Origin of the sequence: Trujillonella humicola, from assembly GCF_046233715.1 — a bacterium.
Classification (GTDB): Bacteria; Actinomycetota; Actinomycetes; order Mycobacteriales; family Geodermatophilaceae; genus Trujillonella; species Trujillonella humicola.
This window is the reverse complement of sequence record NZ_JBJNRJ010000022.1, coordinates 1-44,711: the sequence shown is the minus strand read 5'-3', so window position 1 is coordinate 44,711 and position 44,711 is coordinate 1. Positions and strand designations below refer to the sequence as shown.

Sequence of the window (44,711 nt, the reverse complement as noted above, 5' to 3'; positions counted from 1 at the left end):
CCCCGCGCCCCCCCCCGCCCCCCCCCCCCCCCCCGCGCCCCCCCGCGCCCCCCCCCCGCCCCCCGCCCCCCCCCACGGCGGCGGGACCGGCCGCGTCGGCATGTCGTCGAGACGTCATGACGTATGGTCGGTCGGGTGCGCATCGGAGTCCTCACCGGCGGCGGTGACTGCCCGGGTCTGAACGCCGTGATCCGCTCGGTGGTCCGGACCGCGACCAGCCACTACGGGAGCGAGGTCATCGGCTTCCGCGACGGCTGGCGCGGCCTGCTCGAGGACCGCAGCACCCCGCTGGACGTCGCCGCCGTCGACGGGCTGCTGACCCGCGGCGGGACGACGCTCGGGTCGGCCCGCGTCGCGCCGGAGAAGCTGCACGCCGGGATCGACGAGATGCGCGGGACGCTGGACCAGCACGGGATCGACGTCCTCGTGCCGATCGGCGGCGAGGGGACGCTCACCGCGGCGCACCTGCTGGCGGAGGCCGGGGTCCCGGTGGTCGGCGTCCCCAAGACGATCGACAACGACATCGACGGCACCGACCTCACCTTCGGCTTCGACACCGCGGTCAGCATCGCCACCGAGCTGATCGACCGGCTGCACACCACCGCCGAGTCCCACCAGCGGGTGCTCCTGGTCGAGGTGATGGGCCGGCACGCCGGGTGGATCGCGCTGCACGCGGGCCTGGCCGCCGGCGCCCACCTCACGCTCGTGCCCGAGGAGCCCTTCGACGTCGACGAGGTGACCCGGCTGGTCACCGAGCGGTTCGCCCGCGGGGACTCGCACGTGATCGGCGTGGTGGCCGAGGGCGCCCAGCCGCTGCCGGGCCAGATGGCCTTCCGCGAGGGCGGTCTCGACGAGTTCGGCCACCGGCGGTTCACCGGCGTCGCCCAGCAGCTGGGCGAGGAGCTCGAGCGGCGCACCGGCAAGGAGGTGCGCGCGACGGTCCTGGGCCACGTCCAGCGGGGTGGGACGCCGACGTCGTTCGACCGGGTGCTCGCCACCCGCTTCGGCCTGCACGCCGCGGTCGCCGCGCACGAGGGCCGGCACGGGCAGATGGTGGCGCTGCACGGCACCGAGATCGGGCTGGTCCCGCTGGCGCGCGCCGTGGCCCGGTTGAAGACGGTCCCGGCGGCGCGGATGGCGGAGACGCGCGCGTTCACCGGCTGACCTCTCGCCCTCCTCCGGGCTGATCCCTCGCCCTCCCCCCGCCCGTGGCGGACACTCGGTCGCATGGGCACGCTGACCCTGCACCGGGACGACTTCGCGGCGGCGGTGGAGCGCCCCGGGATCGTGCTCGTGGACTTCCGGGCCGCGTCCTCGGGGTCGAGCCGGGCCTTCGCCGCGGTCTTCGACACCGCCGGCACCCGCCACCCCGACCTGCTGTTCGCCGCGGTCGACACGGAGGCCGAGGAGCAGCTGACGGCCGAGGTGGGCGTGCGCGCCGCGCCGACGCTCATGGTGTTCCGGGACGGCGTGTGCGTCTTCGCCGAACCCGGGTGGCTGCCCGGTGACTCCGTCGACCTGCTCATCGCCACGGTGCGCGAGCTGGACATGGCCGCCGTCCGCGCGACCTTTCCCGACCCCCCGCCCGCCGGCTGACCCCACGCGGCGCGGGCGGGCTATCAGGCGGAGGATCGGACGTCGTGACCGCTCCGCCCCCGACGCCCGCACCGCTGCAGACGGCGGGAGGTACGAGCCGGACCCGCGGCGGTGGCAGGCGCTGTGGGTGACGCTGGTCGCCGGCTTCATGAGCCTGCTCGACGTCAGCATCGTGTCGGTGGCGCTGCCCTCCATGCAGGAGGGGCTCGGCGCCTCGCCGGCCGGCGTCCAGTGGGTGGTCTCCGGCTACGCCCTCACCTTCGGGCTCATGCTCGTGCCCGCGGGCCGGCTCGGCGACGCCTACGGCCGGCGGCGGCTGTTCCTGATCGGGCTGGCGGGGTTCGTGGCCGCCAGCGCGGCGGCCGGGGCCGCGCCGAGCGTCGAGTGGCTGGTCGCCGCCCGGCTGGTGCAGGGCCTGGCGGCCGGGTGCCTGGCGCCGCAGAACTCGGCGCTGATCCAGCAGCTGTTCCGCGGCGCCGAGCGCGGCCGCGCGTTCGGCCTCTTCGGCGCCACCATCGGCGTCTCCACGGCGGCCGGGCCGGTGGTCGGTGGGCTGATCCTGGCGCTGGCCGGCGACGCCAGCGGCTGGCGGTGGGTGTTCTACGTCAACGTGCCGATCGGGGCGCTGGCGTTCGTGCTGGCGCTCCGGCTCCTGCCGAGGACCGCCCGCGGGGACCGCGGGCACATCGACGGCGTGGGCGTCGCGCTGCTGGGCGCCGGCGCGCTGGCGCTGCTGTTCCCGCTCGTGCAGGCCGAGGCGGGCGGGCTCGCGTCCCTGTGGTGGCTGTTCCCGGTCGGTGCGGCGCTGCTGCTGGCGTTCGTGCGGTGGGAGCGGCGCGTCGTGCGCGCGGGCGGTCAGCCGGTGTTCGATCCGCGGCTGGTCACGCAGACCCGCGGCTACGCGGCCGGAGCCTCGCTGGGCACCGTGTACTTCCTCGGCTTCAGCGGGATCTGGCTGGTGCTCGCACTGTTCTTCCAGACCGGGCTGGGCTACACGCCGTTGCAGTCCGGCCTGTCGGTGACGCCGTTCGCGCTGGGGTCGGCCTGCACCGCCGTGCTCGCCGGCCGGCTGGTCGAGCGGTACGGCCGGGCGCTGACCGTCTTCGGGCTGGCCGGCGTGGCGGTCGGGCTGGCCGCCGCGGCGACGATCCTGCTGCTGGTGCCGGCGCAGTGGGCCGGGTGGGCGGTCGCCCCGGCGCTGCTGGTCGGGGGACTGGGCGGCGGCTTCGTCATCTCGCCGAACATCACGATGACGCTGCGCAACGTGCCCGTGCCCATGGCGGGGGCCGCCGGGGGCGGGCTGCAGACGGCGCAGCGGTTCGGCGCGTCGATCGGCACCGCGGCGCTGCCCGGGCTCTTCTACGTCGTCCTCTCCTCCGCCGGTGGCGACTACGCGGTGGCCGCAGCCGCGGGGCTGGCGGTCGCGCTGGTCACCACGCTGGGTGCGCTGGTGCTCGGCGTCCTCGACTGGCGGCGGGACCGGCGGGAGGAGGCCCGCGAGCGGGCCGGACGGGAGCCGCAGCCCGATCCGGACCACCGCGGGTTCCACGGCGCGCATGCCTGGCACGGCTGAGCGGCCTGGCCCGCGACGGCGTCCCTACGGTAGGGATGTCGGCATGCCGCTGTTCTCCTTCGAGGGCCGATCCCCGCAGGTCCACCCCGACGCCTTCGTGGCGCCCACCGCCACGCTCGTCGGCGACGTCGTCGTCGAGGCCGGGGCGTCCATCTGGTACGGCGCGGTGCTGCGCGCCGACTTCGGGCAGATCATCGTCCGGGCCGGGGCCAACATCCAGGACGGCTCGGTGCTGCACGGCGGCGAGCCGACGATCATCGGCCCGGGCGCGAGCGTGGCGCACGGCTGCGTGGTGCACGGCGCGCAGATCGGCGAGGGCTCCCTGATCGGGAACAACTCGACGGTGCAGGACGGCGCCCGCATCGGCGCGCGCACGCTGATCGGCGCCGGGAGCCTGGTCGCGCCCGGCGCCGAGATCCCCGACGAGGTGGTCGCCCTCGGCGCGCCCGCCAGGGTCCGCGGCCCGCTCACCGACAGCACGCGGCACTGGGTGACCGGCAACGGCGACGAGTACCGGGAGCTGGCCCGCCGGCACGCGGCCGGCATCGAGCAGCTGTAGTACCCGCTCGCGGCGGGCCCCTGCGAGGGGGCCGGCGCTCACGCGGCGAGGACGACGGCGAGGGTGCGCGGGCCGTGGACGCCCTCGACGCGCTGCAGCTCGATGTCGCTGGTGGCCGACGGGCCGCTGATCATGGTCAGCGGGCGGAGCGGGTCGAGCCGGGCCAGGGCCTCCGGCACGCTTCCGACCACCTGGTCGGCGGTGACCACGCAGACCAGGACGTCGGGCAGCAGGGACAGCGCCCGCCGGCCGCAGACCGGGGTGGCGTCGAGCACCAGGGTGCCGGTCTCGGCCACGGCGACGGTGACGCCGGTCAGCGTGGCGGCGAAGGCGGTGAGCCCGACGGCGGGGCGGCCGTCGTCCTCGGTGCTGCCCGGTGGTCGCCAGTCGTGCGGGACGCCGGGGGCGACGACGACGTCGCCGGTGACCTCGTGGAGCGCTGCGGTGACGGTGCCCCTGATGGCGTCCGGCGTGCACCGGTGGACGGTGGCCCGGTAGTCCTCGAGGCGGCCGGTGAGGACGTCGAGGAGCTCGGGCAGCGGCCGGTCGTCGGTGGTGCGGTAGTCGCGGGCCACCTCGGGGACCGGCCGGGCGGGGCCGAGCGCGGTGCGGATGCGGGCGAGGACGTCGTCGCGGGCGCTCATCGGCCGTGCTCCCGTGCCCAGGCCTGGGTGAAGGTCTCCCGCGGCGGGGTGGGCAGGTCCCGGGTGCGGGTCCAGGCGCTCGCCGGCGGGGGCAGCCCGGCGGGCAGGGTGGGCCGGCCGCGGGCGAGGAACCGGCCGAGGCCGGCGGCGCGCTGGGCCAGCCGCCACAGCCGCGGGGAGGACATCACCCTGCCCAGCGCGCGGAAGGTGGCGGCGTCGGGGGTGAGGCGCTGCCGGGCCTCGACGTGCTCGGCGCGCAGGTGCACCAGGATCGAGGGGATGTCGATGGCGACCGGGCAGACGTCGTAGCAGGCGCCGCACAGCGTCGAGGCGTAGGGGAGGGACGCGGAGTTGTCCGCGGTGCCGGCCGAGAGCCCGGTGAGCTGCGGGGTCAGCACGGCGCCGATCGGGCCGGGGTACACCGAGCCGTAGGCGTGCCCGCCGGTGCGCTCGTAGACCGGGCAGACGTTCAGGCACGCCGAGCAGCGGATGCAGTGCAGGGCCGCGCGGCCGGTCTCGTCGGCCAGGACCGCCGTCCGCCCGTTGTCCAGCAGGACCAGGTGGAACTCCTGCGGGCCGTCGCCGGGGGTCACCCCGGCCCACAGCGAGGTGTAGGGGTTCATCCGCTCGCCGGTAGAGGAGCGGGGGAGCAGCTGCAGGAACACCTCGAGGTCGCGCCAGGCCGGCACGACCTTCTCGATGCCCATCACGGTGATGAGCGTCTGCGGCAGGGTCAGGCACATCCGGCCGTTGCCCTCGCTCTCGACCACGGCGAGCGTGCCGGTCTCGGCCACGGCGAAGTTCGCGCCGCTGATCGCCACGCGGGCGCGGAGGAACCGCTCGCGCAGGTGGGCGCGCGCCGCCATCGCCAGCCGGCGGGGCTCGTCGGTGAGGTCGGGGTCCACCCCGGGGATCGTGCGGGCGAAGATCTCGCGGATCTCCGCGCGGTTCTTGTGGATCGCCGGCACGAGGATGTGGCTGGGTCTGTCCTCGCCGAGCTGCACGATCAGCTCGGCCAGGTCGGTCTCCAGCGCCTCGATGCCGGCGGCCTCCAGCGCCTCGTTGAGGCCGATCTCCTGGGTGGCCATCGACTTGACCTTGACGACCTCGTCCGCCCCGGTGGCCTGCACCAGCTCGGTGACGATGCGGTTGGCCTCGACGGCGTCGCGGGCCCAGTGCACCGTGCCGCCGCGCGCGGTCACCTGCCGCTCCAGCTCGACCAGGTGCTCGTCCAGCCGCGCCATCGTCGCGGCCTTGAGCTCGGCCCCGGCCGCCCGCAGCTGCGCCCAGTCGGGCACCTCGCCGACGACGGCGGCGCGCTTGGCCCGGATCGTCGTCGTCGCGGAGCCGAGGTTGGCGCGCAGCTGCCCGTCCCGCAGCGCGTCGCGGGCGGCGTCGGGGAAGGGCCGGTCGCCGCGCAGGTCGCCCACGCCCCGCGGCGCCGTCGGCAGAGCGGGCATCCCGAGGTGGACGGCGGTCACGAGGCCCCTCCTCCGGGCAGAACTGCACTTCTGCCCCGTGCAGAAGTGCCAGGTTGCACGGTCACGAGCGCACCGCCGGGGCCGACGCCTGGTGGGGTGTCATGGCGTCCTCGGTGCTGGCGAGGATCTCGGCCAGGTGCACGGTGCGGGTGCCCGACCGCAGCCGGGAGAGCCCGCCGCCGATGTGCAGCAGGCAGGACGCGTCCCCGGCGGTGCACACCTCGGCGTGCGTGCTCAGGACGGCGGCCATCTTGTCGGTGAGCATCGCCGTCGACGTGTCGGCGTTCTTCACCGCGAAGGTGCCGCCGAACCCGCAGCACGACTCCGCACCCGGCAGCTCGACCAGGTCCAGCCCGCGCACCGCCCGCAGGAGCCGCAGCGGCCGGTCGCCGACCCGCAGCAGCCGCAGCGAGTGGCAGGTCGGGTGGTAGGTGACCCGGTGCGGGTAGTAGGCGCCGACGTCGGACACGCCGAGGACGTCGACGAGGAACTGCGACAGCTCGTACGTCCGCCCGGCCAGTGCCTGCGCCTCCTCGGCCAGGGCGTGCTCGCCGGCCCGGCGGGCCACCGCCGCCTGCTGGTGGTGGATCGAGGCCACACACGACCCCGACGGGGCGACGACCACCTCCGCGCCGGCGAAGGCGCGCACGTGGTTGGCGACGATCGGCACGGCCTCGCGCCGGTAGCCGGTGTTGACGTGCATCTGGCCGCAGCACGACTGGCCGGCCGGGACGACGACCTCGTGCCCCAGCCGCTGCAGCAGCGTGGCGGTCGCCCGCGCCACCTGCGGCACCACCGTGTCCACCAGGCAGGTGGCGAACAGCGCGACTCTCACGGGACGGGGACCCGCGGGTCGGGCGTGGACCAGGTCACGGGACACCCTGGCACAGGTCGCGCGGCCCGGTGCCGGCTCTACGCGGCCGAGCGCGCCGGGGCGTCCAGGGGCACGGTCAGCCGCGGCAGCAGCGGGTGCACCAGCGGACCCACCAGCAGCGCGTAGGCGACCGTCGCGACGCCCAGGGTCCCGCCCAGGGCCCAGCCGGTCGCCACGACGGCGACCTCGATCGCGGTGCGCACCCAGCGGACCGGCCGGCCGGTGCGGGCGCAGATGCCGGTCATCAGCCCGTCGCGCGGACCCGGCCCGAGCCGCGCCCCGATGTAGAGAGCGGTGCCGACCGCGTTGAGCCCGATGCCCGCCGCGGCGAGGAGGACGCGCGCCCAGAGGGCGGACGGCGCGGCCAGGACGGCCAGGGCGGCGTCCACGACCACCCCGATCACGACGACGTTGCTGACCGTGCCCAGCCCCGGCCGTTGCCGCAGCGGCACCCAGGCCAGCAGCACCAGCGCCCCGACGACCACGGTGACCGTGCCGAGGGAGAGGGGCAGCCGGTCGGCGAGGCCCTGGTGCAGCACGTCCCACGGCATGTTGCCCAGCGACGAGCGGATCAGCAGCGCCATCGAGACGCCGTACGCGGCCAGGCCGGCGTAGAGCTGGACCAGTCGGCGGGGCAGCCGGGCGGGCGGACGGCGGAGCAGCACCCGCCCAGCCTGGGGCATCGCGGGCGGCCGGCGGGCAGGCCACCGGGACGAAGTGGCACGGACGGGGACCGGTGCTGCGCCGGGCCGCGGTCGGGCTGGGATCCTCCCCGGGTGCGAGCGATGGTGGTGGACGCGGTGCGCGCGCAGCCGCGCGTGGACGAGGTGCCCGGACCCGAGGCGCCGGCCGGCGGGGTCGTGGTGCGCGTGGTGGCCTCGGGGCTGTGCCGCAGCGACTGGCACGCCTGGGCCGGCCACGACGAGGTCGCGTTCCCGCACGTGCCGGGTCACGAGCTCGCGGGGGTGGTGGCCGAGGTCGGCGCCGGCGTCCGCCGCTGGGCCGTCGGGGACCGGGTCACGGTGCCCTTCGTGTGCGGCTGCGGCCGGTGCGAGTGGTGCCGGGCGGGGGAGGCGCAGGTCTGCCCCGACCAGCAGCAGCCCGGCTTCACGCACTGGGGGTCCTTCGCCGAGTACGTCCCGTTGCACGCCGCGGACACCAACCTGATCGCCGTCCCCGAGCAGGTCGACCTCGCCAGCGCGGCGAGCCTGGGCTGCCGGTTCGCGACGGCGTTCCGGGCGCTGGTCGGCCGGGCCCGCGTGACCGCCGGGGAGTGGGTCACCGTGGTGGGCGCCGGCGGGGTGGGGCTCAGCGCGGTCATGATCGCCCGCGCCGTCGGTGCGCGGGTCGTGGCCGTCGACCGGGACCCCGCCGCGCTCGCCGCGGCCGCGGAGCTGGGCGCCGAGCACACCGTCGCGGCCGACGGCACCGACGTCCCGCTCGCGGTGGCGGACCTGACCGGCGGGGGCAGCCACGTGGCGGTGGACGCGGTGGGCAGCGAGCAGACCTGCGCCGATGCGCTGCTCGGCCTCCGGCGGCGGGGGCGTCACGTGCAGGTCGGCCTGCTGCCACCGGTGCAGGGGCACCCACGGGTCCCGATGGCGCGGGTCATCGGCTGGGAGCTCGACGTCCTGGGCAGCCACGGCATGGCGGCCTCGGACTACCCCGTGATGATCCGGCTGGTCGAGGACGGCTCGCTGGAGCCGCAGCGGCTCGTGGGGCGCACGGTCGGGCTCGCGGAGGCGGCCGCCCGGCTACCCGACCTCGACCGGCCGGCGGGCGCCGGCATGACCCTGGTGGACCCGTCCCGGTGAGGGGACGACCGACGGGACCCGACCCGAGGAGAGCCATGACGACGTCCGATCCGGACCCGATGCCGGCGGGGGACGCCGCCGCGCTCACCAGCGGCGCCTCCTCCTGGACGACGGAGGCCGTCGGCGGCGCCGCCTCCTTCTGGCTGACCGACGGCCCGCACGGCGTGCGCCGCCAGGCCGGGTCGCCCTCCCAGCTCGGCCTGGGCGCCAGCGAGCCCGCGACGTGCTTCCCGCCGGCGGTGGGGCTGGCCCAGTCGTGGGACCCGGAGCTGGCCGAGGAGATCGGCGCGGCACTGGGGCGGGAGTGCCAGGCGCAGGGCGTGGGTGTGCTGCTGGGGCCCGGCGTGAACCTCAAGCGGGACCCCCGCGGCGGGCGGAACTTCGAGTACCTCTCCGAGGACCCGGTGCTCACCGGCACCCTCGCCGCGGCCTGGGTGCGCGGGGTGCAGGGCGAGGGCGTGGGCACCTCGCTCAAGCACTTCGCCGGCAACGAGGCCGAGCACGACCGGATGCGCGCGAGCTCCGACGTCGACGAGCGGCCGCTGCGCGAGGTGTACCTGCGCGCCTTCCAGCGGGTGGTCGAGCAGGCGCGGCCGTGGACGGTGATGGCCGCCTACAACAAGGTCAACGGCGTGTACGCCACCGAGGACCGGTGGCTGCTCACCGACGTGCTGCGCGGCGAGTGGGGCTTCGACGGCGTGGTGGTCAGCGACTGGGGCGCGGTGTCCGACCGCGTCGCGGCCGTGGCAGCCGGTCTGGACCTGACCATGCCCGGCCCCGACGCCGACGGCGACGCGGCGCTGGTGGCCGCGGTGGAGGAGGGGCGGCTGGAGGCACCGGCGCTGCAGCGGGCCGGCCGGGCGGTCGCCGACCTCGCCGCGCGGGTGACCGCCGGGCGCCGTCCGGGCGCGGGGTTCGACGTCGACGCCCACCACGAGCTGGCCCGCCGGGCCGCCGCGCGGTGCGTGGTGCTGCTGCAGAACGACCCCGTCGACGGTGCCCCGGTGCTGCCGCTGACCGCGACCGGCAGGGTGGCGGTGATCGGGGAGTTCGCCGAGCTGCCGCGCTACCAGGGCGGGGGCAGCTCGCACGTGAACCCGACCCGGCTCGACGTCCCGCTGGCGGAGCTCCGCGCGCGGCTCGGCGAGGTCCCGTACGCCCGCGGATTCACCACCGACGGCTCCGGGGACGCCGACGCCCTCCGCGCCGAGGCCGTCGCGGCCGCCCGTACGGCCGACGTCGCCGTCCTCTTCGTCGGGCTGGCCGCCCGGCAGGAGTCGGAGGGGTTCGACCGCGACGACGTCGAGCTGCCCGCCGACCAGCTGCAGCTCGTCCGCGAGGTCGCCGCCGCGCAGCCGCGGACGGTGCTGGTGCTCTCGCACGGCGGGGTGGTGCGGCTGGCCCCGGTCGTGGAGCTGGTGCCCGCGATCGTCACCGGCGGCCTGCTGGGCCAGGGCGGCGGCGCGGCGATGGCCGACGTCCTCACCGGTGCGGTCGACCCCTCGGGCAGGCTCGCCGAGACGGTGCCGCAGCGGCTCCAGGACGTGCCGGCGTACCTGGACTTCCCCGGCGGCTTCTCCCGGCACCGCTACGCCGAGGGCCTGTTCGTGGGGCACCGCTGGTACGACGCGCGCGGCATCGAGGTGACCTTCCCCTTCGGGCACGGGCTGTCCTACACGGCCTTCGACGTCGCCGGCCTGGAGCTGTCGGCCGGCGACGAGGGGATCACCGCCACCGTCACCGTGACCAACACCGGTCGGCGGGCCGGGCGGGAGGTCGTGCAGTTCTACGTGGGCGTGCCCGGCTCCGCGGTGCAGCGGGCGGTGCGGGAGCTGAAGGGCTTCGCCGGCGTGACGCTCGCGCCGGGCGGGAGCCGGGAGGTGACCGTGCTGCTCCGCCGGGACGACCTGGCGTACTGGCACCCGAAGGCGCAGCGCTGGGTGCTCGAGCCGGGGGAGTACGAGGTGTCGGCGGGGGTCTCCAGCCGCGACCTGCGGGCCACCGGCCTGGTCGGGCTGACCGGCGAGGAGGTCCGGCTGCCGCTCACCGAGGAGACGACGCTGGGCGAGTTGCTGGCCGACCCCGAGGCCGCCGCCGCGATCACCCCGGTGCTCGCCGCGTTCGGCGGCGACGGGGCCGCCGACGCCGTCGGCACCGACCTGGCCCGGATGATGGCCTCGCTGCCGGTGGGGCGGCTGCGCGCCTTCGGCGTCGGCCTGCCGGAGCCGGGGTCCGGCTGATGCTCAGGCCAGCCAGCGGACCGGGTCGGCCAGCACGCCGGACAGCGCCCGCAGGGCGGCCCCGGTGGCCGCGGGCGCGGGGTCCCCGCCGGCGGCCTCGACCCGCGGACGGCGCCAGCGGGCCGACAGCACGCGCGCGGCCAGCTCGTCCTCCAGCTCCCGGCAGAAGGCCTCGCCCAGGCCGCCGAGGAACCCGCCGAGCACGACCGTGGGGACGTCGAGCACGTTGAGCACCCCGGCCAGCGCGACCGCGAGACCGCGGCGGGCGCCGGCCAGCGCGCCCACCGCCGCGGCTCGGCCGGCGGCCGCGCGGGCCAGGAGCTCGCCGGGGTCGCCGCCGGCGGGCAGCCCGGCCGCGGCGAGGACGGCGGAGCGGCCGGCGTACCGCTCGAGGCAGCCGGTCGAGCCGCACGGGCACACCGGGCCGTCCGGATCCACGCACACGTGCCCGACCTCGCCCGCCCAGCCGGCGCTGCCGCCCATCACCCGCCCGTCCAGCACGACCGCGCCACCGACGCCGATCTGCCCGGAGACGTAGAGCAGGTCGCGGTGCGCGCCGGCCCGGCCGGGAGCGGACTCGGCCACGGTGCGCGCGGCGAGGTCGGCCTCGTTGCCGAGGACCGGGTGGAGCTCGGCGGGCAGGTGCGCGGCGAGGACGTCGGCCGGGCGCACGTCCCGCCAGCCGAGGTTGGGCGCCCGCAGGAGGACGCCGCGGTCGACGTCCACGATGCCGGGCAGCGCCAGCCCCGCGCCGACGAGCCGCACGCCCTCCGGTACGTACCGGAGGACCGCGGCGGCGAGCCCGCCCACCTGCTCGAGCGTCGTCCGCGGGTCGCTGTCGACCCAGTCGCCGTCCACCAGCCGCTCGGCGAGCACCCGGCCGGCCAGGTCGACGACGCGGACGGCGAGCCGGCCGGCGTCGACGTGCAGGCCCAGCGCGGCGAGCCGCCCGCCGGGGCACAGCGGGGTGGCCGGCCGGCCACGGCGGCCGGTGGCGCCGCGCTCGGTCTCGGCGAGCAGCCCGCCGGCGACCAGCTCGTCGACCAGCCGGGCGGCGGTCGCCCGGGTCATCCCGGTGGCTGCGGCGACGTCGGCGCGCGACGGCGGCTCGGCGGCCGCGCAGACGGTGCGCAGGACCAGGCCGAGGTTGCCGGTGCGCAGGCTCGACTGCCGCGCGCCCCGCGTCGTCGTCCCCGGTTCCGCCACGCCGACAGGCTAGTGGGCGAGCGGCTTTTGTTCTATGGTGCGACAAATCATCGTCACCCGAGGGGACCACACATGAGCGCGACGCAGCCCACCCGCGAGGACAAGTTCACGTTCGGCCTGTGGACGGTGGGCTGGCAGGCCCGCGACCCGTTCGGCGACGCGACCCGCCCGGCGGTGGACCCGGTGGAGTCGGTGCACCGGCTGGCCGGCATGGGCGCCTACGGCGTCACCTTCCACGACGACGACCTGATCCCGTTCGGGTCCGGCGCCGGGGAGCGCGAGGAGCACGTGAAGCGGTTCCGGGCGGCGCTGGAGGAGACCGGGCTGGTGGTGCCGATGGTGACCACCAACCTGTTCACCCACCCGGTGTTCAAGGAGGGCGCGCTCACGGCCAACGACCGCGACGTCCGCCGGTACGCCCTGCGCAAGGTCATGCGGAACATGGACCTGGCCGCCGAGCTCGGTGCGCAGACCTACGTGCTGTGGGGTGGGCGCGAGGGCGCCGAGGTCGACGTGGCGAAGGACCTGGGAGCCGCGCTGGACCGCTACCGCGAGGGCATCGACACCCTGGCCCAGTACTCGGTCGACCGCGGCTACGGCCTGCGCCTGGCGCTGGAGCCCAAGCCGAACGAGCCGCGCGGCGACATCTTCCTGCCCACCATCGGCCACGCGCTGGGCTTCATCTCCACGCTGCAGCACGCCGACCTGGTCGGGCTGAACCCCGAGGTCGGGCACGAGCAGATGGCCGGCCTCAACTACACGCACGGCATCGCCCAGGCCCTGTGGCAGGGCAAGCTGTTCCACCTCGACCTCAACGGCCAGCACGGGCCGAAGTACGACCAGGACCTGGTGTTCGGCCACGGCGACCTGCTCTCGGCGTTCGCCACCGTGGACCTGCTGGAGAACGGCTTCCCCTCCGGCGGCCCGCGCTACGAGGGTCCGCGGCACTTCGACTACAAGCCGCTGCGCACCGAGGACATGGACGGCGTCTGGGCCTCGGCGGCGGCGAACATGCGCACCTACCTGCTGCTCAAGGAGCGCGCAGGCGTTCCGCGCCGACCCCGAGGTCGCCGAGGCCCTGGCCGCGGCGCGGGTGCCGGAGCTCGCGCAGCCGACGCTGGCCGCGGGCGAGACGTACGAGGACCTGCTGGCCGACCGGTCGGCGTTCGAGGAGTTCGACGTCGACGCCGCCGCGGAGCGGGGTGCCGGCGCCGTCCGGCTGTCGCAGCTGGCCGTCGAGCACGCGCTCGGCGCGCGCTGAGCCCGTGCCTCTCGTCGCGGGGGTCGACACCTCGACCCAGGCCTGCAAGGTCGTGGTGCGGGACGCCGGCACGGGCCGGCTGGTCCGCGAGGGCCGCGCACCCCACCCGGACGGCACCGAGGTCGACCCCGCGGCGTGGGCGGCGGCGCTGGACGTGGCGGTGGCCGACGCCGGCGGGCTGGACGACGTCGCCGCCGTCGCCGTGGGCGGCCAGCAGCACGGCATGGTCTGCCTCGGCGAGGACGGCGAGGTGGTCCGCCCGGCGCTGCTGTGGAACGACACCCGCTCCGCCGGCGCCGCCGCCGACCTGATCGCCGAGCTCGGCGGGGGCGAGACCGGCCGCCGCGCGTGGGCCGAAGCGGTGGGCCTGGTGCCGGTCGCGTCGTTCACGGTGAGCAAGCTGCGCTGGCTGGCCGATCACGAGCCGGACTCCGCCGACCGGACGGCGGCGGTGTGCCTGCCGCACGACTGGCTGACCTGGCGGCTGGCGGGGCATCGAGGGGGCGGGCAGGCGGGTGGCGAGCAGAGCCTCGAGGCCCTCGTCTCCGACCGGGGGGACGCGTCGGGCACCGGCTACTGGTCGGCGGCCACCGGGGAGTACCGGCCGGACCTGCTCGGGCGGGCGTTCGGCCGCACGCCGGTCGTGCCGCGGGTGCTCGGGCCGGCGGAGGCCGCCGGCACGACGCCGTCCGGGGCGGTGCTCGGCCCGGGGACGGGGGACAACGCCGCCGCCGCGCTGGCGCTGGCCGCCGGGCCCGGCGACGTCGTCGTCTCCATCGGCACGTCGGGCGTGGTGTCGATGGTGTCGGCGACGCCGGCCGCCGACCCGACCGGCACCGTGGCCGGGTTCGCCGACGCCACGGGCCACTACCTGCCGCTGATCGCGACGCTCAACGCCGCCCGGGTCCTCGACGCCACGGCGCGGCTGCTCGGGGTCGGCCACGAGGAGCTGTCCCGGCTGGCCCTGTCGGCCCCGGCCGGCGCCGGCGGGCTGGCGCTGGTGCCCTACCTCGAGGGCGAGCGGACGCCGGACCGGCCGACCTCGACCGGCGCGCTGCACGGGCTGACGCTCGGCACCGCGGACCCGGCGCACCTGGCGCGCGCCGCGGTCGAGGGGCTGCTGTGCGGGCTGGCCGACGGCCTCGACGCCGTGGCCGCGGGCGGCACCCCGGTCCGCCGGGTGCTGCTGGTGGGCGGCGGGGCGCGGTCGGAGGCGGTGCGCGCGCTCGCTCCGGCGGTGCTCGGCGTCCCGGTGCTGGTGCCGCCGCCGGGGGAGTACGTGGCCGACGGCGCCGCGCGCCAGGCGGCCTGGGTGCTGGCCGGCGGGGCGACGCCGCCGGAGTGGCCGCGGCCGGGCACCGAGGTCCGGGAGGCCGACCCGCTGCCCGCCGTCCGCGCCCGCTACGCCGAGGCCCGCGACCTCACCCTCCACCGCACCTGAGCGGAGTGCGGGAGGTGAGGATTCCTCGCCTCCCGCACTCCGCTCAGCGGGCGGTACCCGGGGGGCCTGGTCCCCGGGGCGTCCCCGGAGGAGCATCAGCGCCGTCGGAGACCCCACGACGACGGGAGCGACCATGACCCAGCCGGCGCAGGAGAGCCCGGGGGGCAGCGCCCACGAGCCGGCCCACGACCTGGCCTACGACCTGGCGCACGACGTGCCGGCGTCGGCGCCGGCGCCGCGCCGGTCCGGGCGCTCCCCGCTCGCCGAGCCGCCCCGTCGGGAGCAGACCCGCGGCGGCGACGCCTCCTACGACGGGGCGCACGACTTCTGACGCGAGGGTCACTGCTGCGGGGGTCCTGGTGCGGGGGTCCTGGTGCGGGGGAAGTCGGCGCGCGGCGCGGCGGTTGTCCCGCCCATGACCTCCGCACCGATCGCGATCACCGGCACCACCGGACGGCTGGGCGGGCGCGTCGCCCGCCGGCTCGCCGCAGCGGGCGTGCCGCAGCGGCTGCTCGTCCGCGATCCGGCCCGCGCCCCGCGGCTGCCCGGGGCGGACGCCGTCCGCGCCCCGTACGGCGAGCCCGACGCCGTCCGGGCCGCGCTCGAGGGCGTCGCGACGGTGCTCATGGTCTCGGCCTCGGAGACCCCCGACCGGGTCGACCAGCACCGCGCCTTCGTGGACGCCGCCGCCGCGGCCGGCGTCGGCCACCTGGTCTACGTGTCCTTCCTCGGCGCCGCGCCGGACGCCACGTTCACCCTCGCCCGGGACCACTGGGCCACCGAGGAGCACGTCCGGGCCGCCGGCCTGACCCACACCTTCCTGCGCGACGCCCTGTACGCCGACTTCGCCGTCCACCTGGTGGGCGACGACGGCGTCATCCGCGGCCCGGCCGGCGACGGGCGGGCGGCCGTGGTCGCGCAGGACGACATCGCCGACGTCGCCACCGTCGTGCTGGGTGACCCGGGCGCGCACGCGGGCGCCACGTACGACCTGACCGGTCCGGAGGAGCTGAGCCTGGCCGAGGTGGCCGACGTGCTCGCGCGGGTGACCGGGCGGCCGGTCTCCTACGTGCCGGAGTCGGTCGAGGAGGCGTACGCCTCACGGGCTCCCTCCGGCGCGCCGGACTGGCAGGTCGACGCCTGGGTGTCGACCTACACCGCGATCGCGGCGGGGGAGATGGCCGGCGTGAGCTCCGCCGTCCCGGACCTCACCGGGCACCCGGCCCGCACGCTGGAGCAGGTGGTGCGCGGCTGAGGGTCAGCGGCCCTGGCGGGCGCGGTAGCGCGCGGCGCGCCGGGCGGCGGCCTCCCGGCGCCGGTGGGCGGCGACCACCTCGCGCTCGGCCGCGGCGCGGTCGCGGCCGGCCTGGGCGCTGCCGATCGGGTAGCCGGCCTTGCGCACCCGGTTCTCCACCGTCTCGGTCATGTACGCCAGCGAGAAGGCGAGCCCGAGGATGACGCCGATCAGCACCATGCCGAAGCGCAGGGCCAGCGGCCCGGGCACGAGCACCAGGATCAGCAGCGCGGGGACGGCGAACTGGACCAGGGCGCGGGCCACGTGCCGGAGCACCCAGGTGCCGGTGGTGACGTCGTGCAGCACCCAGCTGCTGTGCCTCGCGGGCAGGCCGGTCCCCAGGGCGTAGCCGACCCAGCGCAGCGGGCCCGGGCGGACGACCGGCCCGGCGGACGGCGGAACCGGGACGGGACGGGTCACGACGCCACGTCCGGCACCCGTGCCAGGGCGTCCTGGGCGGCGGCGTTGACGCGGGTCAGCGCCTGCTGCAGCGCGAGCAGCTCCTCCAGCGGCAGGCCCAGGTGGGCGACGATGCCCTCGGGGATGCGCTCGGCCCGCGCGCGCAGCTCCCGGCCGGTGTCGGTCAGCGCGATGGCGAGGTTGCGCTCGTCGCGGGCATCGCGGTCGCGGCGCACGTGGCCGGCCGCCTCCAGCCGCTTCACCAGCGGCGACAGCGTCCCCGGGTCCAGCTGCAGCAGCCGGCTGAGGTCCTTGAGCGCCAGCGGGCCGTGCTGCCACAGCGCCAGCATCACGAGGTACTGGGGGTGGGTGAGCCCCATCGGCTCCAGCCACGGCCGGTACACCGAGACGACGGTGCGGGCGGCGACCGCCAGCGCGAAGCACACCTGCCGCTCGAGGGCGAGCGGGTCGTCGGGCAGCTCGGTGCCGATGCCGGGGGTGGGGGTCACGTCTCGACGATACGCCAACGATTGGTGCTCCAACCCTTGTCCGGTGGGTGAGCCCGGTCGCGCGGTGCCCGGGCCCCCGATACTGGCGCGGTGACCCCTGCCCTCTCCGCCGTCGTCCTGCCCGACCGGCATCCGGTCGCGGCCTTCCTGGACGACGTCCGGTCCGCCGAGGCCGCCGGCGTGCGGACCGTGTGGACCTACGACCACCTCTCCTGGCCCCTGCTGCGCCGCAACCCCTGGTACGGCGCGGTGCCGCTGCTGGCCGCGGCCGCGGGCGCCACGGAGCGGGTGCGGCTGGGCACGCTCGTCGCCTCGCCCAACTTCCGCCACCCCGTGCCGTTCGCCAAGGAGCTGATGACCCTCGACCAGCTCTCCGGCGGCCGGCTCGAGCTCGGCGTCGGCGTCGGCACGGAGGGACCCGACGCGCACGTGCTGGGGGAGCCGCCGCGCAGCCGGGCGGAGCGGACGACGCGCTTCGCCGACTGGCTGTCCCTGCTCGACCGGCTGCTCACCGAGCCGGTGACCACGGCCGCGGCGGGGGAGTACGCAGCGGTCGACGCCCACCAGCTGCCCGGCTGCGTGCAGCGGCCGCGGGTGCCCTTCACCGTCGCGGCGGCCGGTCCCCGCGCGCTGCGGCTGGCCGCCCGCTACGGGTCCGGGTGGGTCACCTACGGCCCGTTCGGGGCCGAGGTGCCGGCCGAGGAGTGGCTCGCCGCGATCGCCGCGCAGAGCCGCCGCCTGACCGACGTCCTCGCCGAGGAGGGCCGCGACGCCGGCGCGCTGCACCGGGTCGCGCTGCTCGGTCTCGAGGCCACCTGGCCGTTCGAGAGCCCCGAGCGGTACGCGGACACGCTCGGGCGCCTGGCCGAGGCGGGCATCGGTGAGCTGGCCGTGCACTGGTCCCGGCCCGACGACGGCCGCGGCGTCCCCGCCGAGCGGCTGCCGATGGTCCTCGAGGCGCACCGGCGGTGAGGAGGCCCGGCGCCCGCCGCGGGCATCCGCCGGCGTGACCCGCTTCCCCCGCCACGTCTACGGCGTCGGCGACGAGCCGGACGCCCGGGCCAGCCTGGCCAACGAGCGCACCTTCCTCGCCTGGATCCGCACCGGCCTCGCCCTGGCCGCCGCCGGGGTGGCGCTGGAGGCGCTCGACCTGCCGATCCAGCAGGGCCTGCGGCTGGCCGCGGCGCTACTGCTGGTCGCGCTGGGCACCCTCGCCCCGGTGCTCGCCTGGACCCGCTGGGGGGCGACCGAGCGGGCGCTGCGGCTGCGCCGCCCGCTGCCGGCGTCGGTCCTCGGGCCCGTCGTCGCCCTGGGCGCGGCGCTCTCCGGCGCCCTCGTGCTGATCGGGCTGGTCGCCGCGTGAGCGGCGAGTCGGGGGCCGCGCCCGGGCCCGAGCCCGCGGCGCAGGCCGAGCGGACCGCGCTCGCCTGGCGGCGCACCGCCCTCGGCGTGGGCACCGGTGCGGTGGTCGCCGCCCGACTGACGGCCCCGGCCGCCGGTGCGCTCGCCTGGGTGCTCGCCGTCGCGGGCGGTGCCGCGGCGGCCCTGCTCTTCGCCGCCGCGCGCGGCCGCTACCGCGCGGCGCTGCGCCTCCTGGCCGGCGAGGGGGCTCCGGGTCCCGGGCCGGCCACCGCGGTCCTCGCCGCGCTCGCCGCGGTCACCGGCCTGGCCGGCCTGCTCGTCGTGCTCACCGGCTGACCGCCCCGCGCCCAGGTCCCGGAACGGCTCCGTCCGGGGGCCTCCCGGACCCGTACGCGCCGGGGTAGCGTCGGGCGGGTGACGGCCCCGCGGAGGTTCGGGTCCCCCACCGGCCTCCGGCCCGGGGACCACCTCTGCTGGGCCTACGACGGGGACGCCGAGCTGGCGGCGGCGGTGCTGCCCTACCTCGACGAGGGGCGCCGGCGCGGGGAGCACCTGCTGCTGGTGGGGCAGTCCCGGCCGGCGCTGCTGGACCTGCTCGAGGACCTGCCCGACCGCGACCGGCTCCTGGCCGACGGCCGGCTCGAGGTCCGCGCCACGCAGGACGCCTACGCCGGCGCGGACGACCTCTCGCCGGCCGCGCAGGTGGAGCGCTACCGCGCGGCGACCCTGGCCGCCGTCGGCCGCGGCCGGGCCGGCCTGCGGGTCGCCGCCGACGTCACGCCGCTGGCCCGTCCGGGCGCGGGCGGGCTCGGCCGGCTGCACGCCTACGAGCAGCTGGCCGACGTGCTGATGGACGCGGTCCCGATGACGGCGCTGTGCCTCTACGACGCCGCGCTCGGCGACGACGTGCTCGGCCCGCTCGCCGTCCTGCACCCCGACCAGCACCTGGGCCGCCGGTACCCGCTGGCCCACCTCTCCGGGCGCGGCCCGGTCCTCTCGCTGCACGGCGAGGTCGACGTGTCGCAGGCCGCCGACGTGGCCCGGGCGCTGCACGACGTGGCCGGCGGGGCGGGACCGGACGAGGCCCCGCGCGACGTCGTCCTCGACCTCACCGACCTGCACTTCCTCGACGTCGCCGGCGCCCGGGCGCTGGCCACGACCGTGCTGGAGCTGGACGGGCGCGGCGTGCGCGTGCGCCTGGTCGGGGCCCGGCGGTCGACCCGCCGCGTCCTGGAGCTGTTCGGTCTGGGCGCCGCGCCCGCGGAGGACGCGTGAGCCTCCTGCGGCCGACCGGGAGCTGGGACGGCACGCACCTGGGCCACGAGGGGTTCGTCTTCGGCAACGACGGCGAGGTCGTGCACCGCGTGGTGCCCTTCGTGCTCGAGGGCTTCTCCCGGGACGAGCCGGTGCTCGTGGTCGCCGGCGAACGGGTGCGCAGCCTGCTCGCCGCCCACCTCGGCACCGACCTCGGCCGGCTCGCCGTCTTCGCCGCGGCGGAGACCTGGTGGCAGGGCGGGCACCGCACGCTGCAGGCCTACGACCGGGACCTGCGCGGGCTGCGCGCCTCCGTCCCGCGCTGGCGGCTGGCCGCCGAGCCGGTGTGGCTGGCCCGCGACGACGGCCGGGAGTGGCGCCGCTTCGAGTCGGTGGCCAACCGCTGCTACGACGACATGCCCTACTACAGCCTGTGCCTGCACGACCGGCGGAAGCTCCCCCCGGAGGTCCTGGCCGACGTGGCGCGGACCCACCCGCTGACGTGGGGCGAGGGCGCTCCGGTCGGCCAGCCGGCGTACGAGGACCCGGCCGAGTTCCTCCGCTCGGTGCAGCCGCCGTGGACGGCCCGGCCGGCCGGTGCCCGGCCGGCCGCGGTCACGTCCCCCTGGGAGGCACGGCGGCGGCTGTGCGCGGCGGTGCCCGACGACCGGCGGGCGCGCGTCGGCGACGTCGTCCTGGCCGGCCACGAGCTGGTGCTCAACGCGCTGGCCGGGGCCCCGTTCGCGGATCTGGCCACCTGGACCGAGGCCGGCACCTTCGTCGTGGAGGTGTCCGACGCCGGGCCGGGGCTGCCCGACCCCACCCGGGGTTACGTGCCGCCCGCCGACGACGGGCCGCACGGGATGTGGCTGGCCTGGAGCCTGGCCGACGACGCCGCCGTCCGCACCGGGCCCGACGGCACGGTCGTCCGGCTGTTCTTCGGCCCCTGACGCCGGGGAGGGGCGCCGCTGTCGCTGCGCCGGGGATGGGGTAGGCAGGACCTCGGCAGCGACGTGCCCCGGACGGGGCCGGACGGGAGGTGGCCGGTGGACCGGGAGCAGTGGAGCCGCGCGGTGGAGGCCGCGACACGTGCGCCGTCGATCCACAACACGCAGCCCTGGGCGTTCACGGTGGCCGGGGACCGCCTCGACGTCCGCACCGACCCGTCCCGGGCGCTGCACACGCTGGACCGGTCCGGCCGCCAGCGGGTGATCAGCTGTGGCGTGGCGGTGGAGTTCGCGCTGGTGGCGCTGCGGGCCGAGGGCGCCGAGGTCGCGGTGGAGCTGCTGCCCGACCCGGCCGACCCGGACCTGCTGGCGACGCTCACCGTCACCGGGCCCCGCGAGGCGACCGCCGAGGACCGCGCGCTGGCCGGCGCCGTGGCCAGCCGGCACACCGAGCGGGCGCCCTTCCTGCCGCAGGCGGTCCCCCCCGAGGTGGTCGACGGGCTGCAGCAGGCCGCGGCGACGTTCTCGGTCTGGCTCAAGCCGATCACCGAGTCGGACGAGGAGACCGCCACCGCCTTCCTCGTCTCCCGGGCCGAGGAGATCGAGCAGAGCGAGCCGGAGTACGTGGCCGAGCTCGAGCGGTGGATGCGCACCGACCCGGCCGCTGCCGACGGGATCCCGGTGGGGGCCGTCCCGGACGAGGACCCCGCCACCCGGCCGTCGAACTGGCTCATCCGAGACTTCGTAGTGGGCTCGCGGCCTCCCCGGCGGTCCCCCTTCCACGACCCCGACGACCCGTCCGCGCCGCCGCCGGCCGTCGAGCGCCCGGCGGTGGTGCTGATGGGCACCGACAACGACGACGCGATGGCCTGGCTCACCGCCGGCCGCGCGCTCGGCCAGATCCTGCTGCGCGCCACCGTCGCCGGCCTGGCGGCCTCGCCGCTGACCCAGGCGCTGGACTGGCCGGCCACCCGCACGCAGCTGCGCACCCGGCTGTCGCTCATCGGGCACCCGCAGATGATGCTGCGGCTGGGCTTCCCGACCGGGGACCGGACGCCGTCGACCAACCGCCGTCCGGTCGCCGAGGTGCTCACCTTCGCCGGCTGAGGGACCGTCAGGCCAGCGGGTCGCGGCCGTCGAGGGTGCCGGCGGTGCCCAGGACGGCGAGGCGGGCGAACAGCTCCTCGGCGTACCAGCCCTCGCGGGCGGTGCGGTCCACGACGGCCGCGTGCGGGGCGCGGTCGTAGGCGAAGGCGTTGAGCGCGGCACCGGAGTCCCAGACGCTGAAGGTGCCCTGCAGCCCCAGCGGCGCCTCGCCGATGCCCAGCGCCAGGCGCAGGCCGGGGGAGCGGTGCAGGTCGGCCGAGACCGGGGGGACGGCGGACCAGAAACGCACCGCCTTGCGGGTCACCAGCCGGGCGCGGGTGACCGCCGCGACGGGACCGTCCCAGCGGGTGGCGGTGGGGCGGCCGAACGGCTCGCGGCGCGACCACAGCCCGCGCGCGGCCAGCGGCCGCAGCCGCGCCGACCACTCCTCGTCGGCGAACGCGCGCCAGCCGGCGACCAGGGGGCCGGTGCCGGCGGCGTCGGCCGCCGCCGCGTCGTCCCAGACCGCGAGCAGCCCCCAGCGGCGCGGGTCGGCGTCGCGGACGGTGAAGGTGCGCCCGCTGCCGGTGCCCAGCAGCTTGGCGAAGCGCAGGCCCGGGATCCGGCGCAACCGCAGCCGGTCGCCGGCCATGTGCCCGACCGCCCGGGCCACGCCGCGACCGGACACGCCCCACAGGTGCAGGGTGACCAGCGAGGGGTCGACCGGGGTGGGCATGTGCTCGATCTTCCCTCGATCGGTCAGCGGCAGCAGGGGCCGCTGATCAGAAGGGTGGCGGGTCGTCGTCGGGGGGCTCGGCTCCGGGGAGGGGTGGGCCGGTGAGGACGCGGGTGCCGGTGAGGGGGAGCAGGGGTGGGTCGCTGCCGGGGGCGCGGGATCGGCGTTCGGTGTCGGCCCGCCGTCGGCGGTGGGGGCGGCTGGTCCGGGTGACCCCCGAGGGCGTGGTGACGGTGAGGGTGCCGTCGGGGGCCAGCTGGTAGGTCCAGCCGCCGGCGTGGGTCTTGAGCCGGTGGTGCCGGCGGCACAGGCAGCACAGGTTCTCGCAGGCGGTGGGCCCGCCGGCGGCGTGCGGGATGACGTGGTCGGCGTCGGCCCACACCGCCCGGTTGGCGCAGCCGGGGTGGCGGCAGGTGCGGTCGCGGGTGTGCAGGTAGCGCACCTGCGCCGCCGACGGCCGGTACCGGTGCACGGCCGGTGGGGTGGTGAGGATGGGGCAGCCGCAGCAGGTGTGGGGGTGGGTGGGGCAGCCGCGGGCGGCGGCGGCGCGCAGTTCGGTGTCGGTGGCCACGGCCAGCAGCCGCCCGTCGGTGTCGGTGAACGCGTACCGCAGCGCGCCGTCGGTGGGGGCGCGTAGGCCGACCGCGTCCAGGTCGGCCAGGAGGCGGCGCAGGTGGGTGGCGGTGATCGGTTCGCCGTCGACCTCGGCGGTCGGGGCGGGGGTGGCGCCGGGTCGGAACAGTTCCGGCGCCGGGCCACCGGCGGCCAGGAAGCGATCCACCGTCAGCGCGGCGAGAGGGACGTCGACGGTGAGGGTGGCGGTGACCGGGGTGCGGTCGGCGCCGGGTTGCAGGATGCGGTCGGCCAGCGCTCCGGCGCGCAGCACCCCCAGCGGCCGGGGGTCACCGGCGGTCTTCGCGGCCTGGGCGTCGGTGTCGGCGGTGCGCCGGCAGGCCACCGCCAGCTCGTGCGGCATGCGGGCGACCAGCTCGCTGACCCCGTCACCGAGCGGGCGCACGGTCACGTCGCAGCCTGCTTCGGCGTCGGTGCGGCGCCGGTCGGCGGCGGCGGCGTCGCGGGCGGTGAGCTCGTGACGCACCGCGGCCTCCAGCTGGCGGATCGACAGCTCGGCGGCGGCCGGCAGGACGGCGGCCTCGACCTCGGCGATCACGGCCGGGTCCACCCCGCGGGCCTTCCAGCCCAGCTGGTCGGCCAGCACCTGGGCCCGCGGCCAGTCCAGGGTGCCGGCGTCCAGGGCGGCGAGGGTGGCCGGCAGCTTCTCCGCCAGCGTCGCGGACCGGTCGACCAGCTTCCCGGCCGCGGTGCGCGAGCAGGCCAGCACGGTGGCCAGCTCGTCGGCGAAGAACTCGCTCACCCCCTCCAGCTCACCCGGGCGGCGCTGCTCGTCGTCGCCGTGGGTGTGGCGGGGGTCGGGGCGGGCGGCGGCCAGGCCCAGCACCGCCCGCACCCGCAGCCCGGCCAGCATCGCCTCGGCGGCGGTGATCTGCTGCAGCAGCGCCGCCTCCTGCGCACTGCTGCGGCGCGGCGGCAGCATCTCCGGCAGCGTGTCCGGCACCCACCCCGGATCGGTCGGCAGCGGCTCCACGTCCCGCTCCGGCGGAGCGGCCAGCGGCACCACGGTCACCCCGACCGCGAACTCCCGCACCCCCGCCATGACCAGCACGCTAGGCCGGGGGTACGACAGTTCCGGGGCGCTGGCCAGCGAGAACAGCGTCCGGTGCGTGCGCCCACGCTGCAGGACCCGGCCGGGAACGCGGCCTCGCTGCACCGGCTCGGGCGGGCGCGGGCTGCCGGGCCGGCGTAGCGTTGCGTGTCACCTCAGTTCCGCCGGGGGGATGCACATGGGGCTGCTGCGCACGACCGTCGCCGTCCCCGGTGTGCTCGCGGGGCTGGCCCGGGCGGTGGCGACCGGGGCGGGCGCCGCCGCCGTCCCCGCCGTGGGAACCGTCGGGCTGCTCACCGGACCGGCCCGGGCCACGACCTGGCTCACCCGGGCCGCCACCGAGGGGCTGGCCGCCACCGCAGGTCTGGCCAGGGACGCCGTGGTCCCGGCGGCCCGCGCCGTCGGCACCGTGGTCACCGGTGCGGACCCCTTCCCCGCCGGGCACGTGCGCGAGGGGGTGCTCGGCACCGCGCGCACCCTGTTCGAGCCGCCGTCGGCACGGCACACCCGCCGGGTGTGGGCCGAGCGCGGCCACGCGCAGGTCGAGCTCGCCGCCCCGGCCGCCGAGGACGCCCCGGAGGTCCGATCCGCGCTGCGCCGCCACCTGGAGCGGCTCGACGGCGTGCAGTGGGCGGCGGTGAACGACGTCGTCGGCCGGGTGCTGGTGGCCTTCGACGACCGGCGCGTCTCGGTGGGGGACGTCGTCGGCGCCGTCACCGCGATCGAGCAGGCCCGCGGCGGCACCGGCGTCTTCCCCGACGCCCCCGACCACCCGGCCGACCTCGAGCCGTTGCTCGCCGCGGCCGTGAAGGCGTCGGTGGCCACCGCCGGCGTCGGCGCCGCCCTGCTGGGCCGGGTGCTCCCGGTGCCGCGGCTGACCCGGCACGCCACCCTGGTGCTCGCGCTCCTGGAGTCCCAGCCCCGGGTCCGCGAGGCGCTGACCGGCCGGATCGGCCGGGTCGGCGCCGACCTCGCCCTGACCGGCACCGGCTCGCTGCTGCACGCGCTCGCGCAGAGCCCTGTCGTGCCGGCCATCCACGCCGCGCAGTCCCTGCAGCAGGCCGCCGCCGTCCGGGCCCGCCGGCAGGTCTGGCGAGCGCGCGAGCCGAAGTTGTGCCGCCCCGAGCCGGAGGACGACGTCGGCACCCCGCTCGCGCCGCCCGGCGAGCGGCCCCGGCCACTGCCCCGTGGGCCGGTGGAGACCTACCGCGACCGCCTGGCGCCCACGACCCTGGCCGGCGCGCTCGGCCTCGTGCCGCTCACCCGGAACCCGGCGCGCTCGGCCGACCTGATCAAGGCCCTGACCCCGAAGGCCGCCACGGCCGGCCGGGAGTCCTTCGCCGCGACCCTCGACCTGCTGCTGTGCCGGCAGGGCGTGCTGCCCATGGACGGCGGCGCCTACCGGCGGCTGGACCGGGTCGACACCGTCGTCGTCGACCCCGCGGCGCTGTGCACCGGACCACCCGTCGTCGTGGAGGCCGACGCCGAGGCCACCGACGGGGAGGACGCCTGGGACGACGCCGCGGTCTGGACCCTCGCCACCCGGCTGCTCGGCCGGCAGGACGCCCCGCGCACCGGACGGCACGTGCTCACCGTCCGGGGGCGGCGGGTGGGCACCGCCACCGTGGCGCCCGAGCTCGACCCGCACGCCCAGGCCCTGCTCGACGCCGCGACCGCGGCGGGGCTGCGGATCGTCCTGCCCGAGCACCCGGGCACGGCCGAGGTGGCGCCCGCCGCGCAGGAGGTCCCGCCGGCCGGTGAGCCGCTGCTCGCCACCGTGCGCCGGTTGCAGGAGGACGGGGCCGTCGTCCTGCTCGTCTCGGCGACCGACGGCCCCGCCCTGCACGCGGCCGACGTCGGGGTCGCGCCGGTCCGCGCGGGCCGCGCCCCCGCCTGGGGTGCCGACCTCGTCACCGGCCCCGGGCTCGCCGACGCCTGCCGGATCGTGGCCGCCGCCCGCGACGCCCGGGCGCTCAGCCGCCGCGCGGTGGAGACGGCGATCTCGGCCAACGTGCTCGGCGGGCTGCTCGCCTCGGTCGGCCGGCCGCTGACCGGCCAGCGCCGGGCCACCACCCCGGGCAAGTCGGCGACCACGTGGACGATGCTCGACGGCACGGTCACCGCCGCGCGGGCCGCCCGCCGGCCGGTCCCGCCGCCCACCGTGCACACCCCGTGGCACGCGCTCGACGCCGACGACGTGCTGCGCCGGCTGGCCGGCACGGCTCCCGACGCGCAGCGCCGCAGGTCCGTCGTGGGCGCGCTGGCCGGGCGGGCCGCCGCCGTCCCGGTCGTCCGGACGCCGCTGCGCTACGGGCGCACCGTCGTCGCCGAGCTGGCCGATCCGCTCACCCCGGTGCTGGCCACGGGCGCCGCGGCCACCGCGGTGCTCGGCGAGGTGACCGACGCGGTCCTGGTCGGCAGCGTGACCGTCGGCAACGCGCTGCTGTCGGGCCTGCAGCGGCTGCGGGCGGAGACCGCGCTCGAGTCGCTGCTGCTGGAGCAGGACGTCCGTGCGCGCCGGGAGACCGGCCGGGACGGCGACGGAGCCGGCACCGAGGAGGTGCCCGGCGGCGCGCTGCGGCCCGGCGACGTGCTCGTGGTCGAGCCCGGCGACGTCGTGGCGGCCGACGCCCGGCTGCTCGCCGCCGAGGACCTCGAGGTCGACGAGTCGAACCTGACCGGCGAGTCGCTGGCGGTGGCCAAGTCGTCCGATCCCACGCCGGGCGCCGACGTCGCCGACCGCACCGGGATGCTCTTCGACGGCACCACCGTGGTCGCCGGTCGCGGCCGGGCGGTCGTGGTCGCCGTCGGGCAGGCCACCCAGGCCGGCCGCGCCGCCCGGGCGGCCGGGGGAGCGGCGCCCCCTGCCGGCGTGCAGGCCAGGCTGGGCGAGCTCACCAGTTCCGTGCTGCCCTGGACCCTGGCCGGCGGGGGACTGGTCACCGGCCTGTCGCTGCTGTGGCGCCGGCCGCTGCGCCAGGCGGTGTCGGCCGGGCTGGCCATCGCCGTCGCCGCGGTCCCCGAGGGGCTGCCGCTGGTGGCCACGGTCGCGCAGCAGGCGGCGGCGCGGCGGCTGTCGTCCCGCGGGGCGGTGGTGCGCTCCGCCCGGGTGCTGGAGGCGCTGGGCCGGGTCGACACCGTCTGCTTCGACAAGACCGGCACGCTCACCGAGAACCGGCTGCGGCTGGTCCGCGCCGTCGGGCTCGACGGGGCGGGCGAGGACGACGTCCTGCGGTTGGCCGCCGCGGCGGTCCCGCCCGGCGAGGAGGACGCGCACGAGACCGACCGGGCGGTCTCCGAGGCCGCCGCCGAACGCGGGGCCGCGCCGGACGGCGACCCCGACGCGGCGCTGCCGTTCGCCGGCGGCCGCGGGTTCTCCGCCGCGGTCCGCGCGGGCCGGCTGGTGGTGAAGGGCGCGCCCGAGGTGGTGCTCCGCCGCTGCGGCGCGTGCGAGGGCGTGCGCGAGCGGGTCGCGGACCTGGCCGGTGAGGGGCTGCGCGTGCTGCTGGTCGCCGACCGCGCCGTCGACGGGGTCCCCGAGGACCTGGAGGACGCGGCCCGCGACCTCACCGTCCGCGGGCTCGTCGGGCTCGCCGACACCGTGCGGGAGTCCAGCACCACCGCGGTGGCGCAGCTGCGGGCCGCCGGCATCCGGGTGCTGGTGGCCACCGGCGACCACCCGGAGACCGCTGCGGCGATCGCGGCGCAGGCCGGCATCCCCGACGCCGACCGGGTGGTCACCGGCGCGCAGCTCGCGAAGGCCTCCGACGAGGAACGCCGCCGGCTGGTGGCCGGGGCCGCCGTCTTCGCCCGGCTGTCCCCGGAGCAGAAGGTCACGCTCGTGGCGGCGCTGCGCGGCGCCGGCGCGACCCTCGCGATGACCGGGGACGGCGTCAACGACGCCGCGGCCATCCGGCTGGCCGACGTCGGTGTCGGCGTGGCCGGCGCGGAGTCCCCGGCCGCCCGCACCGCCGCCGACCTGGTGCTCACCGACGCCGACCTCACCCGGCTGGTCGACGCGGTCGCCGAGGGCCGGGCGATGTGGGGCCGGGTGCGCGAGGCGGTGTCGGTGCTGGTCGGCGGGAACGCCGGGGAGATCGCCTTCACCGTGCTCGGGACGGCGGTCGGCGGCCGCTCACCGCTGGGCACCCGCCAGCTGCTGCTGGTCAACCTGCTCACCGACATGTTCCCGGCGCTGGCCGTCGCGGTCGCCACGCCGCGGCGGGCGCCCGCCGAGGACGGCGAGGGCCCGCTGGCCGGGCACCCGCTCGCGGCGGTGCTGGCCGCCGGGCCGCACCGCGGGTTCACCGAGCAGGTGCGGCGGGCCGTGCTGGTGCGCGGAGCGGCCACGACGGTCGGGGCGACCGGCGCCTGGGTGACCGGGCGGCTCACCGGCCCCCGCGGTCGCGCCGGCACGATGGGCCTCGCCGCGCTGATCGCCACCCAGCTCGGTCAGACGGCGTGGGCCGGACGGCGCAGCCCGCTGGTGCTGGCCACGACCGCCGGCTCGCTGGCCGTGCTGGTCGCCGTCGTCCAGACCCCGGGCGTCAGCCGCTTCTTCGGGTGCACGCCGCTGGACCCGGTGGCCTGGGGCGCCGTCCTCGCCTCGGCCGCCGCCGGGACGGCGACCGCGGAGCTCGGACCGCGCGTGGTCGCCCGGCTGCAGCGCTGACGCGACCGCTGACGCGGTATGCCACCCGTGGACCCGCTGCCAGCGTTGTCCCGCAACCGGCCATTCCGGCCACCGGAGTGGCCGGCTGCGGGACAACGCCCGAGGCGGAGTTACAGCGGGTCGACGGAGTCGGCCTGCATGCCGCGCTGACCGCGGCTGGCCTCGTACTCCACCCGCTGCCCCTCCTGCAGCTCGCGGTAGCCGCCGCGGTCGGGGATGGCGGAGAAGTGGACGAAGACGTCGTCGCCGCCGTCGTCGGGCGTGATGAACCCGAAGCCCTTCTCGGCGTTGAACCAGTTGACCGTGCCCTGGCCGCGGCCGCCGCCCCCACCGCCGCCGCGCCGGGCCGGTCGCTCGTCGCGACCGCCGCGGGCCGGCCGGTCGGAGCCACCGCGGTCGTAGCCGCCGCGCTCGGGCCGTCCACCGCGGGCGCCGCCCCCGCCGCCACCGACCACGCGGACGCCGTCGGCCTGCATGCCGCGCTGGCCGCGGACCGGCTCGTACTCGACCCGCTGGCCCTCGTCGAGCGACCGGAAACCGGAGTCGTCGATCGCCGAGAAGTGGACGAAGACGTCGTCGCCGCCGTCGTCGGGCTCGATGAACCCGAAGCCCTTGTCGGCGTCGAAGCGGGCCACGGTGCCCTGCACCCGGCCACCGCCACCGCCGTATCCGCCGCGTCCGCCGCCCTGCTCGCTGCGGCCGCCGCGGTCGGACCGGCCGCCGCGACCGCCGCCCCCGCCGCCGACCACCCGGACCGCCTCGGCCTGCATGCCGCGCTGGCCGCGGACGGCGTCGAACTCGACCCGCTGGCCCTCCTGCAGCTCGCGGTAGCCGGCCTCGTCGATGGCCGAGTAGTGGACGAAGACGTCGTCACCGCCGTCGTCGGGGGCGATGAACCCGAAGCCCTTCTCGGCGTTGAACCGCGCGACCGTGCCCTGCGAGCGGCCGCCGGCGCCGCGCCCGGCGCCCCGGTCGTCCCGGTCGCGGCGGTCACCGCCGCGGTCACCGCCGGACCGGCCGCCGCCCCCGCCGCCCAGCGAGCGCACCCGGTCGGCCTGCGGGCCGCGCTGGCCCTGGCTGGCCTCGAACTCGACCCGCTCGCCCTCCTCGAGGCTGCGGAAGCCGCCCGAGGCCTCGATGGCCGAGAAGTGGACGAACACGTCGTCCCCACCGTCCTCGGGTGCGATGAACCCGAACCCCTTCTCGGCGTTGAACCACGTGACCGTGCCCTGCGGCATCCTCTGCACTCCTGCTCTCGACAGACTCTCCGGGGTGCACTACCCGCTCCGGGGCGGGCCCACCCGGCGACGACGGTGCCAGGTGGGTGCGGACGGGGTGACGGCGGGCCCCGCTCACCCGGCCGGGCGGGTGCGCACCAGGTTCATCGCGACCATCGACAGGACCACCGCGCCATCCCGGCCGACCAGCTCGACGCGGGTGCGCAGCAGCCCCCGGTCGGGCTTGCTGCGGGAGACGCGGGCCTCCTCCACGGCGGTGCGCAGGACCAGCTCGTCGCCGGGCCGCACCGGCGCCCGCCAGCGGAGCTCGTCGATCCCCGGTGACCCGAGGCTGGAGGCCGACGACAGGTACTCGGTGGCGTAGAGCCGCATCATCAGCGCGCAGGTGTGCCACCCGCTGGCGATCAGCCCGCCGAACGGGCTCGCCGCGGCCGCCTCGGCGTCGACGTGGAACGGCTGGGGGTCGAAGCGGCGGCCGAAGTCCACGACGTCGTCCTCCGCCACGGAGATCGGGCCGTACTCGCCCGTCGCGCCCACCGGGTAGTCCTCGAACCAGCGCTCGGCCACGGCCCGACGCTAGCCGTCCCCGGGGACACTCGGCCGCGTGGCACTCCCCGCCCCCCGGTCCAAGCCGCTGCCCGACGTCGTCGCCCCCGGCCTCGACGTGCTGTTCTGCGGGATCAACCCGTCGCTGACCTCGGCCGCCGTGGGGCACCACTTCGCGCGGCCGGGCAACCGGTTCTGGCCGGCCCTCCACCTGGCCGGGCTCACCCCGCGCCGGCTCGCGCCCGACGAGGACCGCGAGCTGCTGTCCTACGGGCTCGGGTCCACCAACATCGCCGACCGGCCCACCCGGACCGCCGCGGAGCTGAGCGCCGCGGAGCTGCGGGAGGGGCTGGTCGCGCTCGCCGCGCTGGTGGCCGGCCACCGCCCGCGGGTGCTGGCCGTGCTCGGCGTGACGGCCTGGCGGCTGGCCACCGGCCGCCCGCGGGCCGCGCTCGGCCGGCAGCCCGACCCCCTCGGCGGGGCCGAGACGTGGGTGGTGCCCAACCCCAGCGGGCTCAACGCCCACCACCAGCTGCCCGACCTCGCCCGCTGGTACGCCCGGCTGCGCCCTGCGCCGCCGCGCTAGCCGCGCGCGGCGGCGACGGCCTCGGCCAGCCGGCGCACGCCCTCGTCGATGACGTCGGCGGTCACCCCGGAGAAGGCGAGGCGGAACGCGTTCTGCCCGCCCTCGAGCAGGAAGTCGGTGCCCGGCACGATGGTCACCCCGCGCGCGGTGGCCTCGCGCACGATGGCGGCGACGTCGTGGCCCTCGTCCTCGGGCAGGCTGACCCACAGGAAGTAGCCACCCTCGGGACGGCGGAACGACGCCTGCGGCAGGTGCGCGCGCAGCGCCTCGTCGAGCACCCCGACCCGCTCGGCGAGCGCGCTCTTCACCCGCTCGAGGGCGGCGGGGAAGCGGTCCCCGGACACGTACTGGTAGACGGTGCCCTGCGCCACCATGTTCGGCGCGATGTAGGTGTTGGTCGCCCGCACCCGGATCCGGTCGATCACGGCCGGGGGCCCGACGAGGTAGCCGACGCGGATGCCGGGGCACACGGTCTTGGAGAACGAGCAGGCGTACACGACCTGCCGGCTGTCGGGCCCGCCGTCGAGCTCCAGCATCCGCGGCAGCGGCTCGCCGGAGAAGCGCACGTCGACGTACGGGTCGTCCTCGAACAGCAGGAAGTCGTACTCGCGGGCCAGGGCGAGCAGCCGCTCGCGCTTGGCCAGCGACAGCGTGTACCCGGCCGGGTTCTGGAAGTTCGGGATCACGTGGGCCAGGGCCGGGCGCAGGCCGCCGGCGAGCAGGGCCTCGACCTCGCCGACGTCGATGCCGTCCTCCTGCAGCGTGACCAGGTGGACGTCGCCGCCGCGCTGGCGCAGGCCGAGCAGGGTGCGGTCGTAGGTGGGGCGCTCGGTGATGACGGAGGTGCCCGGGGTGACGTACTCGTCGAAGAGGAACGCGTCGGCCTGCATCGACCCGTTGGTCACCAGCACGTGGTCCTCGGGGACGCCGTGCTTGTCGGCGATCCACCGCCGCAGCGGCACGTAGCCGATCGCGGTGCCGTAGCCGGTGACGCCCGCGGGGTCGTCCTCGAACGCGGCGGCCGCGGCCCGCTTGAGGCCCTCGACGTCGACGATGTCGGTGGAGGGGGCGCCCCGGGCGAAGGAGATCGCCGCGGGTGGCGCGGGGCGCTGCGTCTGGCCGGTGTCGGAGTCGGTCGGCGAGTGCGTCACGCCCTCGATCCTGCCGTGTGCGCCGCCGCGGCGTCGCCCGGGTCCCCGGCCACCGGGACGGCGGGGGCGGGGGAGGCGCGACCAGCGCGGCACGCCGGCGGCGCGATCGGGCCGCCGTCCTGGGGGAGGATGCCGCCGTGCCCCGGCTCCTCGTCGTCCACCACACCCCGTCGCCGGCCCTGCAGGCGGTGCTCGAGGCGGTCCGCGAGGGCGCCGCGATGGTCGAGGAGGTCGAGCTGGAGGTGCGCCCGGCGCTCTCGGCGGGCGCGGCGGACCTGCTCGCCGCCGACGGCGTCCTCCTGGGGACGCCGGCCAACATCGGCTACATGTCCGGCGCGCTCAAGCACTTCTTCGACACCGTCTACTACCCGTGCCTGGACGCCACCGCGGGCCTCCCCTTCGGCGTGTACGTGCACGGCAACGACGACACCGCCGGGGCGCTGGCCAGCATCGCGAAGGTGACCGGGGCGCTGCGCTGGAAGCAGGTCGCCGCCCCGCTGAGCCTCACCGGCGCCCCCGGGCCCGCCGACCTCGAGGCGGTCCGGGAGCTCGCGGCGACGGTCGCGGTCGGCCTCTGACGGCCCGGCGGGAACGAGCCGGGCCCCGCCCACCGACCCTCCCCCGAGGCTGGTGAGCGGGGCCCGTTCCCCCGTGCTCTCGCCGCCGGTCCCCCGTGGCCCGGCGACAGGGAGGACTCTGCCGACCGCAGCGCAGGGTTACCACGGGGGAACCGCGAGATCGCCGCGAGGGACGCGCAGGGTCCGGTCGGGACGCAGCCCCCACCACGAGGCGTTCGGCCGCCGCGGCCCGAACGGTCGGGCGCGGCCGGGCGTCCTAGTAGTGGATGACGCCGCGGCTGCCGCCGCCGACGGCGATCGACTCCCCGGTGATGCCGGCGCTGCGCGGGGAGGCCAGGAACGCCACGACGTCGGCGACCTCCGCGGCGGTCACCAGCCGGCCGATGCTGGTGCCGGCCGCCAGCCGCCGCGCCGCCTCCGCCTCGTCGACGCCCTCGCGCGCGGCCCGGTCGGCCACCACCGACGCCGTCCGCTCGGTGACCGTCGTCCCCGGGTGCACGCAGGTGACCGTGATGCCCGACGGGCCCAGCTCGTCGGCGAGGTTGGCCGTCATCGCCGCGACGGCGACGTTGCGCACGGAGCCGACCAGCGACCCGGTGCGCCGGGCGTTGAGGCCGCTGACGTTGACGATCCGGCCCCAGCCGGCGGCGGCCATGTGCGGCGCGACCGCCCGCGCGCAGCGCAGGTAGCCCAGCACCTTGGTCTCCAGCTCGACGCGGACGTCGTCGTCGGCGAGCCCGGTCAGCGGCGGGGTGGGGCCGGCCGAGGCGGGCCGCGCCGCGCAGTTGACCAGGACGTCGACCCCACCGAGCTCGGTGACCACCCGGTCGACCGCGGCCCGGACGGCGGCGTCGTCGGTGGTGTCGGCCGACAGCGGCAGCACCGGCGCGCCGTGCCGGGCCACCCGGTCGGCGGCCGCGGCCAGGCCGGCGGCGTCCCGGGCCACCAGCGCCACCGCCGCGCCCTCGGCGGCCAGCGCCTCGGCCACTGCCAGCCCGATGCCCCGGCTCGCACCGGTCACGATCGCCCGCCGTCCGCGCAGCCCCAGGTCCATGCCCCCGCCTCTCGTCCGCCGGAGTGGCCATTCTGGCGAGGAGGTGGGGCGGGGCGGGGGCGCGGGGCGTCGTGGCTGCTCGGAGCTGCTCGGAGCTGCTCGCGGTTGCTCGTTGCCTGCGCGTCAGGCGAGCCAGGCGGGCGCCGACCGCCGGGCGGCGCTCGTCCAGGGCGGGGCGCCCGGCGGGCCGACGACGGTCAGGGGGCCGTCGTCCGCGGCGACCTCGACGAGGTGGGGGACGGGGTCCGGGTCGTCGCCGGGCCGGTCGGGGACGCGGCCGGCGGCCAGCAGCCGTGCCGCCGTCCGCGCCAGCGCCAGCTCGGCCGACCAGGTGCCGCCCCGGGCGCGCCGGCGGGTCAGGGCCCGCAGCGCGGCCGCGGCCGCCAGGTGCCCGGTGGCGTGGTCGAGCACCTGGGCGGGGAGCGCGCCCGGGCGGCCGGCCGAGCCGCAGACCTCCGCGATCCCGGTCGCGGCCTGGACCAGTGAGTCGAAGCCGCGCCGCCGTCCCCAGGGGCCGGTGGTGCCCCACGCCGACAGCCGCACGCTGACCAGGTGCGGGTGCCGCACGGCCAGCTCCGCCGGGTCGAGGCCGAACGCCTCCAGCGCACCGGGCCGGTGGCCGAGGAGGACGACGTCGGCGCCGGCGAGCAGCTCCTCGGCGGTGGCCCGGCCGTCGCGGGAGGCCAGGTCGACCACCGCCGTCCGCTGGCCGGAGCCGGTGTCGGCCAGCGTGCCGGGGTCCTCGGGCAGCCGCGGGCTCTCCAGCCGCAGCACGTCGGCACCCAGCGCGGCCAGGGTGCGGGCGGCCACCGGCCCGGCGATGACCCGGGTCAGCGCGAGCACCCGCGGGCGGCCGGCGTCGCGGGGCGGCGCCTCGCCGGCCGGCCCCAGGGACAGCAGCGGCAGGTCCGCGACCGCCCGGCCGGGAGCGGAGGCCGCCCAGGCCTGCGGTGACCGGACCGCGGCCGCGGCGCCACCGGCCGCCACCACCGCCTCCTCGAGGTCCAGCGCCGTCATGGCCGCGGCCGCCGCGTCGGGGTCGCCCTCGCCGAGCACCGCCCGCACCGCCGCCCGGTGGTGCGGGTAGTTCGCGTGCAGCCGCACCCAGCCGTCGGCGGTGCGCCAGAACCGCGACATCGGCGCGAACCCCGGCCCGACCGGCCGGCCGGCGCGGGAGACGAAGCGCTCGCTGCGCACGGCCAGCCCGGCGTGCCGGGCGTCGAGGTCCAGCGGTGCGGACGACCCGGACAGCTCGCGGGCGGCCAGCAGCGGGGCGGCCACCGCGGCCAGCGCGAGCTCCTCGGCGGCCAGCGGCCCGGCCAGGCCGGTCGAGCCGCGGACGGTCACCGGCGCCGGCAGCGGCCCGCCCCCGAGCGCCGTCCACACCTCGCCGAGCAGGTCCGGCACGGTCGCCACCGGGGGCGGCGGGTGGCCGGCGGTCACGGGACCACCGGCCCGGTGAGGACGGCGGCCGCGGCGGCCCGGTCGCCGGTGACGGTCAGCCGCGGGTCGTCGAGGTCCGTGCGGTGCCACAGCAGCAGGGCGAGCGCGACCTCCGGCCCGGTCACCTCCGCGACCGGGGCCGGGCCGAGCTCCCAGCTGCCCGTGGGGGCGGTGAGGCGCAGACCGCGGGCCGGCATCGCCACCCGCCCGAGGGCGACCTGCCGCGGGTGCATCGTGTCGACCACCTCGGCGACGCAGTCGGCGGCCACCGCGGGGTCGGCGTCGGCCGCGACCCCCAGCGCGGCCGCGAGGTCCAGCCGGTGGACGAAGGTCTCCGAGACCTGCCGCCGGGCCCACCAGGCGGCGGCGCCGGGGCCGACGAGGGTGACGCAGGGGCGCGCGGGGTCGGTCAGCGCCGCGCGCAGCTCCGCCGCGGCGGCCGGGTAGTCGTCCGCGGTGGTCTCCCGCCACAGCGGACGCATGTCGGGCAGCTCCCCGCCGGGGCCGGTGCGCGTGGCCAGCGCCGCCCAGCGGTGGACGGTGGCGAGGTGGCGCACGAGCACGCCGGCCGTCCAGTCGCCGCACGCCGGCACGGGGAGGTCCGCCGGCGCCCCGGCGGCCAGTGCGGTGAAGGCCTCCTGCTCGGCGGCGAGGGCGGACCGGTGCTCGAGCGTCGTCTCCACGCGGGCAGCATGCCGACCGCCGGGTCGCCCGCCCAGTGGTACGGCTGCCGAAGACCGCCGTCCTCCTGCCGGCGGCCTCAGGCCCGCCGGGCGGTGACCAGGTGCGCGGTGAGCGCGCCGCGCACCGGCCCGTCACCCAGCTCGGCCGTCATCGCGCCGGCGACCGCGGCCACCAGGTCGGGCAGCGACCCGCGCCGGGCGAGGACCGCCCGCAGCGGCGTGCCGAGGCAGAAGCCCTCGGCCAGCGCGGTCACCGACGGGGTCTCGGCGGTCAGCTGCACCGTCTCGACGTCGCCGGCGAGGCCGCCGGCGGCCAGGTCGGCGGCGATCCGGTCCACGTCGGCGTAGCCGTGCGGGACGCGGACGACGAAGTCCGGCGGGTCCTGCGGGAGGACGGTCCCCAGCGCGCGCACCAGCGCCGCCGGGAAGGTCGAGCGCTCGACGTCGTCCCAGATCGAGTACAGCGCGGTGCCCGCGGGTGACAGCACCCGCGCCGTCTCGGCGAAGGCGGCGCGGCGGTCGGGGAAGAACATCGCCGCGAACGAGCAGACCACCAGGTCGGCCACGCCGCCGGCCACCGGCAGCGCCTGCGCGTCGGCGACCGCCCAGCGCGCGGCGGGCACCCCGGCCGCGCCGCGGGCGGCCATCGCCGGGTTGAGGTCGGTGGCCACCACCCGCGCCGCGGGCAGGGTCGCGCACAGGGCGCGGGTGACGACGCCGGTGCCGGCCGCGACCTCCACGACGCCGGAGGGCGCCAGCGCCGCCGCCCGTCCGGCGAGCTCTCCGGCGAACGGTTCGAACAGCGCCGGTGCGAGCAGGCGGTCGTACAGCGCCGGCATGTCCTCGACCCAGACCGCGTCCGTCGTCATGCCCGCACAGCCTGGCCCGCTGCGGGCGCCGGGAGAAGAGCTGCCGACCGGCGGCCTCGGTGTGTCGACGCTACGGTCGGCGTCGGTCCAGGTCCGGCCGGGGAGTCGCGCGCATGAACCTCGAGAAGGTGGTGTTCGGGTTCTTCGTGCTGCTCGCCGCCACCCTGAACTTCGGGTTCTTCGTCGGCGACATCGACGATCCGGAACTGCACAAGTCGTGGGAGCTGTACGCGGCGGTGGTCGTGAACCTCATCGCCACGGTGCTCAAGTTCGGCGACCGCACCCAGATCGGCGCCGTGCACCTGGCGACCAGCCTGGTGGCCGACCTGCAGCTCATCGCCGCCACCGTCGTCTACGTGCACGCCGAGCACATCAGCAGCGAGGGGGTCACGCCCGGAGCCATCGCCGGGGTCGTCTCCCTGTCCGGCGGCGCGCTCCTGGCCAACCTGGTCTCCCTCGTGCTCCTGGTGGTCGAGACCGTGTCCTTCCAGCGGCGCTGACGGCGGGCGGCGTGGGCGGGCTGCCGGGCGTCTCCCGGCGACGCGGGACGCGGGACGCCGCGCGACCGGTGCCGCCGCGCCGCCGGCACCCGGAGCTGGCCCGCGCCACCCAGTCCGGCGCCGTCTTCGTCGTCCTGCGCCGGCTGCGGGCGCCGCTGATCACGCTGATCCTGGTCTTCTCCGTGAGCGTGCTGGGCCTGAGCCTGATCCCGGGCCAGGACGCCCAGGGACGGCCCGCGGACATGAGCGTCTTCGACGCGTTCTACTTCATGAGCTACACGGCGACGACGATCGGCTTCGGGGAGCTGCCGACCACGTTCACCTACGCGCAGCGGATGTGGGTCGTCGTCACGATCTACCTGACCGTCGTCGGCTGGGCCTACGCCATCGGGTCGGTGCTCACGCTGCTCCAGGACCGCGCGTTCCGCCGGGCGGTGACCACCGGCCACGTGACCCGCAAGGTCGCCCGCCTGCGGGAGCCCTTCCTGCTCATGGCCGGGTACGGGCAGACCGGTGAGCAGCTGGGGGAGGCCCTCGACGGGCTCGGCCGCCGGTTCACCGTGATCGACCGGGACGAGCAGCGCATCGACGTCCTGGAGCTCAACACCTCGCACGCCGACGTGCCCGGCCTGGTCGGCGACGCCCGGGACCTGCACGCGCTCGTCGTCGCCGGCCTGGACCACCCGTGGTGCGAGGGGGTGGTGGCGCTGACCAACGACGACCAGGCCAACCTCGCCGTCGTCATGAGCACCGCGCTGCTGCGTCCCGAGCTGCCGGTCGTGGCCAGGACGACGTCGGCCGTGGTCGCCGAGCGGATGCGGGCCTTCGGCTCGCCGACGGTGATCAACCCCTTCGACCGGTTCGGCGACCGGCTGCGGCTGGCGCTGCGGGCCCCGTCGTCCTACCAGCTGACCACCTGGCTGGAGAGCGGCCCGGGCGCCGAGCTGCCCGAGCGGCGCGAGGCGCCGGCGCCGGGGCGGTGGGTCGTGGCCGGGCACGGCACCTTCGGGCGGCACTTCGCCTCCGACCTGCGGGCCGAGGGGCTGGAGGTCGTGACGATCGACCCGCGCCCCGACGAGGACGGCGTCGCCCCCACGGTCGTCGGGGACGCCTCCGACCCCGACGTCCTCGACCGCGCCGGGCTGGCCGGCGCGGTCGGGTTCGTCGCGGGAACCGACGACGACATCACCAACATCTCCCTGGTCGCCGAGGCGCGCCGCCTCGCCCCGGGCGTCTTCGTCGCCGTCCGGCAGAACTCCCCGGCCAGCGATCCGCTGTTCGCGGCGCTGGAGGTCGACGCGCTGCTGGTGCCGACGGCGGTGGTCGCCCACGAGGCCTACGCGCAGCTGTCCACGCCGCTGCTGTGGCGTCTGCTGCGCGGCCTGCTCGACCGCGACGACGCTTGGGCCGCGGCGATGACCGACCGGCTGCACGAGCAGTGCGGCCGCCACCTGGACCCGCTGTGGAAGGTGCGGCTGGACGAGGACGGGGCGCCGTCCCTGGGCGGCTGGCTGGAGCAGGGGCGGTTGACGCTCGGGGACCTCCTGCGCAGCCCGGTGGACCGCGACCGGCGCCTGGCCGCCGTTCCGCTCGTGCTCCGGCAGGGGGCCGAGCACCTGCTCGCGCCGGGGGACGACGTGGTCCTGCGGCCCGGTGACGAGTTGCTGCTCGCCGGCCGCCCGGCCGTCCGCCGGGCGCTGGAGGCCACGCTGCTCGACGACGCCGTCCCGGAGTACCTGGTCAGCGGCCGGCGGGTGGCCTCGGGGTGGCTGTGGCGCAAGCTCGGCCGCCGCGTGCCCGAGCCCGCCGGCTGACCCCCGGGACGCAGCCGTCGGGGCACGGATCCGCCGATCCGCGTGTGACTCATCCGCAGAGGGGAACCGGAGAGGGGGGCGGGAGCAGGCCCGCGGCAGCGGAACGAGGGTGATCAGACGTGTCGACCGTCGATGGAGGACATCGGCTCCTCGGGGGGCGGTACGAGCTCCGGGAGCGCATCGCGACGGGCGGCATGGGCGAGGTCTGGCGGGGGCGCGACACCGTGCTCCAGCGGACCGTCGCGGTCAAGGTGCTGCGCAGCGAGTACGCCGACGACCCGACCTTCGTGGCCCGGTTCCGCGCGGAGGCGCGCAACGCCGCGGCGCTGAGCCACCCGAACATCGCCTGCGTGCTCGACTACGGCGAGGCGCCGGAGGAGGACGCGGGGGAGCACCTGGCCTACCTGGTGATGGAGATGGTCGAGGGGGCGCCGCTGTCGGCGCGGCTGGCCGCCGACGGGCCGATGGACCCCGCCGACGCGCTCTCGGTGCTGCGGCAGACCGCGGCCGGCCTCGCCGAGGCCCACCGGCGTGGCCTGGTGCACCGCGACGTGAAGCCGGCCAACATCCTGGTGCGGCCCGACGGCGCGGTGAAGCTCACCGACTTCGGCATCGCCCGCTCGGCCGACAGCGTGCCGCTGACCGGCACCGGCCAGGTGATCGGCACGGCGCAGTACCTGTCCCCCGAGCAGGCCAAGGGGGAGCCGGCCACGCCGGCCAGCGACGTCTACGCGCTCGGGCTGGTCGGCTACGAGTCGCTGACCGGGCACGCTGCCTTCGAGGGCACCAACCCGGTGACGGTCGCCCTCCAGCACGTGGTCGCCGATCCCCGTCCGCTCCCCGCGGAGCTGCCCGACGAGGTGCGCGGCCTCATCGGCTCGGCGCTGGCCAAGGACCCGGGGGAGCGGATCCCCGACGGCGCCGCCTTCCTGGACGCCGTGCAGGAGACGCTGGGGGAGGGGCCGGACGGCCCGTCCCCGATCACCCGCCCCGCCCGGTTCGCCGCGGCGGCGGGAGCCGCCGACACCGTTGCCGCCACGAGCGCGGTCGGCGCCTCGCGCGGCCCGGACGCCGGGACGGCGGCGCGCCGCCCGGACGCCGGGGGGACGGCGCGCCGCCGTCCGCTGGCGGTGCTGCTGCCCCTGCTGGTGCTGTGCGCGGTCGCCGGCGCGCTGGTGCTGGTCCTCGGGCCGGGCGGCGCCGGGGACGGCGAGGAGACCGCCTCGGGTCCGAGCGAGGCCGCCGACCCCGGGATCGTGCTCGCCGCCGCGGATCACGTGGGCCGCCCGTACGCCGACGTCGCCGCACAGCTCGAGGCCCTGGGTCTGGTCGTGGTCCGCAGCGAGGAGGCCACCGCCGACCGCCCGGCCGGCACGGTGACCGCCGTCGACCCCACCGGCGTCCGGCTCCGGCAGGGGGACGAGGTGCGCATCACCGTGGCGGTCGCGCCGGCCGAGCAGCAGGCGCCGGAGGGCACCGGCGGCTCCGTCGGCGGGGCGTCGGTGCCGGTGGTCCCCGAGCCGGCTCCCGCGCCGGCAGTGCCCGAGGGGACGGCGGACCCCGCGCCCGTGCCGTCTCCCGAGCAGGGCACGACGGCGCCGGACCTCACGACCGCGCCGCCGCAGGACCCGGCTCCGACGTCCGACCCGGGGACGTCCCCCGGGCCGGAGCCCGACCCGGGCGCCCCGACCGGGCCGACGGAGCCCACCGGGCCGACGGAGCCGACCGGGCCCACGGGACCGGCGGAGCCGACCGGGCCGAGCGAACCGACGAACCCGACCGCGTCCACCGGCCCGACCGGGCCCACCGGGCCGACCGGCGGCGCGTCCGAGCCCCCGGCGTCCGGCACCGGCGGTGCCGACCAGCCGACGACCTCCGGCGCTCCCGCGCCCGCCGCCCCCGCCGCCTGACGTGCACCGAGGAGGACCGACCGTGGAACCGGCGGCGCGCAGCGGCGCAGCGGAGGGCTCCGGCCTCGAGCCGGACATGGTGCCCCGGCTCGACGAGTTCCTGCTGGCGCGCATCGCCGAGGACAAGCGCATCGCCAGCGAGGCCGACGAGGACTGGCCGCGGGACGGGCAGCTGCCGGACGTGGCGCGCGTGCACGTCGCGCGGCACGACCCGCCCGCGGTGCTGGCCGACTGCGCCGCCCGGTGGCGGCTGGTGCTGGCCTGCCGCGAGCTGCGGCCCGAGGTCGCCTTCGTGGGCCGGCGGCAGAACGGGATGGCCGACTTCCCGGTGCCGCCGGCCGATGCCCACCAGCTCGCCGCGCTGACCCTCGCGCTGCTCGCCCTGCCCTACGCCGACCACCCGGACTACCGCGCCGAGTGGCGGCCCTGACCACCCGATCCGCAGCCCCCCGGCCGGGCCGCGGTCCGGACGGCGGCCACCCCCGCCCTCCGGGCGCCGGCGGGCGGGCGAGCGCGGGAGGTCAGCCGACGGGCAGCCGGACGACGTCGGCGAGGACCCCGCCCGCGTCGTCCAGCCGCGCCCGCGCGGGGCTGTCGTAGACGACCAGCAGCCGCGTGCGGTCGGTGCCGAGCAGCCCGATGCCCTCGGCGTGGTCGTCACCGTCGCCGAACGGCAGCTCCACCTCGCGGGTCAGCTGCCCGTCCCGGACCACCTGCGGCGTCTCGGCGGCACAGGCGCCGTGCCAGCGGTAGACCCGCACCGGCCCGTCGAGGTCCATCGTCGGCCCGGCGAGGACCAGCAGGTCCTCCCCGTGCGGGCACAGGTCGCGCACGCCGAGGCCGTCCATGCGCAGCACGTGCTTGCGGTAGCCGCGGCCGTCGGGGAAGGGGCGCAGCCGCAGCCGGGCGCCGTCGTCGGGGTCCGGCTCGGGCCGCAGCTCCAGGACCACCGCCCAGCCGCGCAGCACCGGGCCGCGCAGGCCCAGGTACACCCGGTCGGCGGAGACGGCGATGCCCTCCACGTCCAGGCCGTTGTCCTTGCCGGGGATCGGCAGGAACGGACCCAGGTGCTCGTCGCCGGCGAGCAGCTCGCGCAGGTCCGCCCCGAGGACGGCCGCGCAGAGCCGCTCGCCGTCGACGGTCACCTCGCGGACGGCGGTCGGCAGGCCGTCGACGTCGACCACCGGGATCCTCGCCAGCAGCTGGCGGTTGGCCTGGCCGGTCACCCTGGCCAGCCGGCGCAGCGCCTTGTCGCCGTCGTGCCGGTCCTTGATCTGCCGCCGCCGCAGGCTGTGGGACCCGATGACCCACAGCCACGGGCCGGTCCGCCCCAGGCCCTCGACGTCGGCCTCCTCCGAGGCGTCCACGCCGGGCAGGTCGACGAGGTCGGCGAGGTGGACCGTCGTCTGCCGCCCGTACTCGCCCGGGTGCGCGGGATCGTCGGCGACCAGCCGCTCGATCGTCGCGGTCTCGTCGCCGGCCACCCACAGCACCCGGCCGTCGCTGCGGACGGCGGAGAGGTTGGTGTGCGTCTGCGCCGCGCGGGAGTCCCCGCTGAAGGCGAGGCGGACGGTGCGCTCGACCGTGAGGTCGCCGGCATCGGGGGAGCCGGGCCGGGCCGGCGTGGAACGCGAGGCCACCGGGGGGCCTCTCTGATCGGGGGCGGCGCGCAGCCTGCCACCCGGGTGCTCGCCCGTGCGGCGATCCGCGCGCCGCCGGCCGGCTCAGCGGCGGGGCAGCGCCAGCGCGGCGGCCAGCCCGGCGGCGACCACGGCGGTGCTGACGGCGAAGGCGACCTGGTAGGACGCGACGTCGGTCAGCCAGCCGGCCACCAGGGGACCGACGACGGCGCCGAGGTCCGCCGACATCTGGAACACCGCGACCACCCGACCGCTGCGCGCGGGGCTCACGTCGCCGACCAGCGCCGCCGGCACGCTGGCCAGCAGCGAGGCGGCCAGCCCGTAGGCGGCCATCGACAGGAGGAACACCCCGGTCACCGGCGGCAGCACCAGCAGCGCGAGGGCGCCGGTGCCCACCGCCGCACCGAGCACCAGCGACGGCCGCCGTCCCCACGTGTCGGCCAGCCGGCCCGACCGGAGCAGGCCCAGCGCCTGGGCCGCCGACCCGGCGAGCAGCCCGGCGCCGGCCCAGGCGGCGCCGCGGCCGAGCTCCTCGGTGACGTACAGCGGGACCAGCGAGTTGCGGACGCCGAACAGGACCCAGCCGACGCCGAGGTTGGCGACCAGCGCCGCCAGGTACGCGCGCGAGCGCAGCGCCGCGATCAGCGGCACGGGCCCCTCGTCGAGGTCCGGCCCCGTGTCGGCGGGTGCGGGGCCCGGGGGCACGCGCAGCATCGTCAGGGCCACGGCCCCGGCCACCAGCAGCGTGCCCGCGTAGAGCAGGAACGGCAGCCGCGGGGAGAGCTCGGTGAGCAGCCCCCCGGCGGCCGGGCCGGCGATGCCGCCGAGGATGAACCCGCCCTGCCATGTTGCGGCCGCCCGCCCCCGGTGCGTGGGCGGCGCCACCCGCAGCAGCAGCGCGAGCGCGGCGACGGTGAACATGGCGCTGCCGACGCCGCCGATCGCGCGCAGCGCCAGGAAGACCGGGAACGAGCCGGCCAGCCCGGCCAGCCCCGTGGTGACGGCGACGACGACCAGCCCGGTGGCCAGCACCGAGCGCTCGCCGAACCGCTCCACCAGCGCGCCGCCCCCGAAGGCCGAGACGAAGCGGAAGAACGCGAAGGCGCTGACCGCGAGCCCGACCGCGGTGGTGCCGACGCCGAAGTCCCGGGCGAACAGCGGGAGCGCCGGGGCGACGACCCCGAACCCCAGCGCCACGACGAAGGCCACGACCGCCAGCACCCGCACCTCGCGGGGCAGCCCGCTCTCCGCTCCCCCTCGCACGAGGGGCGATGCTCGCACGCCGGACTCCAGGACCGCCTTCAGCGTCCCGACCCGGGAGGCACCCCTGCCGCGCCGCTGCCAAGGACGACGTGGGTGCGCGGGGCCATCGGTCCGTCCTGCCGCAACCGGGCGGGGCTAGTGCCGCGGCTGCCAACCTTCGCCCAGATCGCGGCGGCAACGGGGGTGTCGACGGGCGCTTGAGAGGGCCAGCCTTGTCTTGTCTGATCCTGACTTCCCCGCAGGAGATGCGAGATGGTCCACCCCGTGCAGGTCCGGCCGATCAGCAACGACGAGGGCAACCGGCTGCTGCGCATCGTGCGCCGCGGAACCGGATCGGTGGTGACCTGGCGCCGGGCGCAGATGGTGCTGCTGTCGGCCCAGGGCATGCCCGTGGCCAAGATCGCCGAAGTCACGTTCAGCACCGACGACCGGGTCCGCGACGTGCTGCACAACTTCACCGCCGACGGGTTCGACTCGCTGTATCCGCGCTACGCCGGCGGCCGTCCGCCCAAGTTCGACCTCAAGCAGCGGGCGAAGATCAAGCAGATCGCGCTGTCCCGGCCGGCCGATCATGACCTGCCGTTCTCGACCTGGAGCCTGTCCAAGCTGGCCGACTTCCTGGTCGCCGAGGGGGTGGTCGACGACATCTCCCACGAGGGCCTGCGTGCCCTGCTGCGTGACGAGGACGTCAGCTTTCAAGCGGTGAAGACCTTCAAGGCCAGCACCGATCCGGACTACGACGCCAAGACCGCCCGGGTGCTGGAGCTCTACGCCATCGCCGACGGCTTGGTCGCACCCGGTCCA

The 44,711-nt window shown here is 77.6% G+C and carries 41 protein-coding genes and 1 pseudogene; 24 read left to right on the top strand and 18 right to left on the bottom strand.

The genetic code is table 11. From position 1 onward, the window contains the following. Nucleotides 1-135: 135 nt before the first annotated feature. The 4 genes from ACK586_RS13110 to ACK586_RS13095 all read left to right on the top strand — a co-directional run bounded on the left by ACK586_RS13110 (nucleotide 136) and on the right by ACK586_RS13095 (nucleotide 3,728). The gene (locus ACK586_RS13110; protein WP_409330927.1) at nucleotides 136-1,164 is read left to right on the top strand and encodes an ATP-dependent 6-phosphofructokinase; all 1,029 of its coding nucleotides are present in this window, start codon (nucleotides 136-138) and stop codon (nucleotides 1,162-1,164) included. Nucleotides 1,165-1,227: 63 nt separating this feature from the next. Next, on the top strand, nucleotides 1,228-1,596 hold the full coding sequence (locus tag ACK586_RS13105) for a thioredoxin family protein (RefSeq protein ID WP_409330926.1): 369 nt from the start codon (nucleotides 1,228-1,230) through the stop codon (nucleotides 1,594-1,596). Nucleotides 1,597-1,723: 127 nt separating this feature from the next. Further along, a complete protein-coding gene (locus ACK586_RS13100) occupies nucleotides 1,724-3,169 on the top strand; it encodes an MFS transporter (RefSeq protein WP_409330925.1) in 1,446 nt (481 codons plus the stop codon). Nucleotides 3,170-3,212: 43 nt separating this feature from the next. After that, nucleotides 3,213-3,728: a gamma carbonic anhydrase family protein gene (locus tag ACK586_RS13095; RefSeq protein WP_409330924.1), complete on the top strand. Its 516-nt coding sequence runs from the start codon at nucleotides 3,213-3,215 to the stop codon at nucleotides 3,726-3,728. Between the two features lie 38 nt (nucleotides 3,729-3,766). On the opposite strand, the gene ACK586_RS13090 is transcribed toward ACK586_RS13095, so the two are convergent. The 4 genes from ACK586_RS13090 to yczE all read right to left on the bottom strand — a co-directional run bounded on the left by ACK586_RS13090 (nucleotide 3,767) and on the right by yczE (nucleotide 7,392). Then, entirely contained in the window at nucleotides 3,767-4,372 is a 606-nt protein-coding gene (locus ACK586_RS13090; RefSeq protein ID WP_409330923.1) for a LutC/YkgG family protein, read from the bottom strand. Next, on the bottom strand, nucleotides 4,369-5,853 hold the full coding sequence (locus ACK586_RS13085) for a LutB/LldF family L-lactate oxidation iron-sulfur protein (RefSeq protein ID WP_409330922.1): 1,485 nt from the start codon (nucleotides 5,851-5,853) through the stop codon (nucleotides 4,369-4,371). Before ACK586_RS13085 ends, ACK586_RS13090 begins: the two co-directional genes overlap by 4 nt. A gap of 61 nt (nucleotides 5,854-5,914) precedes the next feature. After that, complete coding sequence (locus ACK586_RS13080) at nucleotides 5,915-6,688, bottom strand: (Fe-S)-binding protein (RefSeq protein WP_409330921.1); 774 nt, start codon at nucleotides 6,686-6,688, stop codon at nucleotides 5,915-5,917. 77 nt (nucleotides 6,689-6,765) lie between these two features. After that, the gene (gene yczE / locus ACK586_RS13075) at nucleotides 6,766-7,392 is read right to left on the bottom strand and encodes a membrane protein YczE (RefSeq protein ID WP_409330920.1); all 627 of its coding nucleotides are present in this window, start codon (nucleotides 7,390-7,392) and stop codon (nucleotides 6,766-6,768) included. Nucleotides 7,393-7,512: 120 nt separating this feature from the next. Here yczE and ACK586_RS13070 point away from each other — a divergent pair, with 120 nt between their 5' ends. Next, complete coding sequence (locus tag ACK586_RS13070) at nucleotides 7,513-8,541, top strand: alcohol dehydrogenase catalytic domain-containing protein (protein ID WP_409330947.1); 1,029 nt, start codon at nucleotides 7,513-7,515, stop codon at nucleotides 8,539-8,541. 35 nt (nucleotides 8,542-8,576) lie between these two features. After that, nucleotides 8,577-10,781 (top strand): glycoside hydrolase family 3 C-terminal domain-containing protein, encoded by a 2,205-nt coding sequence (locus ACK586_RS13065; protein ID WP_409330919.1) that lies wholly within the window; start codon nucleotides 8,577-8,579, stop codon nucleotides 10,779-10,781. A 3-nt stretch (nucleotides 10,782-10,784) separates the two neighbouring features. Here ACK586_RS13065 and ACK586_RS13060 read toward each other — a convergent pair whose 3' ends face one another. After that, nucleotides 10,785-11,987 carry an ROK family protein gene (locus ACK586_RS13060; RefSeq protein ID WP_409330918.1) on the bottom strand — a complete coding sequence of 401 codons (1,203 nt, stop codon included), beginning with the start codon at nucleotides 11,985-11,987 and terminating at the stop codon, nucleotides 10,785-10,787. Between the two features lie 72 nt (nucleotides 11,988-12,059). Here ACK586_RS13060 and xylA point away from each other — a divergent pair. The 4 genes and pseudogenes from xylA to ACK586_RS13040 all read left to right on the top strand — a co-directional run. Then, a pseudogene (gene xylA, locus ACK586_RS13055) lies at nucleotides 12,060-12,977 on the top strand (xylose isomerase); the annotation flags it as partial. A 275-nt stretch (nucleotides 12,978-13,252) separates the two neighbouring features. Continuing rightward, entirely contained in the window at nucleotides 13,253-14,689 is a 1,437-nt protein-coding gene (locus ACK586_RS13050) for a xylulokinase (RefSeq protein ID WP_409330917.1), read from the top strand. A gap of 133 nt (nucleotides 14,690-14,822) precedes the next feature. After that, on the top strand, nucleotides 14,823-15,020 hold the full coding sequence (locus tag ACK586_RS13045; RefSeq protein ID WP_409330916.1) for a hypothetical protein: 198 nt from the start codon (nucleotides 14,823-14,825) through the stop codon (nucleotides 15,018-15,020). Between the two features lie 84 nt (nucleotides 15,021-15,104). Beyond that, on the top strand, nucleotides 15,105-15,944 hold the full coding sequence (locus ACK586_RS13040) for an SDR family oxidoreductase (RefSeq protein WP_409330915.1): 840 nt from the start codon (nucleotides 15,105-15,107) through the stop codon (nucleotides 15,942-15,944). 3 nt (nucleotides 15,945-15,947) lie between these two features. Here ACK586_RS13040 and ACK586_RS13035 read toward each other — a convergent pair whose 3' ends face one another. Continuing rightward, a complete protein-coding gene (locus tag ACK586_RS13035; RefSeq protein ID WP_409330914.1) occupies nucleotides 15,948-16,403 on the bottom strand; it encodes a DUF5313 family protein in 456 nt (151 codons plus the stop codon). Then, nucleotides 16,400-16,891, bottom strand: a complete 492-nt coding sequence (locus ACK586_RS13030) for a MarR family winged helix-turn-helix transcriptional regulator (protein WP_409330913.1) — start codon at nucleotides 16,889-16,891, stop codon at nucleotides 16,400-16,402. Before ACK586_RS13030 ends, ACK586_RS13035 begins: the two co-directional genes overlap by 4 nt. Before the next feature lie 90 nt (nucleotides 16,892-16,981). Between ACK586_RS13030 and ACK586_RS13025 the strand changes: the two genes are divergently transcribed. From ACK586_RS13025 to ACK586_RS13000, 6 genes are all read left to right on the top strand, one after another. After that, a complete protein-coding gene (locus tag ACK586_RS13025; protein ID WP_409330912.1) occupies nucleotides 16,982-17,863 on the top strand; it encodes an LLM class flavin-dependent oxidoreductase in 882 nt (293 codons plus the stop codon). A 34-nt stretch (nucleotides 17,864-17,897) separates the two neighbouring features. Beyond that, entirely contained in the window at nucleotides 17,898-18,254 is a 357-nt protein-coding gene (locus tag ACK586_RS13020) for a YidH family protein (protein ID WP_409330911.1), read from the top strand. Next, a complete protein-coding gene (locus ACK586_RS13015) occupies nucleotides 18,251-18,589 on the top strand; it encodes a DUF202 domain-containing protein (RefSeq protein ID WP_409330910.1) in 339 nt (112 codons plus the stop codon). Before ACK586_RS13020 ends, ACK586_RS13015 begins: the two co-directional genes overlap by 4 nt. 78 nt (nucleotides 18,590-18,667) lie before the next feature. Beyond that, entirely contained in the window at nucleotides 18,668-19,528 is an 861-nt protein-coding gene (locus ACK586_RS13010; RefSeq protein ID WP_409330909.1) for an MEDS domain-containing protein, read from the top strand. Continuing rightward, complete coding sequence (locus ACK586_RS13005) at nucleotides 19,525-20,457, top strand: anti-sigma factor RsbA family regulatory protein (RefSeq protein ID WP_409330908.1); 933 nt, start codon at nucleotides 19,525-19,527, stop codon at nucleotides 20,455-20,457. The genes ACK586_RS13010 and ACK586_RS13005 overlap by 4 nt, the downstream gene beginning before the upstream one ends. Nucleotides 20,458-20,553: 96 nt before the next feature. Further along, a complete protein-coding gene (locus ACK586_RS13000) occupies nucleotides 20,554-21,561 on the top strand; it encodes an Acg family FMN-binding oxidoreductase (RefSeq protein WP_409330907.1) in 1,008 nt (335 codons plus the stop codon). 7 nt (nucleotides 21,562-21,568) lie between these two features. On the opposite strand, the gene ACK586_RS12995 is transcribed toward ACK586_RS13000, so the two are convergent. Both ACK586_RS12995 and ACK586_RS12990 read right to left on the bottom strand, forming a co-directional pair. Then, nucleotides 21,569-22,276, bottom strand: coding sequence for a monooxygenase (locus tag ACK586_RS12995; RefSeq protein WP_409330906.1), 708 nt, complete (start codon nucleotides 22,274-22,276; stop codon nucleotides 21,569-21,571). Between the two features lie 46 nt (nucleotides 22,277-22,322). Beyond that, nucleotides 22,323-23,951: an HNH endonuclease signature motif containing protein gene (locus ACK586_RS12990; RefSeq protein ID WP_409330905.1), complete on the bottom strand. Its 1,629-nt coding sequence runs from the start codon at nucleotides 23,949-23,951 to the stop codon at nucleotides 22,323-22,325. 187 nt (nucleotides 23,952-24,138) lie between these two features. Here ACK586_RS12990 and ACK586_RS12985 point away from each other — a divergent pair, with 187 nt between their 5' ends. Further along, nucleotides 24,139-28,632 carry a cation-translocating P-type ATPase gene (locus tag ACK586_RS12985; RefSeq protein ID WP_409330904.1) on the top strand — a complete coding sequence of 1,498 codons (4,494 nt, stop codon included), beginning with the start codon at nucleotides 24,139-24,141 and terminating at the stop codon, nucleotides 28,630-28,632. Between the two features lie 110 nt (nucleotides 28,633-28,742). Here ACK586_RS12985 and ACK586_RS25610 read toward each other — a convergent pair whose 3' ends face one another. Then, nucleotides 28,743-29,870, bottom strand: a complete 1,128-nt coding sequence (locus ACK586_RS25610) for a cold-shock protein (protein WP_425330379.1) — start codon at nucleotides 29,868-29,870, stop codon at nucleotides 28,743-28,745. Nucleotides 29,871-29,984: 114 nt separating this feature from the next. Next, entirely contained in the window at nucleotides 29,985-30,437 is a 453-nt protein-coding gene (locus tag ACK586_RS12960) for a MaoC family dehydratase (RefSeq protein WP_409330903.1), read from the bottom strand. Nucleotides 30,438-30,474: 37 nt separating this feature from the next. Here ACK586_RS12960 and mug point away from each other — a divergent pair, with 37 nt between their 5' ends. Beyond that, nucleotides 30,475-31,002 (top strand): G/U mismatch-specific DNA glycosylase, encoded by a 528-nt coding sequence (gene mug, locus ACK586_RS12955; RefSeq protein WP_409330902.1) that lies wholly within the window; start codon nucleotides 30,475-30,477, stop codon nucleotides 31,000-31,002. Here the strand turns inward: mug and ACK586_RS12950 are convergent. Next, a complete protein-coding gene (locus ACK586_RS12950) occupies nucleotides 30,999-32,153 on the bottom strand; it encodes an aminotransferase-like domain-containing protein (protein WP_409330901.1) in 1,155 nt (384 codons plus the stop codon). The two genes, mug and ACK586_RS12950, sit on opposite strands and share 4 nt — an antisense overlap. A 137-nt stretch (nucleotides 32,154-32,290) precedes the next feature. On the opposite strand from ACK586_RS12950, the gene ACK586_RS12945 reads away from it, so the two are divergent. Further along, a complete protein-coding gene (locus ACK586_RS12945; protein WP_409330900.1) occupies nucleotides 32,291-32,731 on the top strand; it encodes an NAD(P)H-dependent oxidoreductase in 441 nt (146 codons plus the stop codon). A gap of 256 nt (nucleotides 32,732-32,987) precedes the next feature. Here the strand turns inward: ACK586_RS12945 and ACK586_RS12940 are convergent, their stop codons facing one another. The 4 genes from ACK586_RS12940 to ACK586_RS12925 form a co-directional block, all read right to left on the bottom strand. Beyond that, nucleotides 32,988-33,785, bottom strand: a complete 798-nt coding sequence (locus ACK586_RS12940; RefSeq protein ID WP_409330899.1) for an SDR family NAD(P)-dependent oxidoreductase — start codon at nucleotides 33,783-33,785, stop codon at nucleotides 32,988-32,990. Between the two features lie 123 nt (nucleotides 33,786-33,908). After that, the gene (locus ACK586_RS12935) at nucleotides 33,909-35,228 is read right to left on the bottom strand and encodes a CoA transferase (RefSeq protein ID WP_409330898.1); all 1,320 of its coding nucleotides are present in this window, start codon (nucleotides 35,226-35,228) and stop codon (nucleotides 33,909-33,911) included. Further along, a complete protein-coding gene (locus ACK586_RS12930; RefSeq protein WP_409330897.1) occupies nucleotides 35,225-35,911 on the bottom strand; it encodes a maleylpyruvate isomerase family mycothiol-dependent enzyme in 687 nt (228 codons plus the stop codon). Before ACK586_RS12930 ends, ACK586_RS12935 begins: the two co-directional genes overlap by 4 nt. A 77-nt stretch (nucleotides 35,912-35,988) precedes the next feature. After that, nucleotides 35,989-36,780: a class I SAM-dependent methyltransferase gene (locus tag ACK586_RS12925; protein WP_409330896.1), complete on the bottom strand. Its 792-nt coding sequence runs from the start codon at nucleotides 36,778-36,780 to the stop codon at nucleotides 35,989-35,991. 113 nt (nucleotides 36,781-36,893) lie between these two features. Here ACK586_RS12925 and ACK586_RS12920 point away from each other — a divergent pair, with 113 nt between their 5' ends. From ACK586_RS12920 to ACK586_RS12905, 4 genes are all read left to right on the top strand, one after another. Continuing rightward, nucleotides 36,894-37,280, top strand: coding sequence for a DUF6394 family protein (locus ACK586_RS12920; protein WP_409330895.1), 387 nt, complete (start codon nucleotides 36,894-36,896; stop codon nucleotides 37,278-37,280). A gap of 11 nt (nucleotides 37,281-37,291) precedes the next feature. Then, nucleotides 37,292-39,094, top strand: a complete 1,803-nt coding sequence (locus tag ACK586_RS12915) for a potassium channel family protein (RefSeq protein WP_409330894.1) — start codon at nucleotides 37,292-37,294, stop codon at nucleotides 39,092-39,094. 119 nt (nucleotides 39,095-39,213) lie between these two features. Then, nucleotides 39,214-41,004: a protein kinase domain-containing protein gene (locus ACK586_RS12910; protein ID WP_409330893.1), complete on the top strand. Its 1,791-nt coding sequence runs from the start codon at nucleotides 39,214-39,216 to the stop codon at nucleotides 41,002-41,004. 22 nt (nucleotides 41,005-41,026) lie between these two features. After that, a complete protein-coding gene (locus ACK586_RS12905) occupies nucleotides 41,027-41,434 on the top strand; it encodes a DUF6221 family protein (RefSeq protein WP_409330892.1) in 408 nt (135 codons plus the stop codon). A gap of 91 nt (nucleotides 41,435-41,525) precedes the next feature. On the opposite strand, the gene ACK586_RS12900 is transcribed toward ACK586_RS12905, so the two are convergent. Next, nucleotides 41,526-42,644: a DUF3616 domain-containing protein gene (locus tag ACK586_RS12900; RefSeq protein WP_409330891.1), complete on the bottom strand. Its 1,119-nt coding sequence runs from the start codon at nucleotides 42,642-42,644 to the stop codon at nucleotides 41,526-41,528. A gap of 84 nt (nucleotides 42,645-42,728) precedes the next feature. After that, on the bottom strand, nucleotides 42,729-43,907 hold the full coding sequence (locus tag ACK586_RS12895; protein ID WP_409330890.1) for an MFS transporter: 1,179 nt from the start codon (nucleotides 43,905-43,907) through the stop codon (nucleotides 42,729-42,731). A 252-nt stretch (nucleotides 43,908-44,159) separates the two neighbouring features. On the opposite strand from ACK586_RS12895, the gene ACK586_RS12890 reads away from it, so the two are divergent. Beyond that, nucleotides 44,160-44,711 (top strand): helix-turn-helix domain-containing protein (locus tag ACK586_RS12890; RefSeq protein WP_409330889.1); only part of this gene is annotated, 552 nt, incomplete at its 3' end.

Bases quoted from the DNA above. Each gene is read 5' to 3' on its own strand.
- ACK586_RS13105 (WP_409330926.1), top strand. From the start codon at position 1,228: ATGGGCACGCTGACCCTGCACCGGGACGACTTCGCGGCGGCGGTGGAG.
- ACK586_RS13095 (WP_409330924.1), top strand. From the start codon at position 3,213: ATGCCGCTGTTCTCCTTCGAGGGCCGATCCCCGCAGGTCCACCCCGAC.
- ACK586_RS13090 (WP_409330923.1), bottom strand. From the start codon at position 4,372: ATGAGCGCCCGCGACGACGTCCTCGCCCGCATCCGCACCGCGCTCGGC.
- ACK586_RS13070 (WP_409330947.1), top strand. From the start codon at position 7,513: ATGGTGGTGGACGCGGTGCGCGCGCAGCCGCGCGTGGACGAGGTGCCC.
- ACK586_RS13065 (WP_409330919.1), top strand. From the start codon at position 8,577: ATGACGACGTCCGATCCGGACCCGATGCCGGCGGGGGACGCCGCCGCG.
- ACK586_RS13045 (WP_409330916.1), top strand. From the start codon at position 14,823: ATGACCCAGCCGGCGCAGGAGAGCCCGGGGGGCAGCGCCCACGAGCCG.
- ACK586_RS13040 (WP_409330915.1), top strand. From the start codon at position 15,105: ATGACCTCCGCACCGATCGCGATCACCGGCACCACCGGACGGCTGGGC.
- ACK586_RS12995 (WP_409330906.1), bottom strand. From the start codon at position 22,276: ATGCCCACCCCGGTCGACCCCTCGCTGGTCACCCTGCACCTGTGGGGC.
- ACK586_RS12990 (WP_409330905.1), bottom strand. From the start codon at position 23,951: ATGGCGGGGGTGCGGGAGTTCGCGGTCGGGGTGACCGTGGTGCCGCTG.
- ACK586_RS12985 (WP_409330904.1), top strand. From the start codon at position 24,139: ATGGGGCTGCTGCGCACGACCGTCGCCGTCCCCGGTGTGCTCGCGGGG.
- ACK586_RS25610 (WP_425330379.1), bottom strand. From the start codon at position 29,870: ATGCCGCAGGGCACGGTCACGTGGTTCAACGCCGAGAAGGGGTTCGGG.
- ACK586_RS12940 (WP_409330899.1), bottom strand. From the start codon at position 33,785: ATGGACCTGGGGCTGCGCGGACGGCGGGCGATCGTGACCGGTGCGAGC.
- ACK586_RS12925 (WP_409330896.1), bottom strand. From the start codon at position 36,780: ATGACGACGGACGCGGTCTGGGTCGAGGACATGCCGGCGCTGTACGAC.
- ACK586_RS12920 (WP_409330895.1), top strand. From the start codon at position 36,894: ATGAACCTCGAGAAGGTGGTGTTCGGGTTCTTCGTGCTGCTCGCCGCC.